Genomic DNA, 57,671 nt, shown 5'->3' with positions numbered 1-57,671 from the left:
CAAACTAGAAAGATTGCAAAAGTATAGTGTTACCGAAGGGTATTATCGTACGGCAAAGGATATTGATCATGTATACGAAAATATCAATTTAGCAAGTAGTGCAGAAGAACTTATACACTTGTACGGTTTTGAAGAGAATGCAGCAACATCTGTCCGTAGCCAATTTCAAAAGCTAGAGACTCGACTAGATCAACTAGTGGCTAATGACGAACATAAAAATTTATTCTTTATGGAGAATATGCATTCCTTTCTTTTTTCGGACATTGGCTTAGTGTTAATATTTGAGCTAATGATTCTAGTTGTACTGATTACTGCCGCTGTAGCCAATTATGAATTTGAGCATCGTACAGCTCTTATTACTTATACAACCAAGAGAGGAAAAAAATTAATTATAGATAAGCTGCTTACAGCTGTTACAGCAAATATTTTTGTCATGATTTTTATAATAGGAGCTACGCTTGGTGCGTTTTTTCTAACCTATGATTACTCCGGTCTTTGGCAGGTGCCAATAAGCAGTTATTTCAATGCCGAAACAAAGCTTCCGTATATTTCATGGTGGAACTTATCTTTTATGGAGTATTTAGTTGTATTTGTTCTTTTAATAGTCCTTAGTCAACTAATATTTATGGGATTCTCTTATATCTTATCTGTGTTTCTCAAGAACACATATTTAGTATTTTTTTCTTTTATTATTTTACTAGGAATAGGCAACATCGTCCCAAATTTTGCACCAATGAGTAGTAACTTGATTTTTATCTTACAATTCAATCCATTTGTGCTTATATTAAATCCACATGAGTGGTTAATGGGAAATGGTCCATTTACGATTCACTCCTATTACGAAGCAGGTACAATCATTATATGGCTGTTTTTATTAAGTGTTTTAGGTGGCTATAGTATCTATCGTTTTAAGCGACAACAATTGTATTAAAGGGGGAAAGAAAATGCGAATAATTATGTACGAGATTAGAAAATTATTAAATTGGAAAATACTTGGCTTAGTACTACTTATTAGCTTATTATTCTTTGAATTGTTCTTACGATTTGATTTTGACTATTTTCCAAATGGCAGACCAGCAGCAGATCATTTTCATGTTGCAGAAGAAATGATTAACCACTATGGCTATGAGATGGATGACGCTGAATTTCTAGATTTCAAACAAACCTATCAAGAAGAAAAAGAAAGAGCTGGCGAATATTTGCGTTCAAATGAAGACTTTGTTGAAGCAGATATCACTACATATAGTCAATTCAAAGCGATGGATACAGAGAATGAGACACTAAGTGATTTATCTAATGAGATTTTTTTCGAAGAAGGAATTGATGTTTTTTGGGAATTGCAAGCTAGAGATGGAATCATTGAAGCCTATGAAAAAAAAGAAGAAATTTTTATTAATGAAACAGATAACATCTATCATCCAGAGTGGCAGCAAAGCATAATAGATTCGACAGCTTCTAACGCCATTCTCCCTTCTTTTGTTTATGATAATTACAATAATTTAATAACGAGGCTTTCTATTTTGATTATGATAAGTGTCATGATTGTAGTTGGAAACATTTTTATCCAAGATAAAAAGAATAATGTAATGACACTTCAATGCACAACATATACTGGAAGATATTTATTCAAGAAAAAGATCATAGCTGCGATGACTACTGCTTTTTTAATCACGAGTATCTATGCAACAGGGTTTTTATCTTTATATGCCCATAATGATACACAAACTTTCTTCTCATCGAGCTTACATTCTTTTGACATGTTTAATTACTTTTGGATTGATATAACTTTTTTCCAATATATCATCTTTACTATTATAGGCGTTTATTTAATTGCATTTGTAGCAGCTGCCATTTCAATATTTTTATCACGATTAGTAGGGAATTATATCTCATTAATAGGTGCACAAGTTCCGTTTATTGTCTTATTAACTCTGCTCATATCGCGTTACCTAATTTCAGATATGTTCAGTATTTATTATCCTATGTATGTAACGATTGGTACCTATATAGCTTTGATTGTAATAGGAACAGGTAGTTTAATGTGGAGATGGAGAAAGGAACGACGAATTAGTATTGTATAAAGCACTTTTAAAAAACTAGCTACCTCTAATCATAGAAGTAGCTAGTTTCACTTAATCATTTACTTGTTCGACCTTTTATCTCTCAAAATCAATTTCCATTTCTTCATTTAAAAATATGGATGCTTCTTTTGGCTTTGTTTCTGCTAATTTCTTACCATTACGATAAGATGCTAATACTTCTGCCTGCTTACGAATGGCATCATATCGATTCGTAGCATTGAGGATAATAAAGTTGGCTGGTTTGCCTACTTCAATGCCGTACTGATCTTGAATATTTAGTGTGATTGCACTATTGTCAGTAATAAAATCAAAGGAATCCACAATTTGTTGATACCCCATTAATTGAGTCACATGAATTCCCATATGCAACACTTGTAGCATATTCCCTGTTCCAAGTGGATACCACGGATCAAAAATATCATCATGCCCAAAACAAACATTCAAACCAGCTTCGTTCAGTTCTTTTACTCGTGTAATTCCACGGCGCTTCGGATAATCGTCAAAACGCCCTTGTAAATGTATGTTTACCAGTGGATTAGCAACAAAGTTAATATTGGACAGTCCTAATAATTTCAATAATTTGGACACATACGCACCATTATATGAATGCATAGCGGTTGTATGGCTAGCTGTTACTTTACTTCCCAAGCCACGCTTATAGGCTTCTAAAGCGACAACTTCTATAAATCGAGATTGTTCATCATCAATTTCATCACAATGTATGTCTACTAACCGATCATATTTTTCCGCCAAGTCAAAGGCAATCTTCATTGACTCTACACCGTATTCTCGTGTGAACTCAAAGTGCGGAATGCCTCCAACTACATCTGCTCCCATTTTTAACGCTTCTTCCACTAATTCTGTTCCATTACCATTTGGATAAGATAGATACCCTTCTTGTGGAAAAGCAACTAATTGAAGATCAACAAAGTCTTTCATTTCTTCCTTTACTTCCAATAATGCTTTCATGGCAGTAAGCGATGGATCACAGACATCGACATGTGTACGAACATGCTGAATTCCTTGGGCAATTTGCCACTTCAACGCTTTTGTTGCCCGCTCTTTGACATCTTCAATCGTTAATGACTTTTTTCGTTCTGCCCACGTAGCAATCCCCTCAAACAATGTACCACTTTCATTCCACTTTGGTTCGCCTGCAGTTAACGTCGTATCCAAATGGACATGCGGTTCAATAAACGGAGCACTTACTAGTTTTCCTTTTACATCTATTGCACCTTCTACAGGTTTGGCTTCTTCAATTTCAGAAAATTTTCCATCTTCAATATGAATATTCCAAAGTCCTTCTTTTTTTGGTAATGCAGCGTTCGAAATAATCATGTTTTATACCTCTTTTCCTAATGCCAGCTCTTTTTCCGTATTTACTACCTTCTCTAATACTAACGTAAGACCGACGAATAATACAATCGCTGTGAAGATACCATTTAAAGGCGGAATACCTGGCAACCATTGTGCCGCAGCAAATCCACCAACCCAAGCAATAATCGCTGGCCAACGGATCGCTTGAAATGTCATCTGTTCTAATGCTGGATAACGACCTTTGCTTAGCAAGAAAAAGTCAGCTAAGATGATTGCTCCAATTGGTGGTAACGCGCCTCCTAGCAATGTTAAAAACCCGACAAAATTGTTGTATAACCACATTGCAAAGATCGTTCCAACAATCCCATTGAAAATAACCATTTTGCTTTTCTTGATTTTTGTTATATTAGAAAAACCTAACCCTGAAGCGTACAGCGCATTATCGTTTGTTGTCCAAATATTTAAGCCTAATACAATAATTGCTGGTACGATTAAACCTTGAACAAACATCACTTCCGAAATATCACCTAATCCAGTTGAAATTGAGCCAACTGCACCGAATAAGAACATAAGTGAGTTTCCAATAAAGAAAGCAATTAATGCCGTTACGACCGCCGTCTTTTTTGTTTTTGCAAAACGAGCAAAGTCCGGTGTTAATGTTCCTCCACTGGCAAATGAGCCAACACAAATTGTTAATGCCGCTGCAAGGCCGATCGACGTTTCTGGCTGATAAGCAAATAATTCTGCCATACCACCTAAATCATTAATAGCAACGCCAACCGACACACTTCCGAGTATTGCGATTGCTGGTACTGCGATAAAACTCAATATTGCTAATGCCTTCATACCGAAGAAAGCAGAGCCTGTCATCACAATCCCTGAAATAACGATTAAAGAGAACATATCGATTCCAGTAACCTTATGAACTGGCACAGCAAACATTGCTAAGCCTACACCAAACCACCCTACTTGCGTTGCACCTAATAAAAACGATGCTAAATAAGAGCCTTTCTCACCAAATGCATATCTAGCAAGTAAATGCGTAGATAATCCCGTTTTTGCTGCCATATAAGCAAGTCCACCAGTATATAATCCAAGAATCAAATTACCGAGTAACACGATCCAAATAAATTGTTGCATATTTAATCCAAGCCCTAACTTCCCTCCTGAAAGCATGCTTGCAGAGAAAAAGGTGAACCCTAACATCACCACAAACATTTTTAAGAAACCATTTCTATAAGACTGAGGCACTGCCTCCAATGAAAAATCTTTATCCATTCTATTTTCCTCCTTGACTGGTTACTGGTACCAGCGCCGAGCAGGTTTTTTAATAATTGAATAGAATACACGTTCTACCATTTTCTCATTAAAAAAAGCTTCCTGCCCGACTGACAAGAAGCTTTTGAAATTAGATACACATGTATGTAGCACACACACATCTGTCGTCTATTTCCAAATCCGTTTTCCTTGTCAGCCTCACGGGACTGAATTAAAGGTACCAATATTTAATTGGACTAATTATCTCAAGATGGTGCTGGTTTGTCAAGATAGAATATTTCTTATGCACTACCTGCCGTTCCATTTCACAGTCACTTTCTGTTTTACATAGGAAAAGATTAAACTATTTTAATCATATGCCCCTGCAAATATCACTATTCTCTCAATGCTTCTATAAGCGTATCAAGATTTCTATTCATCAAAGTGAAATAATCCTCATCATTTTTTACATCTTCTTCTGTTAAAGTAGATAAATTATGGATATATAAAGAATCAACACCTGTTTCATCTTGAATTACGCTTGCTACTTTTGGCTCCACATTTTGTTCAAACAACAAATAACGAATATGATGTTCCTTTACCGTATCGATAACTTGTTCTAATTGTTTCTGAGATGGCTCGTTAGAAGAAGATAAGCCGGAAATGGCAAGTTGTTCGATACCATAAGCCTCTTCCCAATAACCATAAGCTGCATGCGTTACCAGAACTTCATTTCTTGGGGTTTGCTCCAATTTCTCATGAAAATCACGATCTAATTTTTCTAGCTTTGTTTGTAAATCTGAAAAATTTGCTTCAAATTCTTCCCTTGCTTCTGGCATTAACTCAACTAAAAGATCTTTAATGTTTTCTGCTAGTGAAATACAACGAATTGGATCTAACCATACATGTGGATCTTTGTCCCCGTGATCGTGATTCCCTTCTGCTGTTTGCTCTGGATTCTCATTGTGATCATGACTGGCCTCTTCATCTTCATGATCATGTACATGATCCAATAAAGCCACATCTTTTGCCGCTTCTAAAATAGAAACACCTTCAGCTTCAAGCGCTTCCTCAATAGTGGCTGCATAAGATTCCATATCTGCACCATTGTATATAAATGCATCTGCTTCTGCAATATCAACCATGGTTTTTGAAGTTGGCTCATATGTATGAGCATCTGCTCCTAATGGCAAAATGGATTCAACCTTTACATAGTCAGCTCCAATCTGTTCTACAAAGTACTCGATTGGATATAAGGTTGTATAAATCTTCAATACCTCTTCATTATTAGTATTTGATGCCTCATTATTTGCAGCTTTTTCTTCTGACGTTTTTGATGAACCACAAGCCCCTAAGATTAAAATCACAATTAAACTAAACATTCCAATAATCAATCGTTCTTTTTTCATATTCCTCATCCTTTACTTGTATTAGCAGTAACGTGCCAATTACCAGCTTGCTTTTCTAATCCCAGGTAATTGTCCTTTGTTCGCATATTCCTTGAACGCAATTCGTGACATTTTAAATTTCCGCATATATCCTCTGGGCCTTCCAGTTATTTCACACCGATTCGTTAATCGCGTTGGCGAGGCGTCTTTTGGTAACTTTCGAATTGCTTCATAATCTCTTTTTGCCTTACATTCCGTTCTAATCTTCGCATATCGACCTACCATTTCTTCGCGTTTTTTCTCTTTGACCACTTTAGATTTCTTAGCCATTGAACGACACCTCCTCTCAAATAATAATCTTTTCGATTTACATTTTAAAAAATATTTACGCAGATCAAATCGTAACTATTACGTTTTGTTTTTTTCATTATAATAGATTGTTTTTATTTTGTAAACAGTAATTATTACGATTTGCGTCATAAATTTATTGTATTACTCCATTCGCATATATAGAATATAAGTTTTTAGTAATTACATGCGTAAAAAAATCCCATCATCTGATGAGACTTGAGTATTTCACCTAATACATACTGTAATGCAACAAACTTTAACAGAACCATTTTTTAAAAGGGGCATTTATTCACCTATTATTTCAATTTATTTTAAATCTTGTGATTGCATTTTCTCTAATTCTTTTTTCAATCTTTTTTTACGATTGTTATAACCAATTCCCCAATCCGCTATCATCAATACAAAAAGAATGACAAACGGGAATAAGTTAAGAGAACCATCCGTTTTTTTAAACAACAGGATGACAGAGACTAAATAAATAGTTGGTATAATACTACCTAACCATACTTGATTTCTCGATGTTAATATTTTATGTACTACTAATATTGCTATAGCAATGCTAAAAAACATAATTTTCTCCATATTAATAGGCTCCAATCAATATATTATTTTCATCTGAATCTACTAGTTAACATGACTTATTATAAATCTCGGGTAACCATTTTCTCTAATTCTAGCTTCTGTTTTTCTTTCAGGGATTTTCTACCAGCATTCCATTGACCTATAAGGAAAGCTAATCCAAGCAACATGATTAAAACGTGCGATAATATTCTTCCTTCTGTTGTAAATATGACAGACCCTCTCCAAATAAGAAATGCTATCGGAAGAATTGCTCCCCAATAAAAACTATTACGTGTAGCAAGGAAATATTGCACCCCTAAACAACCTGCAATGATTAACACATCATAAATATCACCAAATCCAAACATTATAAATCTTTCCTTTCTTGCTTATATTTTTCTATAATCAATTTTGCCTCTTCTAATTCAATCCGATCGTCAATTGAAAGTTGCTTTATAAATTGGACAAATCCTTCATTTTCTACTTCATCATGCAATTTTATTTTTTCAATCAAACGGTCCAACTTAATTCTCACAGTTGGGTATGAAACATCATAAAGTTTTGCTATTTCTTTTAAAGAGCCAGAATTGATTACGAATTTTTTTATAAACTCTAAGTCTTCCTTTTCCAAAGATAAAATCCAATTTGGAACATCATTTTTATGCATATTCTTTCTCCTCTATTATTTTATTCCTAAATTAAATTTAACATGTTTTTTAACAATGTCAAATAAAATTTTAATATTATTAAAATTTTTAGTTATTCATTTTTAAATAAACGTTAAATGAGGAAGGGACAAAACAACATTCATCAAGAGAAAAGCCGAACATTTATATTAATGTAGCAGAACAAACGCCGCTGTTGAAATGCACTCCCTTTCCTCAGGAACAGCTTCAGCTCGTGCTGTTCCTGTAGGACAAGGATTACTTCGACAGCAATACATCGCACGAAAACAATTGCACTTCATTTTCGAGGAGTGTCGTGTATTTCCACAGCTAAATGTTTACTTCAAACAAATAGACGAATTTTAATTCTTTTTTTAGAATTAAAATTCGTCTATTGATAATCACCTTTTAGTCATGTCCCAGCTGCTTCAATTAAATCATTACATTTTCTTTTCTAATTAGTTTAAAATCTTCCAATTCATTAAAATTAAAACCATTTAGTTTGATATTTGGTGAAAGGGCTTCTAAATTCTTACTATCGCCTTGATTACCTTCATATTTCCCGCCCAAATCCGTATAACATTCTTGTCGAGTCCTTCTGAAATACGATTCTAACTCATTATCTTATATCGAAGGACTCCTCTCGCAATAAACTCTCTGGCTTCTTCCCAATTATACTATTATGAAAAGTATCTCTTATTACTTCATCTTCTAAGAAATTAACTAAAGCTATCATAATCATCCCTTGATCCAGTGACAAATAACTTTTAGCTACTTCACCAGTGTTGATATTTATGGAATCATAAAACCCATAATCTCCATATGCGCCCATTTTTTCTAGTTCATTTAAGTTTTTAAAAACTTCTTCCGGAGCATGCTCTATAGCTAAAATCGATGCATGAGGTGTGACCGTGGCATTGTCTGCATAGCCTTTCACCCCAAGAACAGGAACTCCGAATTCATGATAGCCATCAACAATACCTGCAGGAGAGAATCCCCATACTTCATAGCCCTTCTCGTTTGCAAATTTTATTTGCCCTTGAACATGCCGTAAATTATTAAGACCTAATCCATCTGTTCCTAATTTATTTTCATGTATGAATAACGTAGGCATTAGTGCTTCAAACATGCTCCCACCCCAACTCGGAACATACTTTAATTCATCGTAAACATAATACCCTTGAAACAGTTTGTAGTTATCATATGTTGTATATTTACCTGACGGCTCTTGAGATTGCCAATCTAATTTCGCTGGTAATGCCCGTTCCAATTTCCACCAGTGTTCACTAGGCACATCGCCTTTCCCTATTGCTACATAGCTTGCTAAACGCGTTTCTGAATAAAGTAGTCCATAATGATGATCTGTCACTTTTCTCTTTTCCACGTCATATCCGCCTCGAAACTGTCCAACTTGCTGATCGTATAGATGAGAATAATCCATCTTTTCAATAAGTGGATCTGTCACTTTAGCTAAGCTCGGGAAATATTCCCCTACGATAACTAAACTAGCTGTTAACCAACCATTATCAACGGTAGAAATAAATTGTCCCCAATCCGTCATTAAAGAGCCATCTTTTGTATAATACCAATTGTAGTAAAGTCCATTCCACGTTTTCATATCTTGCATCGTATTTAATGTAGTACGAATTTTAGTCTCAGCTTCCTTTTTGGATATGATTTCTAATTCAACTGCAGAAACAGTACTAACTAGGTACATCGCTATATTGGTTGGAGATGTTTGTTTATACTCTTTTACTTGCGCTTCAACGTCCACTCGATCAATTGTTAAACCAGTATTAGGATCCGTATAGTTCTCAAAAAATCGGTAGGTATCTTCAGCAATTTCGTTTAATTCCTGATCAAATTCACTACTGTTTTGATAAAAAATAAAAAATATAACAACTACAATTAGTAGCAATGATCCACCTAGAGCTATTATTTTTTTCATTTTATTTTTCCCCTTGCTTGATTGGTAGCCATTTTAAGACATTTTGAATTTTTTCATCCCAATATAACCAATCGTGAGACCCAGAACTAAACTCTATTGTCAGATCAAATGATGATTTTTTAACTTTTTCATAGAATTGAAGGTTATCCTCATATAAAAAATCCTCTGTACCACAGCATTGGTATAATAATGGTTTCGTGTCTAATGTATCAGCTTGCTCGATTAGCCAAAACAAATCATTTTCAGTTCCTTTTATCTCCTTATCACCAAAAATATGATAAAAGCCCCTTTTTCTATCATCTGGAAATTTCTCAAGACACTTCACTATATCTAATGCACCTGAGAGGCTAGCTGCTGCTGCAAATCGATTCGGCTGTCTTAACGCCCACTTTAAGGCACCATAGCCACCCATGGAAAGTCCTGCAACATAATTTTCTTCTCGTAAATCTGATAATGGAAAAAAGGATTGGGCAACTTGTGGTAGCTCTTCTGATAAAAAGGTCCAATACTTTTTCCCATATTCCATATCCGTATAATAACTATGATCTACTTGCGGCATTACAACTGCTATACCTAAATTTTCAACATAGCGTTCGATCGATGTACGACGAGTCCACGCCGTATGGTCATCACTGAAACCATGTAACAAATATAGTGTTGGATACTTCTTCACCCTGATTCCTTGGTTTAGATTTGGTTGCGGAAGAATAACAGTCATAGACGTGGATATTGATAGTACCTCTGAAAAAAAATCACATTTGATTACTGCCATTGTAATCTCCCTCTCTATTTTTCACTTTCAATACCATCACTTCATATGGGCGCAGTACTTGGTTGCAGCTAGGTGGAAAATAGTTATGCATAACCACTTCACCTTTCTCTAGAAGTTTTAAGTAACTACAGTTCACTTGTTTATCTGTGAAATTACATAACACATACCATGTCTCCTCATCTAAGTTACGTGTATATGCGTAAATATCATTCGATGTTTCTAGAAGTTGATATTCTCCTTTCACAATGATTCTATTGTTTTTGCGTAGCTGAATTAATCGTTGATAATAACGATATATAGAACGTTCAGCATTCCTATCAACTTCAACATTTATTTTTTTATAATTTGGGTTTACTTCGATCCAAGGTATTGCAGTAGTAAAGCCAGCGCGTGCTGAACAATCCCATTGCATCGGTGTACGCGAATTATCTCTTCCTTTCACATAGATAGACTCCATGATCTCATCATGTGGATACCCTTTTGCAATACGATCCTGATACATATTATGTGTTTCAATATCCTTATATGAATCAAGTGAAGGAAAACGAATACCAGTCATACCTATTTCCTCACCTTGGTAAATATACGGTGTGCCTTGTAAAAGATGAAGTAGTGTTGCTAGCATCGTCGCACTTTCATATCGATACTTTTGATCGTCACCCCATCTTGTAACAACACGTGGTTGATCGTGATTATTCCAAAATAAACCGTTCCATCCTTTTCCAGCTAATCCGTTTTGCATTTTGGAAAAAACACGTTTTAAATCTGCTACTTCAAGAGACTTTAAATCCCACTTTTGTTTACCTATGACTTCATCAAGAGCAATATGTTCAAATGAAAAGACCATGTTTAATTCTTCTCGATCCTCTCCAGAAAATAATAATGCTTGCTCTAAATCAGCATTATTCGCCTCTCCAACTGTAACTACATCCATATGTTTTAACGCCTCATTATACATTTCCTGAACATAGTCATGAAGAAGTGGACCATTACTAATAATCCCTCTATCAATTTCTTTAGCTATTAAATCAATTACATCAAAACGAAAACCTTTGATTCCTTTTTTAATCCAAAACCTTAGCACCTCATACATTGCCTGACGAACCTCCGGGTTATGCCAATTTAAGTCAGGTTGCTTTTTACTAAACAAGTGTAAATAATATTGACCTGCTTCATCACTATATTCCCAAGCACTTCCACTAAATACCGATGAAAGATCACTTGGAGGTGCTCCGTTTTTTCCATCACGGAAAATATAAAAATTTCTATATTTACTTTGCTCATTTTTACACGCTTCTATAAACCATGGGTGTTCGTCTGAAGTATGATTAGCGACAATATCCATCATAATTCCAATACCGCGCTTTTTAGCTTCTGCAATTAACTTTTCCATGTCAGCGATTGTCCCGTATTCCGGATTAATTTCATAATAATCACTGATATCGTAACCATTGTCATCATTTGGTGAAGCATACACAGGACATAACCAAACAAGGTCTACACCTAATTCTTTTAAATAGTCTAATCTTGATATAATTCCTGTTAAATCTCCAATCCCATCACCATTGGAATCTTGAAAGCTACGAGGGTAAATTTGATAAATCACACTATCATGCCACCATTTTTGTTTCATTAATTCTCCTCCTTCCTAAGATATGGATGTAACTAGTAAATCATCATTCGAAGGCAAATCGTCCTCATTAAAACAATCTCTTCTTAACAACCACGTTGGTTTAAAAGATCTATCTGCGTATTGAAGACAATCTCCCATACAAATTATTCGATAATTTATTTTCCAATTCTTACTCCGCTTAATAAATGAAATTTTGGGAATTCAAATTGTCTTCGATTCTATTCATTGTTATGTGCGCTTCTATTAAAAATCGAAACATCTTTCCCTTTCCCCTACTTTCTTCCTCTTCTAACAAAGCAAATCCTCTACACATTTAGTACATCAACTCTATAAGCCGGCATCCCTTCTTGTTTATCAATTAATAAATACTTGATATTCACTTCATATGGAGAGCAATATCACAAAGCATATTCGTTTTTTGGACAAGGGAAACCCACAAATGAAATATTATCACCTTCACACCTACAATAAATCCCACACTTTATAACAATTAACTTTAAAATAAAAACGGAAGAGCAAGAGAGCGCCCTTCCGATATTCAATGCATAAAAAGGGACATACACCTTAGCAGTATATTTCAATAACGTTTCTTTGTTTGTCTAAGTTACTTTCTAGTTGTTCCTTGCTAATGTATACTCCTGTTTGACGGTAGCGATTTTCAGTTCTTTTAGCTTGTATTTGTTTTCCATTAATCGAAACTCTACAGTCATTGTTTCCTAAATGATAAATAAAAGTTACTGGCATGTTGTTTATTTGAAAATGAAACTCTAGCCCATCAAATGCATCAGGTAGTACCGGATCAATAATCACACCGCCACCTTTTGGACGAATCCCCAAACCATTTGATATTAATTGATTCATATATATTCCAGGGCCACTGGAGTAAATTCTCCAACCACCTTTAACTTTAACCGAACCATCTCGTAGCTTATCAAAGTTGTCTTGTGCATCATAACGTGTAGGAAACATACCATCTGAAGAACTAAAGTATGCATTACTTTGTCTACGCTCAGCATTTGGCACAACAGCTTGTATTCCGACTGGATTAATTTTTTCTAAACCGCTCCAAACTTCTTCCTTTTTACCAAGTTTAGCCATCGCCTCCACGAAGCGAATGTGAGCATGAACATAATGTAATCCAATTTCACGACCGAAGTTTGCAGCTGTTTCTGCTCGTTGGAAGTGCGTGCTGATTCCACCTTTATAATTAGCAGGTCGATTCATCAAACGAACCCCATCCGGGCAATACAAATTTTCTCTAATAATTCGATAATGTTGTTCTGCTTGTTCCTTAGTAAACAGTTCACTAATGATACTACGTTGCATTGGTAATAGACGGTAATTTATTCCTGTTTTTTGATCGTGTGGGTGAAGCATTAATTCTACTTCTTCAGGATCTTCCATGTAAATAAAACCAGGAACGACACCCGTATCTAGCATATACTTATTAAAATCTTCTTCAATACCATCAGCAAGTGCTCTTAATTCTTCTGCATCTTTACGATCAAATGAATCAAGTACACTAGAAAGCTTATCAAACACTTGATAAGTTAAAGCAACCGTCCAACTCGAAACCATGTACTGCTTTAGTTGAGCATTCGCTGGTTGAAGTGTATCATCCCAGTCACCATCACCATAAGAAGATAAGTGTGTCCCGTGTAAGAAATGCTCTTTAATGTAAGCGATCTCCTTTTTAGCGTGGTCATAAATCGTATATGATTCCTCTGTAAATACGTGTGTGCCGCGTTTCGTATAAGGAACTTTCTCATCTAGGATTGCATAGTCTCCTGTAACAGCTAGATAGTCTGCTAACACTTTTAATGGCCAAACGATAATATCGCCATGACTTTCTCCTGCTTTTATGTGGGAATATTTATCAAACATAAACCACTGCGGCCAGTTACCATCATCCTCAAATTGATGCATGAAAACGGTTTTAATAATTTCTTTTACAATATCATATTTTTGAGTTGTCATGAAATATTCCACTGGTCCTTGACATACATCACGAGTACCCCATGCAGCTCCTCCATACTGTTCTAGACCATGCGGAACGGAGAAGTGGACAAGCATATTGTGTGTATACCACCATGCCAGCGTGTTTACTTTGTTTATTTCAGGAATAGTTTTACCATCCTTTGTCAAGCTAAACCCGTTCATTACTTTTTTATAATAGTCACGATAACTGACAATTTCTTTCTCAGGATGTCGCTCGGAAAACGGGATTCCTTTTCCTTCTAGAGAACCCTGTATTGCTATATTCCATTCATTAGAAGGGTTAATTTCAAACACAACTAAAGATGCTGTATTTTTTTCTACATTTGTTACCAATTTTTCTTCTCCAGCTACTTCAAAACTTGCTCCATTTATATCGAGTCGATAGGAAAGATCTGGATAAATGTTCGCACTATCGGAAGACTCATGAGCAGTGAATATCATTTCCTTACCCTGTCGTTCTATCTGGAAAGGTACATCTTGCTCATTAGTATTTAGTGTTACTTGATTAGTGACTAAATATCGATTTTCCTTTCCATTTTCTGACCTTACATGAAGGTGAACCTCAGGTGAATCTACTATTGTATAAGTTGTAATAACAATTGTATCTGTAGCCGTTTTATAATACCAACGTGTATAATTAAATCCAATTTCATAACAAGAAGGCATAGTTAGTAAGTGGTAACAGCCATCAACCTCCACATAAATACGCTGACCTGACGTTTTCATAATATTTAAAGCATTACGCGCATTAGACATCATCTTGTTAAAATTTGTGTTTCCTATAACTAATTGTGCATTAAAGATTCCATACATAAACGTTGTAGTAGTAATCGTATTTTCATTTAATTTGTGATTGTTTCCACTCATTAGAATATGACCGTGCGGACGTTCTACCACCAATTCCTTTTCCTTCAATACCACATGTTCATGGTTAGCTGTAAAAAACGAAAGTAATGTATCACCATCCCATTCCTCGTGATGACGAATAGGGTAATAAGCTTCAATTTCTTCCATTGTAAGTGTATCTGTTTTCAACGGTTCGCCAATATTTTGCTGTCGACTCACTTTAGCTACTGGCAACCTAGTCTTACTTTTCTTCTCTTTTATTTCATTCCAAGCCTTTTCAACAACATCTTTATACTCTAAGCCTATTACTGCATCTTTGTGATCCTCAGCAAATAACCCATAAAACACAAATTGTTTATTGCTGTCTAGACAGACTTTTTCAGACTGTAAACCGGTATAAGCAAATTCATATTGGTACACTTCATTAGGTAAATCTTTGATTGCAATTTCTGGTTGATTGGTTTCTTTATAAGATAGTCCAAAAAATTGGTAGCCATCAGTCGAATATCCAACTGACTTTGTTAAAGATCCTTGTTGAAGATAAGGAAACCCTGTAGATTGACCTTGATTTTGTCTAGAGCAAACGACATACCCGAACTCACTGTCTTCATAGACAGAGTGGTCAATATATTGTGCTAAATATGCTTCATTATTTCGAACAGCGCCTTTATCTGCAATGCCGATATCTTGACCGTATATAACTTCCACCTCTACACCATTGCCGTCCAAGTTAACTTCCCAGAACCAAACACCATGTTCTGTTAAATGAAATCTCACTTCATAGTCTACTACATCAAATGATCCAGTCCATATTACTTGATCTTCAGCAAATGCAACTTTACTATTAGCATTCACCCCTAATAGCGGAGTGACTTGTATTTTATTGTCACGATGTACACGTAGATAGAGGTTATTTAAAGAACCATCTACTGGATTTGCTACCCATTGATTTACCATGACATTTTTATAAGTTGCTTCCAAGATATCCCCACTATTTAAAAAAGTAAATTGCAAATCAGCTGCCTTAAGTTGGGTTGAATTCGTTATAGTTGTTTCAATCATTTTATATCCCCTCTCTTTAATTAATTAACTCAAAAGTAAGTTCGGCACCGTCTACACTATTCGGCCCGACAAATACGGTGAACTTGCCAGGATCACTAGTAAATGATAAATCAGCATGAAAATAGCGTAGCTGTTCTTCTGTTAAAATAAAGGTAACTTCTTTTTTTTCTCCTGGGTTGAGGTGTACTTTTTCATACCCTTTTAATTCTTTTATCGGACGTACCACTTCACCGACCATGTCACGTACATAGAGTTGAACTACTTCTTCTCCTGCCACATTTCCTGTATTCGTTATGTGGGTAGAAATAGTTATTTCACTATCGGATGTTAAAGTATCTGAAGATATTTTCGTATCACTGTATTGAAACGTTGTGTAGCTTAATCCAAAACCAAATGGTAATAATGGTTCATTTGGAATATCTAAGTATTTGGATACATAACGCTCTGCCGGGCTCTTATTAATGTCAGGACGCCCTGTATTATAATGATTGTAATAAACAGGAACCTGCCCTACTGAATATGGAAAAGACATAGGTAGCTTTCCAGACGGGTTTACATCGCCATATAACAAATCGGCAATGGCGGTTCCAGCTTCCGATCCCGGGTACCAAGCTTCTAAGACAGCATCTGCTTGATCAAGCACTCCATGAAGATCTAATGGACGACCATTGAATAGTACAATTGCAATTGGTTTAGTTAATTTTTTCATTTCTTTGATTAAGTCTAGCTGCACTTGAGGCAAACGAATATCAGCACGACAACCTGCTTCTCCACTCATTTCAGAACGTTCACCAAGCGCTAGTACGATTACATCTGCCGTACTTGCTGCTTGAACAGCTTTTGCTACTTGTTCCTCTGTTCCCGTATCTATATCACAGCCTTGAGCAACAATTAAGTTGACCGGATCAATTTTCGTTTTTATTCCCTCGTCTACTTTTACAGCATTTTCTCTAGACCCCGCCCAAGACCATGGTCCTAAAACATCTCCGTTATGAGCAAACGGGCCAATTAAAGCAACTTTTTGTTCTCTATCTAATGGCAAAACATGCTTGTTTTTTAATAGTACACTTGATTTAGTTGCAAGCTCACAAGCTATTTGTCGATGCTCTTCGCTAAATACTAACTCCTCTTCCAATTGTTCATTAGCTCCACGATAGGGATTTTCAAATAAACCCAATTTTTCTTTCAATTGCAAAATACGTCGTACAGATTCATTTATTAATTCCTCTGAAATTCCTCCCTGTTCTACAAGTGTCTGGAGGTTTTTAACATACGTAGAAGTCATCATTTCGATGTCCACACCAGCTTTCAGACCTTTTTTTGCCGCTTCGGACTCATCTGCAGCAATTCCATGTGGAATCATCTCTTTTATCGCACCCCAGTCGGAGATCACAACGCCATCAAATCCCCACTCATCACGTAATAACTCACGCATTAATTTTTCATTTCCGCTTGCAGGAATACCATCTACCGTATTAAAAGCAGTCATTACCATTTGTGCACCGGCATCTAAGGCTGCTTTATATGCCGGTAGATAGTTTTCTCTTAAGTCACGCTCTGACATGTTTACCGTATTATAATCCCTGCCACCCTCTGGAGCGCCATATGCAGCAAAATGCTTCACACAAGCAGCAACACGATTTGTATCATTGGTTACATTCTCTCCTTGGAATCCTCTAACAAATGCTTTTGCAAATTCACCATTTAGGAACGGATCTTCACCCGTTGTTTCCATCACACGGCCCCAACGAGGATCACGTACCAAATCTACCATCGGAGCAAACGTTACATGTACTCCAGCAACCGATGCTTCTAGTGCTGCAATTTCTGCGCTTTTTTCAGCCAGTCGAACATCCCATGAACTTCCAATTGCCAATGGAACGGGGAAAATCGTTTTAAATCCATGTATGATATCTGCCATTATTAATAGAGGGATGCCTAAACGATTAGTCTTTAAATGTTCCTTTTGGATACTGATTACCTCTTTTGCCCCAGATCCACCTAATACTGATCCACTGTTATGAATCGTTTGCTTACTAATTCCCAAATCCTCCATTGGTCCAGTAATCTCTCCATCACTACTTGCACCATCATAAAAGAATGCTGCTAATTGCATTAATTGATCTATTTTTTCGTCAAGTGTCATCTTTTCTAATAGCTTAGTTACTCTTACATCTGTCATTTGCTTCGCCTCCATATCCATAGTATCTTGTGATTGAAACGTTTCAAATTTGCTATACACTACTCAAATCACAATGAATTACATCACGTTAGTACCATTTATACTCGGAAGTGTACGATTAATTGGTTATCTACTTTGGCGTGTTTTTTCGAATGAATCAACACACGTTTTGTTGAGACCCTTTCTAATTTATAATCACTTTTAGAAACGATTTCTAACGATGTTTCTATTGCTATAACATCCTTACTTTGTGTTAAACGAAATTCGATTGATTCCTTTTTTACTTCCATGATTTCTGCCGTAGAATAGTTGATTTTAACATGTTCATTAATTTGTACATTTAATGGTAGCATAAGCCCTTCTTTCTGTTGAACTTCAAGTTCTCTCCCTTCAAATAATGGTTTGTTAAACATTTCTACTTGAAAGGCTTTGTCGAACCCGTCTAAATTTAACACATGTAAAAATCGCTCCTCATTATTTTTTACAGACGTCATGAAGATGCCATGGTGCTTAAAATTATGTTTAAGATTAACACTTGTGCCTAAGCGCTCTAACACCTTTTCAAACAAATTAATATCACAACGATATGCTGTTGTAATAGAAACTGCTGTTCCTTTACCTACCTTTGATTCAAACCCACAAATTTCATTGGTTCCGTAGACACGTAACATTGCCTTCGCATGTGTCACATTAAAAAGCTGAGCAACATGCGTTCTAACTTGTGGATTTGGGCCGATGAAACTATTCGGGTCAGTCTCTACAGACAAAAAGTACTCCTGCGTTGCTTGTTTATGCCCAGCATAGCTCACCCCTAATGCACGTGCTAAAATCGTGCAGTCTTTACCTTCCATATCGTAAATAGGAACTTCACCGTATAGCAGTAATCCTCCACCTTCATTTAAGAAATTGACTAATTTTGTTTGGACCTCTCTAGCCATATAACTCGCTGAAGGTAATGCGATAGTTTTTGTTTCCTTTGGATCTAAAACTTTATTTTGTACATCTACTGCTGTAAAGCGATAGCCTGCAAGAAGCATTGCTCTTGCCATGATTTCCCATGCGCCATGTGCTCGATTTGCTGTAAGGTTATGATGCATCTCCTTGACTTTTTCGCTCAATGGATAGTGATATTCAGTCATATAATAGTCAGGAATAAATCCGAATGCGACAGCATCGTATTCCTCATTCATAACCGCAAGTTTATCAGAGACAGCCATCATGGTCTTGATCGATTGTGCCAAGCGAGGATACGTATAATTTAATTCTCCTTCTGGATTAACTGGAGCAGCAAAACCATGTCTCTCTCCTGTTGTTGCAATTCGGTCATTTCCATCGTTTAATTTCCAATCCGTTCGATAGTTTCTACCACCAGCAAATAAATAATAATTTAGTAATCGGTTACCTTGTGCAACACTCATTCTCGTTTTTAAATCTGCTGCTGAAGGATCATATCTGCCACCATAGGTTTCTCCAAAATTGCCATCACCACAGTTGAATTCTAATGATGTTAACGGTTGATCTTCATTATGAACCGCGTCCATTAAACCATTAATTAAGTATAGATCCTGAAATGTCTCCAAAGTAATGGTCGGAACCAGATAAGTAACCGTCCGCTTGTGTATATGATTCATATAACTGACTAATCCCAATCGGATAAGTAAATCCTCTTCCTCCACCGGTTCCATGAATATTTACGATAAATGGTATATCTAACACACCATTTTCTTCTGCATATTGTCGTAGCGTCTGCACATATTTAGTGAAACGATGACGCATGTAATGTCCAAGGTCTCGGTGGAGTTCTAGTGTATAAGCTTCCTTTGGTGATCGAATAGCTTGTCTGTAATGATCTGCTTTTTGTCTTATAAAAGGATAACGCTTATTAAGCTCCATTTTTCCATATCGGTTATCCAACCAACCGATAAACGCATCGATCACAAAATCTGTTAAATCTGGTGTATTACTTACCCAAGATAGCATCCCGATTTCGTTATCTAATTGGACGGCAATAATATTTCCGTCATGCTGATAAAGACGTGGTTGAATAACTTTCATAACTTTTTCATACCACACTTTTACTTCTTGTAAAAATCCTGGTGCAAGATAATCAAGCGTTGGTGTTGTCGCTTTTTTTCCGTCCCACCCCACTGGAATGATTTCAGGATGTTTCTCATAGACCCAGTGCGGAATACCATCATTCTTCATTTCTGCCATAATAAAAGGTCCAGGTCTTGCAATAAAATAAAGTTCATTCTCGTGGCAAAGATCAATATACTCCGCTAAATTCAGCTCTGGCCTTGTATGCCCATTTAGATCAAAGATACCATCTTGTGGCTCATGGATAATCCAAGGAATATAAGTCGCAACAGCATTACATCCAGCAGCTTTTAATTTATCTAATCGATCCTGCCATTCTTCTTTTTGCAAACGATAATAATGAATTTCACCAGACATAATCAATTTCGGTTGGCCATCCATGATGATTTGTTTGTTTTTAATTTCAATCATTCATGCGTTCCTCCCTTTTGTATTAGCGCTATTCTAAAAGTAAAGGTTACTTCACTCTTTCTTCCAACCTAGCTTATCTATTGCGCTTTTCACATAATCATTTTTCATATACAAATCCCATATTAGTCCAGTTTGAAAATTTTCAATCATCAATAATGTGATCCCTTTATCTATGCCTATAACTCCATCCGCATACCACTCAGGCTCAACATCGAGGTTATAAGCGTCTTGAAAACCATATTTCCCCCATAGTTTAGGGTGATTCTCATAATAATAATTCATCGCCTCGATTGATTCCTTCGGTGTAAATACAATTGAGCCTGCCGCTCCACAAGGGGCAACTGTCCCATCTAATTGCATATCTACCTCTTCCCAATATGGAGGTGTCCCTGGAACAATGTAACCATTTGGACCTTCACATGCGGTTAGTCCCCATGAGTTCTCATGATAGGTTTTGTATCTATTTTTACTATCAATGGAGAACTGACGACTTGCTAGGGATGCTTTTACCGAGTTATCAAACCAATTAACCCCATCTTTGTCCTGATAATGTTTAAAGTTAAACCAAGCGTGTGAAAACTGATGGACAAATAACGCTCCACCTGGGGCATTATAAAACTCGTAATCACCATATGTCGCTAACCTACGTTCAAACCCACCGTAGATTTTTACTGGTACTGGATAGGTAGGAGAACCTATCCCAAGAATGTATTGCGTCATTTGTTCTGCATACATATCCCATTGACCAAATCCACCTGTTTCTTGATGATACCCCATATAATAGTAATTTCGTTCTTTATCATAATACATATCCCAATTGACCCTTTGATAGATTTGTTCAAATAACTCTCTAATTTCCCCACTAAAATACTCTGCGGAAGTAATAGCACCATTTAAAAATAAGGTGGTATCAATAATAGAAGGACAATCATGAAAAGCACCATTTTTCTTCGCTGTTTTCATATTGAGAAAATGGTAGAAAAATCCTCCCACATGATCAACATTGTGCAAAAATGTTGCTAATGTTCCTTTTGTACGTTCGTACCCTTCTTCATATGTGATCCAATTTCGCTCAATTCCAATAATGATTGCAGACAGACCAAAACCAACAGATGCAATACTTGCGACATGTTCTGCACCTTTACATGTCTTATCAAGGATAAGACCATACCCTTTACTATTCTTGTCAACGTTTGCCTCATTCCAAAAAAAATCAAAGCTTCTTTTTGCTTCTTCATTTATAATATTAAAATTCGACATAGTAACCCCCAAATGTTTTTACTCTCCAGTAATACCAGAACGATCAATGCCTTCTACAAACCAACGTTGGGTTAAGAAGTAAACAATCAATAACGGTAATATCGTAAGCATGGTACCTGCCATGTTAATCCCCTCATTTATCTTATTCTCAGATCCTCCTAATTCTGCGGCATTCATCTGCTCGAAAGATGCTGAAAATCGTTGTAACTCTAATGGCAACGTAGTTAAATCATTGCCAAAGTACGTCGCGGCTAAGGTGGTTTCATTCCAGTACCATACGAATGAGAATAGAAAAGAAATGATAATAGCAGGAACAGCCATTGGAACGGCTATCTTTATAAAAATGCGAAAATGTCCTGCACCATCTAAATTTGCCGCTTCTTCTAACGAACTCGGTATCATACGGAAAAATTGATAGAAAATCAATATAAATATTGCACTATTTAATCCTTGTCCCAAAGATGCTGGCAACAAAAATGATTGAACGCTTCCAATAATCCCCAATTCATTAAAAAAGACATATCTAGGAATCATTAATACTTGTGGCGGAATAATGAATGTTGCTAGCACCAAAATGAATAACGACTTATGAAATGGAAATTTAAATCGTGCAAATCCATAACCGATCAAACCAGCAACAGCAGTTTGAGCTAATGCAGGTAATGCCGTTACATACAGCGTTTCTCCTAGAGTTTGAAAAAAGTTAATTACACCATTTGCCTTTTCGTAGTTTTCTATATAAAATTCTGACGGAATCCAATTTACTAACGGATTTAATAAATCATCCAAGGACTTGAAGCTATAAGATCCCATATAGATTAGTGGGTATAAATAGACAAACCCGATTCCAATCAACAGAGCATATATAAATAACTTAGAGAGGATCCCCCCTTTATCATGTGCACCAAAGAGTATTCTCTTAACCTCTATGATTAAATTTTCCACTCTTACTTTCTTACTTTTAGGTATTTTATTTTGAAGCATAGCGATACCAACTCCGATCCTTATCCGTATTTTCTATTGCTTCTTATCGAAATTAAGCCGACACTTATTACTAGTACTAAGGCGATGATGATGAAATAAATCCAAGATAATGCAGATGCATATCCAAACCCTGTATCAATTTGAAACATATTACTTTGAATATGACCAACAACCGGATTTAAAGCAAAAATAGAATAAGTAACAATGGTATAGATTAAATTCACAATAATCATCGGAAATAGGGTTGGTAATGTTATTTTCCAAAAAAGCTCCCATTTAGAAGCACCATCTATTTTTGCAGCTTCATAAATTTGCTTATCCATCTTTTGTAAAGCTGCTAAGAATATTAAAATTTGTACTCCAGAGAACCAAAGAATCACAATCAAGTTATCCATTAAATAGATAATAATACTGTTTAAAAACCCCTCTGTGTTCGTCATCATCATCTGAAAAATTGCATAGTCTTTAATAGATGGGATTGCTGTAACTCCTTGATTCATTAGCTCTTGAATAACAGGACCACTTGTAATGATTACCGGAAGAAAAAATATAGTTCGGAATAAACCTTTAAATCGAATTTTTTGATTTAGTAATAGAGCGATTATTAATGAAAAAACAATAATTATTGGCACAGAAATCACTATCTCTTCCAAAAAATCCAAAAGCTTTTGTATAAATAAAGCATCTACTGCAAAAGCATACTCATAATTTCCCATACCAATGAAAGAGGTTGCAATTCCTGTAGGTTTGATCTTTACTTCCTGAAAGCTAAGGAATAATGAATAACCTAAAGGATAAGCCGTAAAAATTATAAACCCGATTAACCAAGGTGCAATAAAACTATATCCTATTAAACTTTTCTTTTGTTTCAATGTTAGGCGCTTCAAGACTGATCCCCCCAGCCCATTACACGAAATCCTTTTCCATCAACCAATTTCCCATTGACTTCAACCGACTCATGATTATAATTTACAACCATTGATTTTCCATTAGAATATATAACCTCTATGACACCTATATCATGTACGATACGTTTTATTATCGAGGCGCCTTCTACTTGACCAAGACTTTGTTGCATAGTAAGGTTTTGCTCAACGATTGCCGACTCCCACTCTTCAAATTGTGTAGTGTACAAATCCTTTGATGGTGTATCTATTAAGAGATGGGAAGGCTCCTTCGTTAAATAAAAGGACGGATATGCTCCATACTCAATCATTCGTAAAAGATCATCTTGTGTATTCGAATGGAAATTAGAAAACGTTGCGTAGTATGGCAAATACCCTTTTAGCACTATTTGTATAAACGGCACAGTGTCAGATACAAAGCTATAATTGGATGAAAACATTGGAATATCATGATAACGATCTGTTAAATGCCACATATAGTCATTCGGTCGATACATAGCTATCGAACCTACATCAGATTGTAACGATTGCATCAACGCTTTATACGCATCTTCCACTTCAGTACGCATTAACTCACTACTAAAATCTGAAAATAATTCGTATCCTGTAGAATCAATAGCTAGATTAGAAATATTATTTTTTTTATATTTACCTACGTCGTTTTTTGCTATTTCCAATGACTTCTTAGGATTTAGAAAATAGAAACTAGTCCCATGCTCTGAATCACCAATCGTTTGTGCGTTTATTTTTCTTGCAACATCTGAACGACCTGAGAACCCTTTCGCTCCATCAAACGCCTTCGTGTAGTCCGTATAGTAGTAAAAGTCTATATCCTCTTCTTCTAAAAAGTTATGTGTTGATTCAAACTCTGAAGACTTACCCAATTTTTCTTCTATTGGAAATCGGTTTGGTAAAGTTCCAGTCATACCATCTTCAGTCCAGCCCCGATATACTACATGCATATTTTCAACATCTTTCTGCTTCAGTCGATTAATAAATCTAGGAATTTCCCTAACTTTTGTCATTGGATAGACGGAATCCCATAATAAGCCGTCCTTTACTTCAGCACCTAAAAACTCTAACCGGACATCAACTTCATCTTTTTCTTTAGATAATTGACCATTCTCAAGCAAATACGTTTGATAATTTTTGGCCATTCCTACATAATTAGCATCATCATTGGCTAATAACGTAATTCTTTCAGTTATGTCAAAGGGATTCCGGTCTTCTTGATACGTATTGTATCCATCCATACTTTGACTTGTAGGCTGAAAATAACTGTACCGATAATGATAGGTAGTCGTAATCCAGTTAAAATCTGATGACACACCAGAAGGGTATGCAATCAATTCTCCAAACTTCTCTCCACTCTCTATGATAGTGAAAAGTCCATTTTGATTAACTCCATGCACTAATCCATATACAGGCATTGAAATTTTTTGTGCTGGATTCACGCGACTTTTTTTATTTTCTGTAGTCTGAGCAAATCCTTCATCAGAACCATAAACCCATGCTTGATATGGAGCGTCTGCACCAATTGTATCTTCTTGGAACCGCATCAATGCACCGCTTCCATCCGGAATAAACATGTAACCAGGGATGGTGTTTTTTTCTACACCTCCTAAGAATGGATAAGCTCGTAATGAAAGTAGTTTACTCTCTGATTCTTGTATGCTACTGTTTGGAACATGAATGACTAGAGCATTTCCATCTAGCTGAATAACAAGATCAATAGATATACCAGAATCAGCAAAAGGAATCGTTGCCCTAAAACCATCCTCCATCTCTGTTAATTGAGCTGACGTCCCGCTCGTTAAAATACTCTCAGATTTCTCTTTCCCTTTATCATCTAGATATTCAATCGTGATGGCAGACTGAGCTAAGTTCGTCCACGTGTCATTTAAATTGTATTGCTCTTTTTCATCAAGACCTGAACTCCAAACATAGCCAGTCCGTTTATCGACAATTTTCAATGCAAGTGATTCCTTGTTGACGTATAAGTCTGCAACATCATTTTCAACTACTTGATCAAATCCCTCCAAAGACACATCCTGTTCAATTAAACCTATTTCGGGCTCAGGTTGTGTATATTGATTAGACTGATACCTTAGTGTGTTATCCATCAATTCAGACTCTACAACTAGGTCACCTGCTTTAGAATTTTCTTCTGCGAAAATTGTTACAACACCTGAAATAGCCATTACTGTTACTAAAAGTATTAGCAGCCATTTCTTATACACGTAGCATCACCTCCTGAATGATCGAGCTGATAAAGTCATATACTTGATCAAATAATAAATAAATAACAAAGAATACTAATACGGCAATAAACATAGCAAATAGTGTAATTAAAATGTTTCGAATCGTTCCAAAAAAAGTAAAGTCATGTACTTCTTTGATCATAATAAATAATAAAACAATAGACCATATAATGATAATTTGCATCGCAAAATCGTAAATAAACGCTTCATTAAAAGTTAGCATATTTGATAATAATGTAATAGGTACTAGAAATAAGATTACTGGTGCAAGAGAATAGATCGTTCCTATAAAAACATCGCGGAATTTCCCTTCACCGTCTGTGATTGTGCTGACCATATAATTAGCTACAATAAACAATAGGATAGGAACCAGTAAAACACCTATTTCTAGGATGAGATTTATATCTTCCATTGAACGATCAGTGAATAAAAATCCAGTCCAATTAATCGAGAGTATATATTCAAGAAGTAATACACCAAAAAGAATGATGGCTGATAATTTAGACACTTTTTGATATTCCTTTAAGTAATATAGACTATCAATTGGGTGGGTAATAAATCTCCCTAAAAATAATAATTCTTCTATCAGCTTTATTTGTTTTATTTTTTTCGTAGTCGTGCGAAATGGTTTAAAAATACCTTTTTTTCTATCAACTATAAGTAGTACAAATCTTAACAGAAATAAGACAATAATACCCATTAATATTGCGCCTAAATTATCTTGCATAAAACGATGTCTAACTTCCCAAAACGCCTCTGAATAACCTTCTTTATCATTGCCTAATTTAAACGCTTCAAGCGCTTTGTGATATTGCTGCTGTTTATACTGCGCCTCACCTTTTGCAGTATGTGCTAAGCCAAAGGATGAATTCAATCGAAGGACTTCATTCCAATATTGCTCACTTTGAATATAGTGTCCTTCTGCATATAGTGCTAACCCTTCATGTAGAATCGTAGTAAATGCCGTCGGCTCAAAAACCTGTATGACTCCATTTTCCCTATCTGTTACAAATAAGCGACCGACCTGATCAACTGTGATGCTAGAAGGCTGTTGCATTAACCCTAAACGATCCGTTCCATCATCTTTCCCACCAAAAATGAACAAAAGATTACCAAAACGATCATACTCATATATCATTCCATCATCAGCAACTACATACATATTTCCAATCGGTCCAATTGCAATGTCTTGTAGATTGGCTACATCCGTTATATCAGAATCAAGCATGTTTGCCCCAGCAATATTCAACTTTCGTATTGTCTCATAAGTTACTCCTGATGTTACGGTATATAACAACCCTTGCTCATCTATCGTTATGTTATTAGGCGCAGGTGGCACTTTCATAAATAAACTTGCTTTCTTTCTTTGTGTTGTCAGTAAATTTTGAATAATAGTTCCAAAAGACGGTCGTGTCATATTAACACCATAATAACCAAGAAATTCTCCATCTTGATTTAGTTGGATAATTCCATTTGTTGCACCTTCACCAACAATATATAAATTCCCACGTTGGTCAACCGATACTTTTTGCGGTTTATATGGTGAACTTTTTCCAAATAACGGAGACTCAGGTTTGTCATAACGCTTCTTTAAATCTCCGCTCTCGTTAAATTTAAAAACGGTTTGTTGTCCATAGTCTGTCACATACACATTGTTATTCCAATCAACATGAATGCCTTGGGGTTGTTGTAGTAGTCCTTCGCCATATTGCTGAAGCACCTTTCCACCCTCATCAAATTTCGTTACCAATTTTGTTCCCGAATCAACAATGAACAGCTGATCTTCATGATTCATAAAAACATCTTCTGGATTGACAATTTCTATATCTTTTCCAAATATTCCAATGGGAGTGTATGCTGATTGCGTTTCAATCACCTTACCATCGGCTGTTAATGTCTCTGTCTTATAGGAAACAGAATCAGAAGCAGAGGATTGGAGCGGGATCATCATCATGGTTAACCCAAAACAGCATAACGCAGTAAAAAATTTCCTCATGTCCCTTCCCCCTCTTTACTTGATTCCAGAGTGTGCCATGGTGTTCATTACTTGACTTTGTAAAATAATAAAAATAATCAAATTTGGTATAAACATTAGTAATGACGCAGCAGCAGCCATTCCTTGACCTGCCACATTATTACCTGTACTACCAGCTAACGTCGACATAAAAAATGCAAACGTTTTTAAATTCTCATCATTAATAAATAACGTTGATGTTTCCACATTATTCCAAACTGCTTGGAAAGATAAAATAGCAATTGTTGCTATTGCCGGCTTTACTAATGGCACGATAATCTTTGAAAATATCTTATAGTCTGAAGCACCATCTATTTTTGCAGCTTCTATTAATTCATTAGGAATCTGATCTATAAATTGTTTCACTAAAAATAATCCAATAGGCATCGCTAACAATGGTAAAATATGTGCCCAGAAACTATCTAGTAATCCAATTTCATCAATTAATAGATAGCGCGGTATCGCTACAGCAGCTGGCACGAACATTAATGCTAATGTGTTAATCTCAAATATAGTCTTTTTTAATTTAAATCGTTTTTTTGACAATACAAAACCAGCCATTGTGCTAATTAAAATCGTTAATAAAACAACAACTAAAGTAATCACAATACTATTAAACAAGTATCTCGTCATTGGAACGCCAGTAGCATTTGTAACATGCACTAAGTCAATGAAGTTTTCAAATGTTGGTTTTTGTACAAAGAAACGAGGTGGATATGCAAATAACTCATCAATTGGTTTAAAAGCATGAGATGCAATATACACAATTGGCAAAGCCATGAATGCAGCCAAAGGAATTAAAAACAGGTAAAATTTCAGCTGACTTCGATGAAATTTATCCGGATTAATTTTTGATCCTTGAAAAGATGAAGCCATATGTCTCACCCCTAAATAGGTTATTAATTACTTTCTGTTAATCTTCTTTCTCACCGAATAGTTTCCATGCGACTTTGGAAAATATATAAATAAACAATAAGAGTAATACGGAAATTGCTGCCGCATAGCCCATTTCATAACGAATAAATCCAAAGTCTTCAATATGGTTAACCATTAGTTGTCCTGAATATTGTGGTGTTGGGTTTGCTCCCGATAATTCGACACCAATAGCTCCTGCTTGGAATGTTGTGACAACTGCCATCACGGCACCAAATAACATTTGAGGCTTCATAGATGGAATCGTAATATAAATAATTTCTTGAAATCGATTTCTTATTCCATCAATGTATGCCGCTTCATAAATCTCTTGATCAATGTTTAATACACCAGATAGCATTGCCAAAAATCCTACACCCACACTCCCCCATAAAGTGACAATAATCATGATCAACATTAAATGATCCGGAGACTGTAAGAACTGAATTGGTTCATAAATGACACCTAAATTAATGAGTATGGCATTTAAATAACCTGTCTGATCACCACTAAATATAATCGTCCAAACAACAGCCATAGCAATGCCAGCTGTCATAGATGGAGAGTAAATAATTAACGCTAAAATCGTTCTCGGTACTTTTGGTATTTGTGCTAACATCCAGGCTAATATAAAGGAAAGGAGATACCCTCCTGGGCCAACAATTAATGCAAAAGTTAATGTGTTAGGTAACACATGTTGCATGAAAACATTATCTTGCGTTATAACATTTACATAGTTTGCCAAACCAATAAATGACGGCATTTCTATTGCATTAAAATACGTAAAAGATAAACCAATTGCCACTACGACCGGAATAACAATAAACGTTAAAAACATAATGACATACGGTGCCAGAAATACAGCTGTACTGTAACTTTTTCTAGTTTTCATCTACTCCTAGCCACCCTTCAACCTGCTCAATCGTTGGAATTTGATATGGCTTAAGTACCTTGCCATCCTTCATATAGTCAAATTCTTCAAGCTTTCTGCGCATTTCCCGATCAATGGTAATTACACTATCGTCAGTAGCTGAGCGTGTATTTTCCCCATCAAACACCACCTGATTCCAAATGTTACTGATTTCTCGCTCCACCATATAAGCATAGGGCGCTTTGGGAACTTCTCTTAAATACTCCCACTGCTGTAAAATTACATCTTTGTGCTCTTGTGGCCATGGTAATTGAGCAAACGAATCAAGATTCGCTGTATTCCACATATATTCAGGTCCATATAATGTTTGTAGTGTCGTTGCAAATTCAGTCTGGGTTTCTGTTGACATCCACCATTTTAAAACTTCCCAGGCTGGTTCTTTTTTGTCACTACCTTTAAAAATCATACCTGATTGCCCTGAGCCTGTTGCCCAACGTTCAATCGTCCCATCTTCTTGCTCTATACCAGGATGTGGAGCAATATCCCACCAACCCGAAATTTCTGGAGCAGCAGATGTTAACTGTACATAGGTTCCAAACTCCGCAATACCAATTGGTAGCGTGGAATACCGAAAATGATTGTAAAAATTCGGCACTTGCAACGGTGTACTATATATCGTGTTTAAATCGGTCATAAATTGAATGCCTGCTAACGATGACTCACTATCAATCGTTGTACCAATGCCATCTTCTTCATATAATGTTCCACCAAATTGATAAATAAACGGTGCTGTTGTCTGAAATGGCTTAAACGCAACGGCGCCAGCAATTGGTGTATAGTAATTCATGCCATATCGCTGTAATTCAGGAAGAATTTCCGTCACATCTTCCCATGTATTTGGAACTGGAACATCTAACGTCTCCAGTATATCTCTTCGGTAATACTGTACATAGAAGTCTTGCGTTTCTGGCAAAGCATAGATACTATCATCGACGATTAATGGTAAAAAAGCACCGGGGGAAAATTTCCTTCCCACTTCAGAGAAATCTTCAAATTGTCTTAAATCAGCCGCTGCTCCCCTAATAGATAACTCATAAGGTAACCAATTACTAATTCCTAGAGCCAAATCAGGTTGTGATCCAGCAGCATTTGCTAAGATTAACTTTTGTTCATCTGGCATAATTGAATATTTCACTTTAATACCGGTTTCTGTAGTGAAATTTTGATCGGTCATGTGCTGTAATAATTCTACATATTGACGTGGTCGATTAACCCACACTTCAACCGTTTCTTCTTTTACTTCTGATGTCGCCAGATTTTCCTTTGTAAATGATTGAAAAAATTGGGTCGCCCAATTTTTTATTTTCGGGAAAAATCCTACTTCTGCTTTAGGTATAGATTTGTCTCCATGCAAATAAAAACGGTCAACTAATAATGGGTTTTTTTGTATACTAGTCATTGCTGTACCTAACATTTGCGCAGCAGAATTAGAACCTTCGGAAAGTTCTGTCATTCGATTCGGAATCTCGTCTGGTTTATCTGCCAATGCTTGTAGTTTCTCCGCTGCTATTTGCAAGGACACAACATTTGTTGTTTTCACACCCCCACTGAGTGTAAGTAAATAATCAGCTTCTTTATTTAACGTTTGTGCCCAACTCATTAAATCTTCTTCTATTTCAGGAAGATACTCGCTTATATCCCAATCTCTTGAATGATCTTGTTGGTTACCAGTAAGTTTTCGTATAGATAAACTAATTTCTTCAATACGTTTCATCACATCATCTATTGCAAAAATCACACGATTATTTTTGGATATATCAGCCTTTAAACTAATAAGGTTAGAGCCTTCTTCTAAGTAAAATAAGTATGGCTTGTCCTCCTCTCCTGAAAATGTTTCGTTATACCATTCATTTTTTTGCGGAAAACGATATTGCTCTACTTCTTTAAATGGTACTTCTCCGTTGATTGATACAGAGCGAAACACAGGATCTCCACTATCATTTCCTTGGTAAACTTTAAAAGATATGCGATATAGACCTGCTTTTTTTACATTTACCTCCCAATCCACTTGTTGACCTGGCGTACTCCAAGAATCACCACCATACGTATTTAAATACAGCTTATTACTATCATACGGATATACTGATGGATCCTCAGTGGATTCTGGGCGAATATAAGAACTGTTCTTTTTTAATGGTTGCTCCGCTTCCTGTATCTTGATGTCATTGATTTTTTCAGCTGAGGAATATTGATCAATGTATTCTTGGTAGCTAGGAACTTGTTCCGGAGCAGTCACATATGCTTTTCCAAGTAACGTACTTCCCCTTAAGTTAATCAATGAAATCGTATTTTTTCCTTCATTTAAATGAAAAGTAAGCGGACGTGTATATAAATGACTAGAATCCTCTACTTTCATATGATGCCATGCTTCTATCGGGACTTGCTTAGGAATAACCTCATGACCAAATCGATCAACATCAAACTCCTTTGTTTCATTTTTCCAGTCTATAGGGAACACAATTTGTCGACTCTCTGAAAAAGGGTATTGACCATTTACTTGAATAGCACCTTCAATTGGAACGATGGCATCACCAAGCGGATAATAATCAAATCCAATTTCATACAGACCTTCTTGTTCAACTTCGACTTCAAATGTTACCTTATTATTATCCCGCCAATTAATTACGTCGCTACCATAACCATCACTATCAGTTTGATCAACCCATTCGCTTGTTGTGCCTAAGAATGAGGATGGATTGATAGCGTACTCCAGTGGAGCAACGCTATCAATTCCTTTCTTCTTCCATTCATCAATCATTTGATGGTAACGTGGTTCGTTAAATTGTTTCGCTGATTCGGTATCCAAGGTATCGTCAGCTTTTACTATTGTTAGCGGTAATATTAACAGGGCAATAAATGACCATAAAAACACTTTGGATTTCATGTTTTTACCTCCCCAGCGCTTTAAAATTATTGATTAATTGCTTCCAGGCCTTCTTTATATTTCTGATTAGCTAATTCATTAATTTGACTTACATAATCTTCAATATTAATTTCGCCACGCATTCCAGCATCAACTAAACCAGCAATATTTACATTAGGATCCTCTCCAACTTCAATCCCTGTTGGCGCTTCCCAACGAGACTGAGCAAATCCCGGAACTGTTTTAACTGGCTCGATAATTGCATCGTCAAGGTTTTCATATGCAGAAATAATTCCAGGTGCATCCACTCTTTCAAAATATGAATCTAAAACTTCTTGATCGGTTGTTACTGGCATGCTTCCAAGGTTTAGTTCTTCTTCTGCATCAGCAATTTCCATCTGTTTCAAGAAACCTTCAGGGCCATATGACATCCACTTAGCAAGTTCATATGCTGCTTCTGGATGTTCTGTAGAACTAGAAACACCATAATAATCATGCGTCATTACAACCCTATCACCAGGAATACCAATGAAATCCCATTCAAAATCAGATTGTGATTCTAGATGACCAGTAATCCACGTGCCATCCCACTTAATTCCAACTCCACCATTTAACCAAACCTGTTCTGGATCTTCCCCGGTGAAGTTTGCTTGTTGATCTTCCGCTAATGCTTCATAAGCATAATCATTTGTTAACATCGTGTTAGCTAAGTTTACTCCACTAATAAATTCATCTGAATCAAGTTGGAATTTCCCGTCTTGATAAGTAAACCAACCTAAATCTGAATTAGCTGCCGCTGGATACCAATCCGGGATTGTATAAGGATGATTTAAGCCAGCAACACCATTATTAATGTCTGTTACCTCACGCACGGATGATGTGAACGTTTCTATACTCATCCCCATTTCAGGCGCGTTTAAATTTGCTTGTTCAAATAAATCTTTATTTACAAAATAACCCAAAAAGTGCTGTCCTGCAGGTAAAGCATATACTTTCCCATCATTTTTCACAGCTTCTTGCACTGCTTCTGGCACATTCGAAAAATCTTCATCTGCTTCTGTCATTGTATTTAAATCTAGTAACCAATCATTAGCCAGACCTGTTGGAATTTGTGCTAAGATAAAAACATCAGGCATTTCACTCGCACTAGCTGCAGCAGATAATGAACCATTCCAATCAGCTGGATCAATTGACTCATCAATTTCCGCATTGATATTAGGATGTGCTTCATTAAAAGCATCAATCATCATTCTGTTTAAGTTCTTTTCTTCTTCTGTACCAAACCCCCAGCTAGCAATTGTCACAGTAACCTGTTCTTCTGATGTATTGGCATCATCACTTGAGTCTGATGCATTTTTTGCGTCATCATCACCACAAGCAGCAAGAATGACAACGAGTGTAAAGATTGTGAATAAGGTTAACAATTTTTTCATAAAATAACACTCCTTAAAAGTTTTTATATCACTCACAAATGTGAGTCAATATCTATTTAATACATTGAAATGTAATCGTTATTTCTTTTTCTAGTGGTTGCAAAATTTTTATTTGATAATCATTATTGCGTTTTTCCACTAAAACTCCATCTTCCTCTACCGGACACCATACACTTGATTGAATGGAGAGGATCTCTTCTCTTTGTTTAAGCTTCACTTTAATAAAGAGACTGTTATATCCTTGGTCAACATGATAGATTTCAGCTGTTCCCCAGTTTAGTCTCAACCCTTCGATAATGTCTATTTGAAATGGAAGCATTAATCCACTTCTTCGGGGAACTGTAACTTCTCTTCCCTCTAATAGCGTTTGTCCTTTATACTTTAGTACTGATGACTTGTTATAATCGTCAAAATTATGAACAAACAGAAAATACTGCTTTTCATTTATCGTTCGAACTGAAACATCTAATTGATCTTTAGTTACTGTAAAAGATGATCTTACATTTATTTTTTCAGCTAATTTGCGGTAAACTTCTAATTTATATTGGAAATCGATATCCATTGCAACACCAAACATGATAAGTTTTCCTTTACCTAAATGCTTCTCAAAAGCAACAGGATGCTCCTCTTCTCCCTCAGACCATGCAAATGCTCGACTACTAACCTCATACATTTCCATCCTAGTTACTTGAATGCTGTCTATCTCTTCGAATCTAATAAATCCTGGTTTATGGTCAATAATCGAAACATCAATATAATCTTTTAAAATCGTACAGCTATGTCCATTTAGATCTTTTGTTGGAATGACTGGATATAAAACAAGATTCCCTCCATCTTCCATGTAATCCGCTAATTTCTGCTGTACCTCAGCATCCATCCAGTCCATTGCGAACATCCACAATGTAGAAACAGAAGATACATCAATACGCTCTTTCTCTAATAAATTCAATCCATCAAACACAATGTTATTTAGCCTTAATGCCTTCGCTAAACCGTTATATAAATTTAAATCTCGCTCCAATTGAAACGTTTCAATAACTGGCAAAGTAAAAGCATCACTAAATTCCGTTCTATAATAATCCGGATAAAATCCAACTGTCGTTTGAACTTCCTGCTTTGCCCGTAATAATTGTTTGTCATAAACTCGAAACATCTTACCCAATTGGGCAATAACGTGAAAATGCCTTCTTTTTTCTCCAGTTTGTGTTAATGGTGCCTGCCACTCATGTCTTTTACCTAAAAGACCAATGCCTTCATAATTCTGTCCACCAACAAACATATAGTAATTAATCGCATTCATCCCGTTGGCAAAGCATAGGCGAGTCGTTAAATCAAATGTATACGGTTGGAGTCGTGGTTTGTCTGAGCTTTTACCACTTTGAAATTCAGCAGAGAATAATGGTTGATCCTTTGATTGAATAGCTTTCGTAAACACATTCGCTAACACAATATCAATGAAGTTGTCATATTCAATGTTACCTATATAATAGTCGCCTGCTAGTAACGTATTCTCTATTTTTGCAGCCTCTAACAATTGCGAAATACCAATTGGATACATGGTACCTCGTTTTAAAATATCTATTTCATGAAATCCATGAATATTTATAACAAATGGAACAGTAATGCCCTCTTTTTCGGCTAACATTTTCAATTGTTCGAGATACGTCCGATAATGCTCTCGCATGAATGAGCTATACTCATTTCGCAATGCCAATGCAGCATTCTCTTCAGGATTTCTCAGCTTTGTTTGAACAAACTCTCGAATAGAAACAGCACTTTCATTAAATATCCGGTTAAACTTTTTTAACGTATACTTTTGGGTTAAATAATCAGTAAATTGATATACTGTCCATTGATTATAATCGCCTTGATTGCTTACCCAATGAAACATTCCAACTTCATTATCGAGCTGAAACATAATAACTGATCCGCCACTCGTTATCTGAAAGGGGGCTATAATCTTACATACAGCTTGATACCAATTCCTAACTTTCTTTAAATAAGCAGGGTGCATATAACTAACTACTCTTGTTGGGTGATTATTACCCTCTTTGGTTTTAGCTACTGCCTCAGGATAATTTTTAATGAACCAAGTAGGTACACCATGATCAATAATTTCAGCCATTACGTATGGGCCTGGTCGCACTAAGCAGTACATCCCCTCCTCTGAAACAACTTGTAAGAATGTATGTAAATCTCTTTCATCCCTCGTTTCTCCTGTTAGATCAATTTTACCTTCTTCATATTCATGAAAAACCCATGGCACATACGTGCTAATCATGTTGATTCCAGCTTTTTTTGCTTCTTTTATTAGGCTTCCCCATTTATTTTTGGGAATTCGGAAATAGTGTAGCTCTGCCCCAAATAATAAAATGTCTTCACCATTGATAGCTACCTTTTCATTATGGACCTGAATCATATTCTCCCTCCTTTATTAACTGGATGATCGTTGAATTAGTTTAACAGGAACAGAATCAAATGAAACATTATCTTCCTTTTCTATCATTGCTATTAAAGTATTTACTGCCTGAATACCCCACTCCTTTTTTTGAACCCTAACCGTAGTTAAAGGCGGATCAAAGTATTTTGCAATTTGAATATCATCAAAACCAATAACAGCAATTTGGTTAGGAACATGTATAGCTTTGCTTTGAATAGCCTTAATTGCACCCATAGCCATCTCATCATTAGCTGATATAAATGCACTTGGGTAATCTTTTTTCTTTTCTAAATATTGATTCATACTAACTAAACCACTTACTTCCGTAAAATCAGCTCGAATTAAATCAGATTCAGAAAAACGCAATCCTTTACTTTGCAACACTTCTTTAAATGCTTCTAAACGGGTTTCGCCATCATAGGATTCCTGTGAACCTGCAATAAAACCTATTCTAGTATGACTTTTTTCAACTAAATGCTCTACAGCTAATTCTATACCGATCTTGTTAGGCAACAGGACTTTTTCAATGAATGGGTTTTCAATATTTCGATCTAAAGCAACGATAGGCATTTTTTTATTCGCTAAATTTTCTAATAAATTATTACTAATATGATAATTTAAAATAATTGCGCCATCTACTAGCCTTTCTTTAAGCAAACGATGCCTCTCATTCGATGCAAAAACTGCTAATTCATAACCATTTTGAACCACTGTATCTTGAATTCCTTCTAGTAATTCGCCAAAAAAAGGTCCGGTAAATCCACTGAGAAATAGACCAATTATCTCGCTTTTATTCCTTTTTAAACTTTTCGCACTTCCGTTTGGGTGGTAGCCTAATTCTTTTGCTGCCAAAAGAACTTTTTCTCTAGTAGCTTTTGTTATTAAACTACTTCCATTAATAGCATAAGATGCTGTTGATACACTTACATTCGCTTTCTTAGCTACGTCTTTTAAGGTTGCCACAGATATCCCTCTTAATCCACTTAAGTTTAATTGAAACGTTTCAAAAGAACTCTATAAAAATTAGTGAAGCGTTTTCATATCGAATTATACGCTATTATAAAATGAATAGCAATACCTTTTTCTTTAACTCTATTTTTGTATACTTCTTTTATTTAACCCCCCTACGAATTAGTGTGTTCTCCGTTCATATGATAATAGTCCCTGAATAAAATAATAAGCACTGAAGCATCACGAGCTATAATCTAATAAGCTCAGACACTTCAATGCCTGAATTACGTTATCTTTCCATTTGCTTTTTAAATTCAGAATATACTTTACTTGTGGGCCAATAACAGTTTTGATATATTCATTATCCATCTCAACCACACCATGTGCTCCCGCTTGTCGGATAGATTTGCTATATATGCGCGCTTTCCATAAAGTTGCAAACTGCTTTGCACACTTTATATTACCGTTCTTGATTCTGATCAATTTTCCCGTTTAACTTAATGCTAATCATCTGCTTTTTCAGTATAAAAATATAACACTTTTCCTGTAACAGCATCGATTTCAGCTTCTACCTCTCCCCCGCTCATCAATTCTACCTTCACTTCATAAATATAGCGCCCATCATCTTGATCAAGCTCCGATTCAATGTTTGACTTTTTTTCATTGTCATCGATACGCTCTAACACAATATCACTTGCTTCGACTGCTGTAATAAACCCGTTATTTTCATCTTGAGGCTTTTGGGCTTCTGGTTGTTTCTCATTAATTTTCCGATCATCTTCTTGCTCAGCTTTTTCGTTAGTAGGCTCTTTTTTCTTACTAGATTTTTCTAATTGCAGATCCTTTTCCAGTGCATCGATGTTAATAATTGTACCATCAGCATCATCCACTTTTACTTCGTAGACTTTCCCTTCCTTATCAAGTTTGACAACATAATAGCCAGCAGCTTTGGTAATGTCTTCAATCGTTCCACCGTATAGCTTTTGGGCACGCTGACTCGCTGTCTCCGCAGAAAGAGAATCTGTCTGAAACGGCCAAAAATAAACAAGACAGATCATGACAAAAATACTTATCCCTAATATAATACTTATGCGCTTAATCATTTTCCTCCTGCATCCTCTCTGTTCCTTCTATAGGTAAACATACAATAAATTTAGTGCCCTGTGGTTCGTTGGCCTGCACCTGAATTGTTCCACCATGTGCCTTAGCTATCTCGTAGGCTAACGCTAAGCCAAGTCCCGCGCCACCTTTATTTCGACTGCGCGATTTGTCAATTCGGAAAAAACGGTCAAAAACACGCTCCCATTCTGCCGGATCAATACCCGGGCCATGATCTGCTACCGTAAGCACGATATTCTGGTCATTTTTTGTTAATGAAATGGAAATCGGTGCATCTCCATATTTAATAGCATTATCAAGCAGAATAAAGAGTAGCTGCTGGTACTTTTCAGCATCAATTAATACTTCTAATTCCGATCCGCTCACTGACATCTCATCATTAGTTATTTGTTTCATCCGCTGGACAATTTGTTTGCTTAAATACGTAATATTATGTTTCTCTAGGTTTAGGGCACTCTGCTGGTCTTCCCGAGCTAGATCAAGTAGCTGTTGCACCAAATGCTGCATCCGCTTTGTTTCGGATTGAATGGCTTCAATCGCTTCATCACGTATGGCAGGATCACTCTTCCCCCAACGTGACAATACACTGGCATAACTATTAATTACCGTTAAAGGTGTTTTAAGCTCGTGGGAAGCGTCAGAAACGAATTGCTGCTGACGAGAAAAATTACCGTCTAAGCGATCAATCATCCGATTAAATGTTTGAGTTAGTAAGCTTAATTCATCATTCGTACGACTTTTTTGAGAAATAGTTTGAAAACTTCCGCTTCGTTCCATATCATCCATCGTTGTTATTAGTGTTCCGATTGGTTTAGTAATTAACCTTGCTAGTAGACGACCACCGAAGACAACCGGAAGCAAGATAAATAATGCGGAGACAAACAGAACACCACGCAATACTGCCAATGTTTTTTCTTCTTGCACCAAACTTTCCGTTATCTCCAACGTTACTACTTGCCCATCAAACCAAATAAGTGGAAAGAAAACAGACACAGATCGACCAACCGATGTCTTACGGACAGCTGTTTGGTGCTGTTCATAATAGTAAGGATCTACTTCTCGCAACTCTGGTATGCGCGTACCTATAGAAAGTATCGTGTCATTAGAAGAAATAACACGTATCATCCCATTTGTAGGTGTAGATGCTTTGATTAGCTGAGATGTTGATTCACCACCATCACTTTTTTGCAGGGATTGTAAAACATCCTCTGATTGATCGTCTAATCGATCTATCACTGTTTTTACAAGTAAATGATCTGACGCATAGTAAATACCAATATGAGCAGCTAACAACACCACAACAAGTAATCCCGTGGTTAATAGTTGAATCCTTGTCTTTAGCTTCATGGTGTCTCACGCAATACGTATCCGACGCCCCGTACCGTCTGGATCAACGGCCCTGTATAATCCTGATCAATTTTTTGTCGTAAATAACGAATATATACATCAACAACATTTGTTTCTCCAACATAGTCAAATCCCCAAACATTTTGAAGTAATTGATCACGCGTCAGAACGATGTCTTTATTACGTAACAAGTAAATTAACAGATCAAATTCACGTGGTGTTAATTCAATTGGGTTATCTGCACGTGTCACTTGGCGCGTTTGAATGTTCGCAGATAAATCTGCCACAGTAAAAACTTCAGACTCAACTGCCTTCTTACCCTGCCGCAAACAAGCACGTACACGGGCTAATAATTCCTCCATATCAAACGGCTTGGTAACATAATCATTCGCACCTTGGTCAAGCCCCGAAACTTTATCTAGTACTGCATCACGTGCTGTTAGCATAATAACCGGGGTTAAATCGCCACCGGATCGTAAACGGCGCAAAATATCCATGCCGCTTCGTTCTGGAAGCATGACATCTAGCAAAAGCAAATCCCAAGACTCACTTTCCGCACGCATTAAGCCTTCATCACCTGTCTCAGAAGTTACCACTTGATATCCTTCATGTTCCAGTTCTAAAGCTAATACGCGCGCAATCGATGTTTCATCCTCCACAATCAAAATCCGTGCCATTTTCCTTCCCCTCTCTCGTTCCAAAGAAATATTCTCTATTCATTATATCATTAGACATGAAGGAAATAACGGCTTCCTTCCATTCTAATCAAATTCTAATTTTACTCTAAAGATATTCTTATTTTAAATCGATACAATGAAATTAATCAATGAAACGAGGAGGAAATCGTATGAAAAAATTATTATTAACTACAGTAACAGGAACTCTACTATTGGCAGGAGGATTCGTTGGAGCTGCTAATGCAACCGACACAGCCGATCAAATGAACGTTAATTCTTATGATGAACATCAGGTGAGGGATGATGATAGCAAGTTAGAGCAGTTTTTCGAGTATGAGGTGTTGGATGAGTACATGGATGATGTTGAAGATTACAACGTACAAGTCCTTGAAAACAATTCCGATAAACGTGTCATTATGTTAACCGATAATGATCAACAATACAAAAGCATCTTTATTAAAAATACAAACAGACTGAAAATTATTGACCTGGACAAGGGAACAATTTTCAACCAAGTTATAACAGCTACCGATCAACTAGAATTTGATGACGATGATAATGAAGCCGAAGAAAATGAATCAGTTGTTGACATTGATGATTTCCCGGAGTTTGATACATTGGAAGAACAAATCAATGCAGATGACGATAACGCACAAATTATAGAGGATACCCAGCATAAACGTGTAATGCGTGTGAGTAATGAAGATAGTCAGAAACAATATAAAAGTATTTTTATTAAAGAAACCAATCAATTGAAGATTATTGACTCGCACGACAAAGAGGTTTTTAATCAATTAATTAAGGATACCGATCAACCAGAAGTTGATGACGATGATAACGAAACAGAAGAAGCAAACGAATCTACTGTTGAAGTAGATGATCTTCCAGAGTTTGACACACTAGAAGAACAAATCAATGCAGATGATGACCATGCGAGAATCATTGAGGATAATCAGCATAAACGCGTGATGCGTGTGAGTAATGAAGATAGTCAGAAACAATATAAAAGTATTTTTATCAAAGAAACCAATCAGTTGAAGATTATTGACTTGCAAGACAAAGAAGTTTTTAACGAGATTATTAAGTAAACATGACGAACCGGGCGAACATTCAACCCGGTTCTTTTAATCTTATCATTTTTGAAATAAATCCAGTTGTTCCGTTTGGCCAAGTCGATCAATGACTGCTGGTTCGTGATCTTGAAAATAAGCATGATGGAGCCATTTATTTGTACTCATCACCTTCTTATTTCCTTCCTGCGTGCCCCGTAAACGACAGCTATAGATAATCGGAAAATAATCTTGCAAGAACTTCCCTTCTGCATGAGCGGTTAAAGCAATCATTTGAAATCCTAATTGCTCGGCGATGAAAAAAACAGGACTTAACACGTGTTCACTCGACGCTTTCCCAAATGGATTGTCTAGAATAACAGCACGATCGGTTAGATTAGACTTTTTCTTTTCGGCCACGTACTTTAGAATCCCTAAAAAAAGCGTCATATTTTTACTCCATTTTTCTCCACCCGACCAAACATTAGTGTGCTCCCAAGAATACGAACGTGTTGAGATTTGATTGTCATTCATTACTTTACGACAATGTACTTTCATAACATCACGATCCATAACTACCTTTAACAGTTGTTTTGATTCAAGCCACTTCTCCAAATCAGCTCTAATTTTATTCATGTCTTGGTGTCCTTGATCATTCCAGTATTTGTCATTATCTAATTGCTTCATAATCCATTCCGTATGGTTTCGTATTCTTAACTTACCGTCTTCATCCTCCCATTTTGGAATGGAGAAGCTATAGATCGGTTTCCAATTATCTACCTTCACTCGTGTTTTCTTCGGTATCTGTTCAAGTTCTTCTACTAACGTTTGCAAATGCGTATGAATTTGCTCAATAAATACTTGTAACTCTTCATCGTTTTTACGAATATGTTCATTTGCATATTTAGAAATTCGCTGAATACTTGCTAGCATATTTTGTTTAAAAGTGATTACATCCTGGTAATCTCTTTTTTGCTCCACACCTTGAATAGCCATTTGTTGCAGCTTCTTATCTGTAATTCTTGTACGACAAAATATACGAAACTTATCCTTAGCCTGTTGTACATGCTCGACTTCAACATCTACTAATTGCTTCACTTCTTTTAACTTATTCGTCGCTCGCTTTGCGAAGCCATAACGGTTGTATTGAAAATCAATTGCTTCTTGCTCTGTTAATGCGATCGCAACAATATCCGGTGCATTAAAGTGATACGCTTCAATAAACATGCTCAAGTGATTCTTCGCTTCTTCTATACTAGCTAACTCCTTATTCACTCTCTCTAACTCTTGATCAAGGTAGTTCTTTTGTTCATCTAAGTCTATCTTTTCTTTCTGTAACTGTTCGTTGACAATAGCTAAATCTGCTTGCTCAAATTGGACGATACTATTATCGGGATATTTTTTATTAAAAGCGTGATAGTCTGCATTAAGTAATGCTGTTTTAGTATGAAAATTTTGACTAAGAGCGTGGTATGTCTCTCTTATTTCTGTAAGCTCATCTTTAACCTTTTTCAATTGTATGTGCAATCTTTCGATATACTGGTCACCATCAGCCGGGAATAGCTGTTCTTTATCAACCGACGGTATAGCTTGTTCAATCTCATCCATGCGCTCTGTAGCTGTTTGAATGGTATTCTTCTCTGTGATCTCCTTCTGTTCCCATTCCCCAATTGCACGTGACATCTTGTCTTTTTGCATCTGTAGTTCTCTACGTTTCTCTAGCAATATCGAGACACTTTCATCCGTGTAAATTACTGGTAATTCCATCACATCTAAAAAATTCGAGTCGTTAAGGATCAATTCTCGTTCAAACTCAAAGCCGCGCATGCGATCGTTTATAACCTCTATTTCTTCCTGATAACGCGTAGTCGAACGCAGCGTCTGCTTCATCTTGCGATCTAGCTCTTGTTGGTGTTCTAAATGCTTGTCTATTTCTAATTTACTTTTCGCAATTTCTTTTTGATAAGTTAAATAAAGCTGACTTTCTCTCAGTTTCGCCTCTATCCCCATACGCTCTGCGCTTGCCTCTTGTGCCCTTCTGTTATGTTTCACAATCGTTGTTTTGTTATCAATAATTTGTTTGTCCACTTGCTGTAGCTTAGTCGTTATATTTTCCAATTCTGTCTGCAAGTGATATTGTTCCTCTTGCCATGCTACAAGCTGATCAAATGGATACTTCTTTACAAACGTGCGGAATTGATCTAATGCTGTTTCCCATGAATGCAACGTTTTCTCCGTATTCTCTCTTCTGACTGTTATCTCTTTAGCCTGCTGTTTTAATTGTTGTTGCCATGTAAGAAATTGATTTGATGCTAAATTACTTCGCCAATGTTCGGGAACGATCCAATCTCCATTATCCTCATCAGTCACTACTGTAGCTTCTTCAGTCGTCACAATCTTTACCGGAAACATAAAACGATCAGAAACTTGCTCTAATCGCTCCATCAAACGATCCTTAGACTTTGCCGTTGTTACTAATAGACTTGGCCAAAGCCTGTTTCGCTTTAATAATGTTTGCTGTGCTTCAGGTAATTGATTCAAGTAGTTCACACCAGTTTCTACGTAATCTAATTGCTCCTTCCACCGTTCGATTTGTTCGGATAAAAACGGATCACTAAAGAAAGTCTCCTGTTTGCCATAATCATCAACATAACGGAGGGACACGCGTTCTTTATCAAGCCATTTCACTCGTTCAATCCGTTGCTTCTCGATATTGTTCTCCAATTGACCTTCTATTGATTGTTGGTTAGGGTAAATACCTGTGACATCTTTCCAGGCGCTTCTTAGCATAGCTAACGATTGGATCAAATGCTGTTCTTCTTCATTGATGTTGACTAAATGTTGCTCCACCCTTTGTAATTGAAGAGCCTTATCTTGCATTTCTGTTTGCCATAACGTTCTTTCTTGTTCTTTTTGTTCCGTTTCACGTTCAATTCGTTTACTTTGTGTTTTAAGCTGTACTAGTTCATCGTCTAATTGTTGATAGCGCGCTTCCCAAGTTGGCAATTGCTCTTCCACTTTTTCTTGATTCGGATTAGCAAGTAAGGATTGTCGTATGTTTGCACTATCTTGCTTCCGATTTACAATAACAGATTCTACTTGAATTATTTTATCATGATGTTGCTGATACGTTTGTTGAAGCGTCATTCGTTGTTCTTCTAGATTTTTAAGTTGCTCTTCTAAAGGATTCTTTTCAAATTGTAACTGTTTTCGCACTTTTTCAATTTGCTCAATTTGCGTTTGATAGGCACCGTGTAACGCTTGTTCTACCTCTTCTAATTGCTCCTTCAAGCCATCCATGTCTGTCTCTTCTTCAAACGATGTAATTTGCTCTTGAATAAAGGCCAGCGTTTGTTTAGCCTCCTTTCGTTCTTTATTGAATTTTGCATACCTTAAAGAAGCGTGACGCTCCCCAATTTCCGAAACGCTCACCTCTTGCTCTTTCAATTGAACGCTTGCTTGCTGATATTTTTGTTCAATTTGTTGCTTTTGGACTTCTTTAGCTGCTAGCTTACTTGAATCTCGTTTAACTTGATGATAATGCTGTTTTAACTCCCAGTCTTTTATTTTAGATACAACACTTTCCTTCTCAACGACAAATGAATTCGCTTGTTGCTTGGTTTGTTCCCAAATTCCTTTTGCCTGTTGCTTCACTTCATATAATTGCTGCTCTTTTGCATGAAGTAGCTCATACGTTTCTGTATAATTGGTCAATGCTTCTTGAATTTGTTTATTTTCATCCAGTGTTTCTGTTAATTGTTGATAACGTTTAAAGCTTTCATATCGATTCTGGAACAGCTCTGCAAAATTCGATTTATCATACCCGGACATCGCGCTTTCCACAGTAGGAATTAGCAATCTGTCAAACAGTTGATTCGTTGTTTTACACGCCTCAAAAAACGCCTCGACGCCACCTTCAGAGCTATTGATTTTTACAATGTTTTCCCATTCGCTTGCAATAATTTGATAGTTTTCCTCAATATATTGTCGATAATCCTTAATTGTAGTAAAGGTGCTAGCTGAAAAAGATCGATCCTTCATCACGCTATAGTAATCTTGCATTTCCCCTTTTTCCGCTGGACGCTTTCCACCTTGAACATCACGAACAAATGGAATTTCTTCAATCGATTGAGCATCACCATGCTGATATTCATACACATATCGAAGTGAATCAACACCATGCTTATTCATAAACAGCGTAACAGCAGTCACCACATAGCGACGAGGCTTATCATTAATAATCCATTCTACAGCAATGTGTGCAGGTGCATTTTCTAATGTCAGTGTTTTTCCAATCTTTCGACCAGCAAGCTCTGCGTGAGGCAACATCGCCTGTAATGCTGTTTGGATTAATACCGTTTTTCCACCACCATTTTCTAATAGAATCGCACTATTATAGCCATCGAACAAAAATAATTCATCATTGTAACGCTTATTGCCCTCTTCATAGATAACATTAGCTAACCGAATTTTACTAATCGCTGGCATCTTGCTGACGTCCCTCCATTTCATAAATGAATGTAAGTATTCCTTTATTGTATTCCACTTCCATAAAGTATCGTTGAATAATTGTTTGCGCTTTATCTGTTAATGCGATTTCTTCATTACCCAGATCCTTCACTAAATCTTGTTCTCTTAAAAAACGCTTTACTGTATCTAAAAAGCTATAACGACTAATCGTATTTCCAGTTTGACGTTTGACATTTTCCTTCACATCGTTCATATCATTCCATTTATCGATAATTAAACCCCAGTTATAAGAGAACTCACTCTCCTTTTGTTTTAATACATCCTCATCTAACGCTTGTAGCTGTTCTATCCGCTCTTGAACGCGCTCCATCCAATTCTCGATTCGGATGAAATCACGTGTCGGACGTCCGCTTTGATACGAATTGTAAAAACTACCGAACAGAATGATAGTGGAAAAATATAATAAATAGATATCTGCGTTCGTAGCGCCTGATCGCAAATAATGTCGTTTAATCCACTCATTACTTACATGAAAGCTTGATAATTTCGTTTCTGGAATTAAGTATAGGTTTTCACTCGTGTTAACAATAACCGCATCTACTTCTTTGGCATACAAATCTAACAAACTACGAATAGCTTCATCCGCTCGATACAACTGGACATCCTCTTGGTCGGAAACAGCAGTTCGTGCTAATTTTGTATATATTCTGAAGGCCTCAATCACCTTTTCCTCTTTATAATCCACTAAGACTCCTCCAATCGAATAACCATTTCTTGAATCGAATATCGCTTATAACGATTTAATATGGCTTTTTCTTCTGTAATAAATAAACGCTGATCTCCAAGTAGGTACAATGCTTCGGCTAATAAAGATTTTCCATCTTCTTCATTTTCCATTTCCCCACGGGCAATTGGGGAGCGTTGGTGCACAATTAACCAAAAATCATAAAAAGAGCGATAAGTATATAATGTAGATTGGTTTGTATCTGTAAGATAATCAAAGAAATCAGATAGCCTAATTTCACGTTGTTCCTTCAATAACTCCAGCAACTGTTCCATTAATTTCTTATATTGCTTGCTTAACGCTTTCGTTCTAGCATCACTTTCTTCATCACCCTTTGCTTCTAGCATTGCTGCGCTCTGTTCCGTTTGTCGCTCATCAATCAAGCTCTGTTCTGCGAATAAAGTTAACGGAGACCATATTCTTTCTTCTTCTACTTGTAAAAAAGGATGCAATACACCTTTCATCGTCTCCACCGGTAAGGGAACAGAGATAATGTGAGAGGTGATTTCATGATCAAAATTAAACGCTTCAATTCCTGTATAATATAATGACTCTTGAGCGGTAATTAATGTGGTGTTTTTTAATGCTAGTGTCTGCTCTAGCAAACGAAAATGATCATAGTGAACTCCCTCTAATTCACTAGTGATAGTTAAAATCAAATCATATGTTTTTTGTTCTTTCTGATGAATATCTTTAGCATAGAGCCTGTCCTTTGTTTCCTTAACAAATTGGCGTAGTTCTTTAAATTCATCTGCTTCTCGTTGCATGCGTTGATAACTATCATCTAATAAATCTTTGTAACGATCGAACGTTTTTTCAGAGACAATACTACGTTGAATTTCTTGCTTCAACGCTATCATGCGTTCATCAATACCTTCTACAGCAACACGCATCTCATTGATTTGGCGAAGTGCACCACTAAATTCACCGCGTTCAAGCTGTTTTCGAAGCATTAATTGATTAATCGATAATTGAAATTCACTATAGAACTCTTTTGTTGCAAAAACGAGCTCTAACCCATCTTCATCTAACGTATAATATTGCTCCGTTGTGTCTGGGTTAAATCGGTCTGTTTTTAAGATGGAATAATCAATTTGTTCTTCTCGACCTATTTCCCAATTGTAAAAAGTATATGTACGCTTCACACCTGTTCCCGGGCGAAAGTTGTCCACTAGAATATTTGCAAGACGGTAATAGTCATTTGCCTGTAATTGATATCGATCGTTTGTCACTTCTTGAATAAAAGTTGCCAGCTGCTTTAATCCTGACTTATAATGTCGTATCACCTTTTGCTCAAAGAAGAACAGTAAAGTTAACAACCCCAACCCTTTCATATCAATCATCCGGCCATTTTCATCCTTTTCGCGCTTACGCTCCAGATCAGACAAGGGGTCAAACAGAGCCAATCGTCGCATACGTTCATGATAATCAGATGAAATCATTGCAATATCAAACTGTCCCAATCTGATCCCCCCCATATTTTTTGTAATTCCTTTGTTTTCAGTATTTCTTGTGGATAATAATAGCCACCTTTAAGCAATTGCTTGAGGTGTAGCTGTTCCTGTTGATTAAAATTTTCAAAAAAAGCACCCTCTGCCTCCATACGTTGCCTTTGGTAATCCTTTCCCTTAGCCGGATTCTTTGCTAAACATGCTTGATAAAAAGGCAATGCTAATCGTGCATTTATTTTTTTGTTTAGACTGTGCCAAATTGTAATACCTTCACGATCAATATCACCAAAGTAAAAAAAATGATGATGCGCGTCTATAGGATATTGTCGATCAAACTGCTCGATACTTTGAATGATTGCTTTTCCACTTCCATAGATTAATGTAGAAAAATTTGTTTTACCCATTCCTAACAGTAGACCTTGATAGGTTGTTTTATTCTCAACAATTAAATGTAATTGTGTCGTTGCCTGTATCTTATTTGGATTAATGGCAAATGGGAATGGATCTGAAACAGGAATAATGCGCATTTTATCAAACAGATCAACACGCTCCAACACTTCTTTTCCCCTCTTTTCCGTAATCCATTTTTCATCTTCAACTAGCTCATAGCTTCGTTCAGGTGCTGGAATTGCTTCTATAGGAAAACCATGTACTTGAAGGTAGTTATTAATTTGATTTAAATAAGGGAAATCCTCATGCCATTGCTTGGGATCTTGGTTGTAGTAATAATCTAAATTGATAGCGTTGTGGAATTTAACTCGATACTGCTGTAAAAGGGAATGATGCTCTTTTTTCATTTTTGCTTTATGAATACGATACTGCAAAGCGAGGGAAGGTTTTCTAATTGAACGACCTTTACTTTTTACCATCGTTAAAATCTCCTCTTCCTCTAGCAATAGGATTACATTTGCAAAAGCCTCATAGGTATCGACAAAAGGGGAGATTAGTTCCTGTAATGTATTTATATCTATTGTTTTCTTTTGGTATAAGGTAAGTACTTCTTTCACTTCTTTTACTTTTTTCATCATATCCATCATCCTATACGGTAAAATAAGTCTATTTTTATCATATCATATCAATCTTGCGGTGTCGTTGACGTTTTGAGGATTATTGGGACGATTATATTAATCATTTTGTCGAAATTAACCTGAAAATAGTTCTTTCTTTAAATTTTTTCCCAAACTAAAAAGCATTGAAGCATCAAGAGCTATAATCTAATAAGCTCAGACACTTCAATGCAAGGATTATGTTACTTCTCTACTTGCTTTTTAAATTCAGAGTACACTTTACTTACTTGTGGCCCAATAACAATTTGAATATGTTCATTATCAATCCTAACCACACCGTGCGCTCCCGTTTGTTTGATTTTATCTTCATTAATAATCGATGCATCTTTAATTACAAGACGTAAGCGTGTCATGCAATTTTCATAGTCTACTAAATTTACCTTTCCTCCTATATTCTCCAGAATTTTTTTAGCCATATATTCATGGTTACTATGACTTAAAGTAAGCTCTTTTTCCTCTTCTTCTCTATCTTCACTAAATTCTACATCATCTTCTCTACCTACAACTTTGATATTTCTCTTTGTAATAAGTGTGTAGAAAGTAAAATAGTAAAGCAAGAAGAAACCAACACCTACAGGGAGAAGTAATAACCCATTATCAGCAATACCTAAGTTTAATGCGTAATCTATTACACTTCCACCCCATGAGAATCCATGACGAACATGCAATAAGTAAAGTGTAGCACCTGCTAACCCTGTATATATAGAATGGACAAAGTACAGTAAAGGAGAAGTAAATAAGAAAGTAAACTCGATTGGTTCTGTGATACCTGCTACAACAGATGTCAAACTACCAGAGCTCATTAACGCTTTTGTTTCCGCTTTCTTTTTCTTCTTTGCTGCTTTCGTAATGGCTAATGCAATACCTGGAACACCAAATATCATTACTATGAAAAAGCCACCTAAAAAGTATCCTGCTGTTGGATCACCGCTTAGAAAACGTGTTATTTCCCCTTTTACTATTTCACCGCTAGCTGTTTCATAGCTTCCAAGACCAAAGTAAATGTACGTATTCAACACATGATGTAAGCCAAACGGAAGAAGAAAGCGATTTAAAAATCCAAAAATGAATATGCCCAAAGCACCTAATCCTACTAAGCCTTGTGCAAGCGTGTCGATTCCTTGTTGTGCATAAGGCCAAACTAATACAGAAATTCCTGTTACAGGGATCATCGTAACGATTATCATTGTAATTGGGAACTTTTCTCCACCAAAAAACGCAAAAATGTCTGGTAATTTAGTATCTTTAAAACGATTGTAGATAAACGCTGCAATTAATCCAGATAAAACACCTCCGAATACACTCATATTCAGATCTGGATTCATGATAGACAATCCTTCATTCAAAATAGAAATAGCAATAAATGCTGTTAATGCGGGTATACCTCTATCTTTTGTTTTTGCTAGTCCCATCGCAATACCAATCGCTATAAGGATATCCATATTATTAAAAATGGCACCGGCAGCTTGGACTAGCTGCCAATCAAGTAAGTCTGCAGCACTGATTCGAAACAGTATTCCAGCTGCAGGTAATGCGACAATGGGAATTAACATTGATTTTCCTAAACTTTGCATAAATCGTTTCATGACTTATTCACCTCACCCTTCAGATCGTTATAATTTATTAAGTTAAAATTATTAGTGCTTTGTAATTTCTCTTTTGTATGTGGTGCGGTAATCGTATAAAGTTCATCTAAACGAGGCGTAGCATAGGATGAATTGTCCATCAGTGATTTATCCAAATATGCCGGATGACACATGATTTCTATTGTACCTGCCCCTGCATATTTTTTATGAATCGTTTTCGCATCCGCTAACATAACTTCAGGGTTGTATTCAAAAACATCTGTTGTCACTACCCCTTCCAACATAGATTTGTCCTTTATGTTATTTCTTACTGGTAGTTTATATTCTTTTGCTAATCGTATAAAAACCGGAATCATTGGTTCTAAACTATTAATATGGTGATGGCTATCCAGATGAGTCGGTAGTAAACCGGAACGATAGAACGCTTCGATTTGTGCCTTCCATTCTCGATAAAGCTCATCTTGATCAATATGAAACTTACCTTGATACTGATACAGTTTTTTAAAATTCCCATCCACATCTACTAAAGTAGTATGATCGCTTAGCAATGGCTTTCCACATGTCAATGTCAGATGAACTCCTATGCCCAACGTAGTATGCTTCCTCCCAAGCTCATACGCATGCCCAGCCCCAGGCATATTTGTCATAAGTGTTGTTGAAGTAAGAACTCCTTGTTCATGGGCGTCAATAATTCCATAATTGACAGCCCGAGAATAGCCAAAGTCATCGGCATTAATGATTAATTTCAACATTTATATCACTCTTTCAAAATAGATTATTTAAAAACCGGCCAATAGTCCTTGTTAGCCTCGATTAGTTCATCTAAAATTGCTTTTGCTCTAGGAGCATCAATTACCGTTCTATTTAATGTAAGTGCCTGAAATAACTTACGGTAACTGTTCTCATAATAGGCTTCAACAACTAGTTTTTCATATGCATATTGATTCTCTAATAACCCTTTGTAGAAAGTTGAAATGTATCCAACCGAGAATGGATTCGGTCCATTATTGGTAAATACCGCAGGCACTTCAACCAATGCATCTTGTGGTAGGTTCGGTATGATGCCATTATTTTTTGTCATGACAATATATGTTTCTTTTAAATTAAAGACTAGAGATGCAGCTGCTCGTATCATATAAACCCCATGTATATCAGGTTCTAAATTAATTTCTTCCGTGGATTGTTGTGACATGATCTTGTCACATTCCTTCCAGACTCTTTTTTGCCTTCCATTAATCACTTGTCTTGCACGAGTATCATTTACGGATTCCTTTTTAACTAATTCCTCTGGGTACAAATAATATTGTAAATACGTATTTGGTAGATACTCAGGAAAATCAATCAGCATTTGCTTCGCTTGTTTAAATGTTTTAATCCAAGACGCATCATTGGCTATTTCTTTATCAGTTGGTAAAAATTCTCCTTTCATAATTTTATCTTTAATCTCTTCCGTAAGGTCAACTCCGTTTTTATCTAATATTTTAGTAAACCAACCAAAATGATTTAGACCAAAGTATTCTGGAACAAGCTCCCACAAATCTTTGTTAATTAAGTCTGCGTAACTCTTCATAATTGCAATAGGCATGTCACACATATTTATTATTCGGTTATCATTCGGGAATTCTCTCTGAAGTGCCAAACCAACGATTGCTGCTGGATTTGTATAGTTCAATATCCAAGCATCTTTAGAATATGCTCTTATATCATTCACTAGTTCTATCATATCTTTAATCGAACGCAGACCATACGCCATTCCACCTGGTCCACACGTTTCTTGACCAACAACTCCATATTTTAGAGGGATTTGTTCATCTAATTCACGCAGTTCTAATCCACCAGTTCTAATTTGAACAAAGACTAAATCAACATTAGAAAATGCCGTTTTTTTATCCGTTGTATAAATAAAGGATTCCAATTCAGTATAATGCTCCTTTAGTATAACCTCCGTTGCCTTAGCAATTTTCTCCTGCCTATCCGCATCAATATCATAAAACGTTATATTTTTCAGTGGGAGATTCTTCTTTTCAGCAATTAAACTCATTATCATCCCTAGCGTATAAGTGCTTCCACCACCAACGACTAAAAGCCTTTGTTTTTTCATTTATTGTAACCCCTTTCTTAATATTTAATACAATACTAATACATGTTAATTTTTTTGTCAATACAATTTTAATACAAGTTTATTAAGAGGTTTGAAATTGAATTGGATTATGGTAAACTATAAGATAGAATATGAAAAAGGATGATTAACTAAATGAAGAATAGTTCCTTGCCTTTATATAAACAAATAGCGAATAAATTAAAAGAAGACATCGAACGGGAGAAGCTAGTACATGGCGATGCTATTCCTTCCGAAGCTAAGCTATCTCAAACATATAACGCAAGTCGAGTTACGATTAGAGAAGCAATCAAATTATTAGTAGACGAAGGGATTCTATATCGTGTACAAGGTAGCGGAACTTATATCAGCCTCGAAAAGATAGAACACAATATTTTGAAATTACAAGGGTTTACAGAGGAAATGAGTAATCTTAATACGAATGTGACGAACAAAGTACTTGAATTCCAGCTTACTTTTCCTTCTAAAAAAATGCAGCAACTATTTAAAATAGATGCTGCAGATAAAGTATATTATATCAAGCGGTTACGGTTTGCTGATAAAGAACCACTTATTTTGGAACACTCCTATTTACCAGTCAGTCTATTTTCTGACCTCTCCATAGATAGTATGACACATTCCAAGTACCAATATATCAGTAGTAAAGGACACAAAATTGACAAAAGATATGGAGAAATCACACCATTGATTCCTAATGAAGAGTTGATGGAACATTTTAATATAAAGAAAGAAGATCCACTATTATATTTGGAGGCTTATTCAGCATTCGAAAATGGTATTGTATTTGAATACTCTAATATTTATTTTCATCCTTATAAATATAACTTCAATATTGTGTCAACACGAGCGGATGACTCTTTGCGTTTATAAAGGATTTTTCCCCTTATTGAAGAGACAAACGGAAAGAGTAACAGAGTTGACATACCAACTACCAATATGCATTTGTCAGAATCTATCATGTCTATAATTATAAGTGGATATTTTCACATAAAACATCACACTAGATAAGATGTGCCCTCCTACTAAATGATGGCTATAGCTACTGACAGAAATGCTAAATAAGAAAGGATTCCCCGATGACTTACCCTGGGAATCCTCTCTGTCTGATTGTATGATGTTGGTGAGGAAGATTTTAACTTCCCACTACATGTATACCATTTCACTGCTTCAAATTGTCTTGATAATAAATCGAACACTGTTATAAGAAGAAGACAAATCAATAGAATTACCCCTTACCAAGGCTTCAAAAATGAACCACGCTATTAGCTACTCTTTTGTTGCATTCTTGGTCATAGTCTCCAATACTTCTTTAAAAACTTGAAGATCCTTTTCAGGAATACCTTCGACGACGTAATTTTTAAATTTCTCAGCAATTGGTAGTAATTCTTGATACCCTTTTTCTCCTTTAGAACTCAATTCTAATTGTTTAATTCGCTTATCTTTAATAGATTCTAAGCGATATAAAAAACCTTCTGACTCCATTTTTTGAATAAGTCTGACAACACTTGGCTCTTTGATGCTCATTTTGTCCGCCAGTTCTTTCTGCGTAATACGTTCATTATTATATATATAATACATCGCAGTCCACTGACTTCTCGTTATATGATACGGCCTAAATTCGTTATCTAGAGCTTCTTCAAATAGCTTCGAACTTTTGTTTGTAATACAGGCAAGACAATCATCCAGATTAAACAATTTAAGCACCAACCATTCCTAATTAATTTTTTTCGGTGTTATTTTCCATTTCACCATTATAACAAATTATTAGTGCAGGCGCTAAAAAATCCCTCAATCTGGATAAATATTAAACGTTATCTCTTTTTCCTCAGATCAAGATTGCAATGCTACACTACTGGTGCGCTATAATTCTCTATATGATTTATGCTTCGTGCAGTGCTCCAATACTCAATCCCATTGCTGCTTCGTGAATTACTTCAGCAGTAGTTGGATGTGCAAAAATAGTTTCAGCAATTTGCTGTTCAGTAAGGTTATTTGCAATCGCAAGTGTAAGGCTACTTATTAAGGAAGAAGCATCTGGTCCTATAATCGAGCCCCCGATAATCTTACCGGATTGATTATCTTTAATCAGTTTAATAAAACCATTCGGTTCATTCATTGTAAGTGCTTTACCATTACTAGAAAACGACACCTTACTTACACGGTAATCGATTCCTTGCTCCTTACATTCATATTCGTGTAGACCTACGCTAGCAATTTCAGGAGAGGTAAAAATAACATTAGGTACAGCAGTATAATCCATTTCTGATTTTTCTCCAAGTATTGTGTCCACAGCGTTAATACCTTGATGTGAAGCTACATGGGCCAGCTGCATAATGTTAGTGACATCACCAATTGCATAGATGTGTGCCACATTTGTTCTCATCTGTTTATCTACCGCAATCCCTTTGTCCTGCTCATTCAATCGAACCCCTGCCTTATCAAGATCCAGTTCATCTATATTTGGTTCGCGACCAATCGCAACAAGGACTTTTTCGCTCACTAACAGTTGCTCTCCACTAGTGGTCTCATAGGTCACAATAGCTTGTCCATTATTCGCTTGTTGCATCTTAGATACTTTAGCTCCAGTATGAACATGAATACCGGCCTGCTTTGCTTGTTGTTCAAGTTCTTCCGTTATATCAGTATCCAACATGTTAAGTAGGCGATCCATAAATTCTACCACATGGACTTCAACACCAAGATTACGGTAAAGAAAAGCGAATTCCATACCGATAACGCCACCACCAATGATCGTGATACTCTTTGGTAATTCTGTGTTAGATAGCGCGTCTGTGCTGTTCATGACAAACGGTAGATCAATACCTGGAATATTCACCTTAGAAATTTTTGAACCTGTAGCTATGATGATATCCTTCGCAGAAATTTGGTGGTTATTTTTTCCAGTTACGCGCACTTTATTTTCGGAAAGGAAGGAGGCATTCCCACGAATGACCTGAATATCGTTTTTATCCATTAGGAAGGCAATACCCGATACGAGCTGATCAACCACTTCTTCCTTACGACGAATAATTTGCTTCATATTCACTTGAAGACTTGAGCTGGTTTCAATTCCAAACAAAGCACTATGCTTCACGCTATGGCAAATCTCTGAAGATTTAACGAGAGACTTTGTAGGTATACATCCTACATTTAAGCAGGTACCCCCTAATGTCTTCTCCTTCTCTACTAACGCAACACGAAGCCCTTTTTTCGCTGCATAAATCGCAGCAACATATCCACCTGGTCCAGCTCCAATAATAAGTAAATCAACATCCAGTTCATTCGTTGATATGTCTTCATTTACTGCTGGCTGGTCGACTTTAGTTTCTACACTATTAGATTCGATTGGATCAAGCTCTAACAACACTTGATTAGAAGAAACTTCACTTCCCTCTTCTACTAGTATACGTTTAATGATTCCATTTTCAGTGGCACTAATTTCACGATTCCCTTTACTCGTTTCAACTTCCATGACTATATCACCTGGGAACACCTGATCACCGAGAGAAACATGAATTTCTCCGGCTTTTCCTTTTTTTCCACCAGGAATCAAAGACATCTTAATTTGCATTGTTATTCTCCTTAAATATATCAGAAGGGACTATAAGCCCCTTCTGATATACGAATTAATATCTAACTACACCTGATTGTACTAATTTGACACCGTTCGCAAGACAATCCCCTACTGGACACACCTTCTCAATAAATTCCGCAAAAGATTCGGCCTTTTCTTGAGATTCATTCGTTTTAAAGTGCATAGAAAAGCGAATCTCTTGAAAACCAGGTCTTACATCAGCAAGTCCCATGAAACCGTCCGGATCTAAATCGCCTTCCAATTCAACATGAAATGCTTCAAAAGAGAAATCATGCGCTTCAGCAAATGCACTTGCAACAATGGATTGGCAAGCACCTAACGCACATAATACCATTTCAACAGGGTTCATTGCTTTATCTGTTCCACCTAAGTCCTCTGGTTCGTCCGCAATAATTTTAAATCCTCTAGAATTACATTCAACTTGAAGCCCCTCTGGTAATTTTTTTGTAACTGCCTTATAAGTAGTCAACATAATTTTTTCCTCCTAATATAGTTTGTGAAATTATTAACATATAAGAAAATATTATCACAACTCTTGCACAATATCAATAGTTAGCTAAGTAATTATTTTTTACAATTAATATTTTAAAATATTAATTGTAAAAAAGGTTACACATTGGATGAGAGTGTTTATCAATATTTCAAATACTTATACTACTGAGCGAAGTAGTATATACTATCTTTTTTAAAAATTATTAAGAAATAAATAGAGGTATATTACATGTACTTCTTTAAATACGTTATTATATTTTAAATGTGACATTGTCCAAAACACCCATAAATTTTTACACGCTATGAAAGATAAAGAAGTATCGACGTCTCAAAGCTCATTGGCGGTTGTTACTTAAGAAAGAAAGCGAACTGTCTTCTATCACTTACAACTA

Annotated in this window: 44 protein-coding genes (1 of these 44 running past the window's edge); 4 read left to right on the top strand and 40 right to left on the bottom strand. The window is 36.2% G+C overall.

The window, feature by feature from the left end:
• On the top strand, nucleotides 1-931 hold the 3' portion of the coding sequence (locus tag ACH6CY_RS08705) for an ABC-2 transporter permease (RefSeq protein WP_374066947.1). It extends 317 nt beyond the left edge of the window; the window shows 931 of its 1,248 coding nt (coding positions 318-1,248); its start codon lies beyond the left edge, outside the window; it ends in the stop codon at nucleotides 929-931.
• Nucleotides 932-944: 13 nt separating this feature from the next.
• A complete protein-coding gene (locus tag ACH6CY_RS08700; RefSeq protein WP_374066946.1) occupies nucleotides 945-2,081 on the top strand; it encodes a hypothetical protein in 1,137 nt (378 codons plus the stop codon).
• Nucleotides 2,082-2,156: 75 nt separating this feature from the next.
• On the opposite strand, the gene codA is transcribed toward ACH6CY_RS08700, so the two are convergent.
• From codA to ACH6CY_RS08555, 30 genes are all read right to left on the bottom strand, one after another.
• Nucleotides 2,157-3,419, bottom strand: a complete 1,263-nt coding sequence (gene codA, locus ACH6CY_RS08695) for a cytosine deaminase (RefSeq protein WP_374066945.1) — start codon at nucleotides 3,417-3,419, stop codon at nucleotides 2,157-2,159.
• Nucleotides 3,420-3,422: 3 nt separating this feature from the next.
• Complete coding sequence (gene codB, locus ACH6CY_RS08690; protein ID WP_374066944.1) at nucleotides 3,423-4,676, bottom strand: cytosine permease; 1,254 nt, start codon at nucleotides 4,674-4,676, stop codon at nucleotides 3,423-3,425.
• Between the two features lie 374 nt (nucleotides 4,677-5,050).
• Nucleotides 5,051-6,064: a metal ABC transporter solute-binding protein, Zn/Mn family gene (locus tag ACH6CY_RS08685; protein WP_374066943.1), complete on the bottom strand. Its 1,014-nt coding sequence runs from the start codon at nucleotides 6,062-6,064 to the stop codon at nucleotides 5,051-5,053.
• A gap of 39 nt (nucleotides 6,065-6,103) precedes the next feature.
• The gene (rpsN, locus tag ACH6CY_RS08680) at nucleotides 6,104-6,373 is read right to left on the bottom strand and encodes a 30S ribosomal protein S14 (RefSeq protein WP_374066942.1); all 270 of its coding nucleotides are present in this window, start codon (nucleotides 6,371-6,373) and stop codon (nucleotides 6,104-6,106) included.
• Nucleotides 6,374-6,700: 327 nt separating this feature from the next.
• Nucleotides 6,701-6,976 (bottom strand): hypothetical protein, encoded by a 276-nt coding sequence (locus ACH6CY_RS08675; protein WP_374066941.1) that lies wholly within the window; start codon nucleotides 6,974-6,976, stop codon nucleotides 6,701-6,703.
• A 59-nt stretch (nucleotides 6,977-7,035) separates the two neighbouring features.
• Nucleotides 7,036-7,323 (bottom strand): hypothetical protein, encoded by a 288-nt coding sequence (locus ACH6CY_RS08670; RefSeq protein WP_374066940.1) that lies wholly within the window; start codon nucleotides 7,321-7,323, stop codon nucleotides 7,036-7,038.
• The gene (locus ACH6CY_RS08665) at nucleotides 7,323-7,622 is read right to left on the bottom strand and encodes a DUF2089 family protein (protein WP_374066939.1); all 300 of its coding nucleotides are present in this window, start codon (nucleotides 7,620-7,622) and stop codon (nucleotides 7,323-7,325) included. The genes ACH6CY_RS08670 and ACH6CY_RS08665 overlap by 1 nt, the downstream gene beginning before the upstream one ends.
• A 430-nt stretch (nucleotides 7,623-8,052) precedes the next feature.
• Nucleotides 8,053-8,190 (bottom strand): hypothetical protein, encoded by a 138-nt coding sequence (locus ACH6CY_RS08660; protein ID WP_374066938.1) that lies wholly within the window; start codon nucleotides 8,188-8,190, stop codon nucleotides 8,053-8,055.
• Nucleotides 8,191-8,239: 49 nt separating this feature from the next.
• On the bottom strand, nucleotides 8,240-9,568 hold the full coding sequence (locus tag ACH6CY_RS08655) for a glucoamylase family protein (protein ID WP_374066937.1): 1,329 nt from the start codon (nucleotides 9,566-9,568) through the stop codon (nucleotides 8,240-8,242).
• 1 nt (nucleotide 9,569) lies between these two features.
• Nucleotides 9,570-10,340 carry an alpha/beta hydrolase gene (locus ACH6CY_RS08650; RefSeq protein WP_374066936.1) on the bottom strand — a complete coding sequence of 257 codons (771 nt, stop codon included), beginning with the start codon at nucleotides 10,338-10,340 and terminating at the stop codon, nucleotides 9,570-9,572.
• The gene (locus ACH6CY_RS08645; protein WP_374066935.1) at nucleotides 10,321-11,973 is read right to left on the bottom strand and encodes a glycoside hydrolase family 13 protein; all 1,653 of its coding nucleotides are present in this window, start codon (nucleotides 11,971-11,973) and stop codon (nucleotides 10,321-10,323) included. Before ACH6CY_RS08645 ends, ACH6CY_RS08650 begins: the two co-directional genes overlap by 20 nt.
• Before the next feature lie 564 nt (nucleotides 11,974-12,537).
• A complete protein-coding gene (locus ACH6CY_RS08640; RefSeq protein WP_374066934.1) occupies nucleotides 12,538-15,879 on the bottom strand; it encodes a GH36-type glycosyl hydrolase domain-containing protein in 3,342 nt (1,113 codons plus the stop codon).
• A gap of 16 nt (nucleotides 15,880-15,895) precedes the next feature.
• Nucleotides 15,896-18,076, bottom strand: coding sequence for a beta-glucosidase BglX (gene bglX, locus ACH6CY_RS08635; RefSeq protein WP_374066959.1), 2,181 nt, complete (start codon nucleotides 18,074-18,076; stop codon nucleotides 15,896-15,898).
• Nucleotides 18,077-18,159: 83 nt separating this feature from the next.
• Nucleotides 18,160-19,110, bottom strand: a complete 951-nt coding sequence (locus tag ACH6CY_RS15695) for a hypothetical protein (RefSeq protein WP_483874862.1) — start codon at nucleotides 19,108-19,110, stop codon at nucleotides 18,160-18,162.
• Nucleotides 19,111-19,609: 499 nt separating this feature from the next.
• Nucleotides 19,610-20,569 (bottom strand): beta-galactosidase, encoded by a 960-nt coding sequence (locus ACH6CY_RS08630; protein ID WP_374066933.1) that lies wholly within the window; start codon nucleotides 20,567-20,569, stop codon nucleotides 19,610-19,612.
• Nucleotides 20,570-20,620: 51 nt separating this feature from the next.
• Nucleotides 20,621-21,829 carry a glucoamylase family protein gene (locus ACH6CY_RS08625; RefSeq protein WP_374066932.1) on the bottom strand — a complete coding sequence of 403 codons (1,209 nt, stop codon included), beginning with the start codon at nucleotides 21,827-21,829 and terminating at the stop codon, nucleotides 20,621-20,623.
• An 18-nt stretch (nucleotides 21,830-21,847) separates the two neighbouring features.
• A complete protein-coding gene (locus ACH6CY_RS08620) occupies nucleotides 21,848-22,813 on the bottom strand; it encodes a carbohydrate ABC transporter permease (RefSeq protein WP_374066931.1) in 966 nt (321 codons plus the stop codon).
• Between the two features lie 20 nt (nucleotides 22,814-22,833).
• Nucleotides 22,834-23,700: a carbohydrate ABC transporter permease gene (locus tag ACH6CY_RS08615; protein ID WP_374066930.1), complete on the bottom strand. Its 867-nt coding sequence runs from the start codon at nucleotides 23,698-23,700 to the stop codon at nucleotides 22,834-22,836.
• Complete coding sequence (locus ACH6CY_RS08610) at nucleotides 23,697-25,958, bottom strand: DUF5696 domain-containing protein (protein WP_374066929.1); 2,262 nt, start codon at nucleotides 25,956-25,958, stop codon at nucleotides 23,697-23,699. Before ACH6CY_RS08610 ends, ACH6CY_RS08615 begins: the two co-directional genes overlap by 4 nt.
• On the bottom strand, nucleotides 25,951-27,975 hold the full coding sequence (locus ACH6CY_RS08605) for a YIP1 family protein (protein WP_374066928.1): 2,025 nt from the start codon (nucleotides 27,973-27,975) through the stop codon (nucleotides 25,951-25,953). The genes ACH6CY_RS08610 and ACH6CY_RS08605 overlap by 8 nt, the downstream gene beginning before the upstream one ends.
• Before the next feature lie 15 nt (nucleotides 27,976-27,990).
• Nucleotides 27,991-28,869: a carbohydrate ABC transporter permease gene (locus ACH6CY_RS08600; RefSeq protein WP_374066927.1), complete on the bottom strand. Its 879-nt coding sequence runs from the start codon at nucleotides 28,867-28,869 to the stop codon at nucleotides 27,991-27,993.
• A 37-nt stretch (nucleotides 28,870-28,906) separates the two neighbouring features.
• Nucleotides 28,907-29,797, bottom strand: coding sequence for a carbohydrate ABC transporter permease (locus ACH6CY_RS08595; RefSeq protein ID WP_374066926.1), 891 nt, complete (start codon nucleotides 29,795-29,797; stop codon nucleotides 28,907-28,909).
• The gene (locus ACH6CY_RS08590) at nucleotides 29,787-32,720 is read right to left on the bottom strand and encodes an extracellular solute-binding protein (protein WP_374066925.1); all 2,934 of its coding nucleotides are present in this window, start codon (nucleotides 32,718-32,720) and stop codon (nucleotides 29,787-29,789) included. Before ACH6CY_RS08590 ends, ACH6CY_RS08595 begins: the two co-directional genes overlap by 11 nt.
• 26 nt (nucleotides 32,721-32,746) lie before the next feature.
• Nucleotides 32,747-34,132: an ABC transporter substrate-binding protein gene (locus tag ACH6CY_RS08585; protein WP_374066924.1), complete on the bottom strand. Its 1,386-nt coding sequence runs from the start codon at nucleotides 34,130-34,132 to the stop codon at nucleotides 32,747-32,749.
• Nucleotides 34,133-34,184: 52 nt separating this feature from the next.
• Nucleotides 34,185-36,551 carry a beta-galactosidase gene (locus ACH6CY_RS08580; protein WP_374066923.1) on the bottom strand — a complete coding sequence of 789 codons (2,367 nt, stop codon included), beginning with the start codon at nucleotides 36,549-36,551 and terminating at the stop codon, nucleotides 34,185-34,187.
• Between the two features lie 15 nt (nucleotides 36,552-36,566).
• Nucleotides 36,567-37,535 (bottom strand): LacI family DNA-binding transcriptional regulator, encoded by a 969-nt coding sequence (locus ACH6CY_RS08575; RefSeq protein ID WP_374066922.1) that lies wholly within the window; start codon nucleotides 37,533-37,535, stop codon nucleotides 36,567-36,569.
• A 228-nt stretch (nucleotides 37,536-37,763) separates the two neighbouring features.
• Complete coding sequence (locus tag ACH6CY_RS08570; protein WP_374066921.1) at nucleotides 37,764-38,006, bottom strand: hypothetical protein; 243 nt, start codon at nucleotides 38,004-38,006, stop codon at nucleotides 37,764-37,766.
• A 20-nt stretch (nucleotides 38,007-38,026) separates the two neighbouring features.
• Nucleotides 38,027-38,626, bottom strand: coding sequence for a PepSY domain-containing protein (locus tag ACH6CY_RS08565; RefSeq protein WP_374066920.1), 600 nt, complete (start codon nucleotides 38,624-38,626; stop codon nucleotides 38,027-38,029).
• Entirely contained in the window at nucleotides 38,619-39,989 is a 1,371-nt protein-coding gene (locus ACH6CY_RS08560; protein ID WP_374066919.1) for a sensor histidine kinase, read from the bottom strand. The genes ACH6CY_RS08565 and ACH6CY_RS08560 overlap by 8 nt, the downstream gene beginning before the upstream one ends.
• Nucleotides 39,986-40,666 carry a response regulator transcription factor gene (locus tag ACH6CY_RS08555; protein WP_374066918.1) on the bottom strand — a complete coding sequence of 227 codons (681 nt, stop codon included), beginning with the start codon at nucleotides 40,664-40,666 and terminating at the stop codon, nucleotides 39,986-39,988. Before ACH6CY_RS08555 ends, ACH6CY_RS08560 begins: the two co-directional genes overlap by 4 nt.
• Nucleotides 40,667-40,836: 170 nt before the next feature.
• Between ACH6CY_RS08555 and ACH6CY_RS08550 the strand changes: the two genes are divergently transcribed.
• Nucleotides 40,837-41,754, top strand: coding sequence for a hypothetical protein (locus ACH6CY_RS08550; RefSeq protein ID WP_374066917.1), 918 nt, complete (start codon nucleotides 40,837-40,839; stop codon nucleotides 41,752-41,754).
• 45 nt (nucleotides 41,755-41,799) lie between these two features.
• Here the strand turns inward: ACH6CY_RS08550 and ACH6CY_RS08545 are convergent, their stop codons facing one another.
• The 7 genes from ACH6CY_RS08545 to ACH6CY_RS08515 all read right to left on the bottom strand — a co-directional run bounded on the left by ACH6CY_RS08545 (nucleotide 41,800) and on the right by ACH6CY_RS08515 (nucleotide 53,174).
• Nucleotides 41,800-46,203: a coiled-coil domain-containing protein gene (locus tag ACH6CY_RS08545; RefSeq protein ID WP_374066916.1), complete on the bottom strand. Its 4,404-nt coding sequence runs from the start codon at nucleotides 46,201-46,203 to the stop codon at nucleotides 41,800-41,802.
• On the bottom strand, nucleotides 46,190-46,930 hold the full coding sequence (locus ACH6CY_RS08540; protein ID WP_374066915.1) for a DUF6063 family protein: 741 nt from the start codon (nucleotides 46,928-46,930) through the stop codon (nucleotides 46,190-46,192). The genes ACH6CY_RS08545 and ACH6CY_RS08540 overlap by 14 nt, the downstream gene beginning before the upstream one ends.
• Nucleotides 46,930-48,432: a replicative DNA helicase gene (locus ACH6CY_RS08535; protein WP_374066914.1), complete on the bottom strand. Its 1,503-nt coding sequence runs from the start codon at nucleotides 48,430-48,432 to the stop codon at nucleotides 46,930-46,932. Before ACH6CY_RS08535 ends, ACH6CY_RS08540 begins: the two co-directional genes overlap by 1 nt.
• The gene (locus tag ACH6CY_RS08530) at nucleotides 48,408-49,445 is read right to left on the bottom strand and encodes a Wadjet anti-phage system protein JetD domain-containing protein (protein WP_374066913.1); all 1,038 of its coding nucleotides are present in this window, start codon (nucleotides 49,443-49,445) and stop codon (nucleotides 48,408-48,410) included. The genes ACH6CY_RS08535 and ACH6CY_RS08530 overlap by 25 nt, the downstream gene beginning before the upstream one ends.
• Before the next feature lie 224 nt (nucleotides 49,446-49,669).
• Nucleotides 49,670-51,073 carry a PTS transporter subunit EIIC gene (locus ACH6CY_RS08525; protein WP_374066912.1) on the bottom strand — a complete coding sequence of 468 codons (1,404 nt, stop codon included), beginning with the start codon at nucleotides 51,071-51,073 and terminating at the stop codon, nucleotides 49,670-49,672.
• Entirely contained in the window at nucleotides 51,070-51,825 is a 756-nt protein-coding gene (gene chbG / locus ACH6CY_RS08520) for a chitin disaccharide deacetylase (RefSeq protein WP_374066911.1), read from the bottom strand. Before chbG ends, ACH6CY_RS08525 begins: the two co-directional genes overlap by 4 nt.
• Nucleotides 51,826-51,848: 23 nt before the next feature.
• A complete protein-coding gene (locus ACH6CY_RS08515) occupies nucleotides 51,849-53,174 on the bottom strand; it encodes a 6-phospho-alpha-glucosidase (RefSeq protein ID WP_374066910.1) in 1,326 nt (441 codons plus the stop codon).
• A gap of 153 nt (nucleotides 53,175-53,327) precedes the next feature.
• On the opposite strand from ACH6CY_RS08515, the gene ACH6CY_RS08510 reads away from it, so the two are divergent.
• Nucleotides 53,328-54,062 carry a GntR family transcriptional regulator gene (locus ACH6CY_RS08510; RefSeq protein WP_374066909.1) on the top strand — a complete coding sequence of 245 codons (735 nt, stop codon included), beginning with the start codon at nucleotides 53,328-53,330 and terminating at the stop codon, nucleotides 54,060-54,062.
• A 396-nt stretch (nucleotides 54,063-54,458) separates the two neighbouring features.
• On the opposite strand, the gene ACH6CY_RS08505 is transcribed toward ACH6CY_RS08510, so the two are convergent.
• The 3 genes from ACH6CY_RS08505 to ACH6CY_RS08495 all read right to left on the bottom strand — a co-directional run bounded on the left by ACH6CY_RS08505 (nucleotide 54,459) and on the right by ACH6CY_RS08495 (nucleotide 57,259).
• Nucleotides 54,459-54,896, bottom strand: coding sequence for a MarR family winged helix-turn-helix transcriptional regulator (locus ACH6CY_RS08505; protein WP_374066958.1), 438 nt, complete (start codon nucleotides 54,894-54,896; stop codon nucleotides 54,459-54,461).
• Nucleotides 54,897-55,071: 175 nt separating this feature from the next.
• Nucleotides 55,072-56,763, bottom strand: coding sequence for a dihydrolipoyl dehydrogenase (lpdA, locus tag ACH6CY_RS08500; protein ID WP_374066908.1), 1,692 nt, complete (start codon nucleotides 56,761-56,763; stop codon nucleotides 55,072-55,074).
• 55 nt (nucleotides 56,764-56,818) lie between these two features.
• The gene (locus ACH6CY_RS08495) at nucleotides 56,819-57,259 is read right to left on the bottom strand and encodes an OsmC family protein (protein WP_374066907.1); all 441 of its coding nucleotides are present in this window, start codon (nucleotides 57,257-57,259) and stop codon (nucleotides 56,819-56,821) included.
• Between the last annotated feature and the right edge of the window lie 412 nt (nucleotides 57,260-57,671).

The sequence above is a fragment of the Paraliobacillus sp. JSM ZJ581 genome (genome assembly GCF_044383835.1).
Classification (GTDB): domain Bacteria; phylum Bacillota; class Bacilli; order Bacillales; family Amphibacillaceae; genus Paraliobacillus.
This window is presented reverse-complemented; position numbering and strand designations above follow the sequence as displayed.

Excerpts from the sequence above, each read along its gene's own strand:
- ACH6CY_RS08590 (WP_374066925.1), bottom strand. The coding sequence starts at position 32,720 with ATGAAATCCAAAGTGTTTTTATGGTCATTTATTGCCCTGTTAATATTA.
- ACH6CY_RS08600 (WP_374066927.1), bottom strand. The coding sequence starts at position 28,869 with ATGGCTTCATCTTTTCAAGGATCAAAAATTAATCCGGATAAATTTCAT.
- ACH6CY_RS08625 (WP_374066932.1), bottom strand. The coding sequence starts at position 21,829 with ATGTCGAATTTTAATATTATAAATGAAGAAGCAAAAAGAAGCTTTGAT.
- bglX (WP_374066959.1), bottom strand. The coding sequence starts at position 18,076 with ATGGAGGCGAAGCAAATGACAGATGTAAGAGTAACTAAGCTATTAGAA.
- ACH6CY_RS08525 (WP_374066912.1), bottom strand. The coding sequence starts at position 51,073 with ATGAAACGATTTATGCAAAGTTTAGGAAAATCAATGTTAATTCCCATT.
- ACH6CY_RS08565 (WP_374066920.1), bottom strand. The coding sequence starts at position 38,626 with ATGATTAAGCGCATAAGTATTATATTAGGGATAAGTATTTTTGTCATG.
- ACH6CY_RS08675 (WP_374066941.1), bottom strand. The coding sequence starts at position 6,976 with ATGGAGAAAATTATGTTTTTTAGCATTGCTATAGCAATATTAGTAGTA.
- ACH6CY_RS08645 (WP_374066935.1), bottom strand. The coding sequence starts at position 11,973 with ATGAAACAAAAATGGTGGCATGATAGTGTGATTTATCAAATTTACCCT.
- ACH6CY_RS08700 (WP_374066946.1), top strand. The coding sequence starts at position 945 with ATGCGAATAATTATGTACGAGATTAGAAAATTATTAAATTGGAAAATA.
- ACH6CY_RS08560 (WP_374066919.1), bottom strand. The coding sequence starts at position 39,989 with ATGAAGCTAAAGACAAGGATTCAACTATTAACCACGGGATTACTTGTT.
- ACH6CY_RS15695 (WP_483874862.1), bottom strand. The coding sequence starts at position 19,110 with ATGGCAAGAGCAATGCTTCTTGCAGGCTATCGCTTTACAGCAGTAGAT.
- ACH6CY_RS08515 (WP_374066910.1), bottom strand. The coding sequence starts at position 53,174 with ATGAAAAAACAAAGGCTTTTAGTCGTTGGTGGTGGAAGCACTTATACG.
- ACH6CY_RS08640 (WP_374066934.1), bottom strand. The coding sequence starts at position 15,879 with ATGATTGAAACAACTATAACGAATTCAACCCAACTTAAGGCAGCTGAT.
- ACH6CY_RS08495 (WP_374066907.1), bottom strand. The coding sequence starts at position 57,259 with ATGTTGACTACTTATAAGGCAGTTACAAAAAAATTACCAGAGGGGCTT.
- ACH6CY_RS08670 (WP_374066940.1), bottom strand. The coding sequence starts at position 7,323 with ATGTTTGGATTTGGTGATATTTATGATGTGTTAATCATTGCAGGTTGT.
- ACH6CY_RS08555 (WP_374066918.1), bottom strand. The coding sequence starts at position 40,666 with ATGGCACGGATTTTGATTGTGGAGGATGAAACATCGATTGCGCGCGTA.
- ACH6CY_RS08510 (WP_374066909.1), top strand. The coding sequence starts at position 53,328 with ATGAAGAATAGTTCCTTGCCTTTATATAAACAAATAGCGAATAAATTA.
- ACH6CY_RS08605 (WP_374066928.1), bottom strand. The coding sequence starts at position 27,975 with ATGAGGAAATTTTTTACTGCGTTATGCTGTTTTGGGTTAACCATGATG.
- ACH6CY_RS08530 (WP_374066913.1), bottom strand. The coding sequence starts at position 49,445 with ATGAAAAAAGTAAAAGAAGTGAAAGAAGTACTTACCTTATACCAAAAG.
- ACH6CY_RS08620 (WP_374066931.1), bottom strand. The coding sequence starts at position 22,813 with ATGCTTCAAAATAAAATACCTAAAAGTAAGAAAGTAAGAGTGGAAAAT.
- ACH6CY_RS08685 (WP_374066943.1), bottom strand. The coding sequence starts at position 6,064 with ATGAAAAAAGAACGATTGATTATTGGAATGTTTAGTTTAATTGTGATT.
- ACH6CY_RS08665 (WP_374066939.1), bottom strand. The coding sequence starts at position 7,622 with ATGCATAAAAATGATGTTCCAAATTGGATTTTATCTTTGGAAAAGGAA.
- ACH6CY_RS08580 (WP_374066923.1), bottom strand. The coding sequence starts at position 36,551 with ATGATTCAGGTCCATAATGAAAAGGTAGCTATCAATGGTGAAGACATT.
- lpdA (WP_374066908.1), bottom strand. The coding sequence starts at position 56,763 with ATGCAAATTAAGATGTCTTTGATTCCTGGTGGAAAAAAAGGAAAAGCC.
- ACH6CY_RS08595 (WP_374066926.1), bottom strand. The coding sequence starts at position 29,797 with ATGAAAACTAGAAAAAGTTACAGTACAGCTGTATTTCTGGCACCGTAT.
- ACH6CY_RS08585 (WP_374066924.1), bottom strand. The coding sequence starts at position 34,132 with ATGAAAAAATTGTTAACCTTATTCACAATCTTTACACTCGTTGTCATT.
- ACH6CY_RS08650 (WP_374066936.1), bottom strand. The coding sequence starts at position 10,340 with ATGGCAGTAATCAAATGTGATTTTTTTTCAGAGGTACTATCAATATCC.
- codA (WP_374066945.1), bottom strand. The coding sequence starts at position 3,419 with ATGATTATTTCGAACGCTGCATTACCAAAAAAAGAAGGACTTTGGAAT.
- codB (WP_374066944.1), bottom strand. The coding sequence starts at position 4,676 with ATGGATAAAGATTTTTCATTGGAGGCAGTGCCTCAGTCTTATAGAAAT.
- ACH6CY_RS08655 (WP_374066937.1), bottom strand. The coding sequence starts at position 9,568 with ATGAAAAAAATAATAGCTCTAGGTGGATCATTGCTACTAATTGTAGTT.
- ACH6CY_RS08550 (WP_374066917.1), top strand. The coding sequence starts at position 40,837 with ATGAAAAAATTATTATTAACTACAGTAACAGGAACTCTACTATTGGCA.
- rpsN (WP_374066942.1), bottom strand. The coding sequence starts at position 6,373 with ATGGCTAAGAAATCTAAAGTGGTCAAAGAGAAAAAACGCGAAGAAATG.
- ACH6CY_RS08545 (WP_374066916.1), bottom strand. The coding sequence starts at position 46,203 with ATGCCAGCGATTAGTAAAATTCGGTTAGCTAATGTTATCTATGAAGAG.
- ACH6CY_RS08630 (WP_374066933.1), bottom strand. The coding sequence starts at position 20,569 with ATGATTGAAATTAAAAACAAACAAATCATCATGGATGGCCAACCGAAA.
- chbG (WP_374066911.1), bottom strand. The coding sequence starts at position 51,825 with ATGTTGAAATTAATCATTAATGCCGATGACTTTGGCTATTCTCGGGCT.